The organism is Alcanivorax sp. S6407 (assembly GCF_023016115.1).
Lineage (GTDB): Bacteria > Pseudomonadota > Gammaproteobacteria > Pseudomonadales > Alcanivoracaceae > Alcanivorax.
This window is the reverse complement of the sequence record NZ_JALKBH010000002.1, coordinates 1,090,679-1,144,903: the sequence shown is the minus strand read 5'-3', so window position 1 is coordinate 1,144,903 and position 54,225 is coordinate 1,090,679. Positions and strand designations below refer to the sequence as shown.

At 59.2% G+C, this 54,225-nt stretch carries 58 protein-coding genes and 1 riboswitch (1 of these 59 running past the window's edge); of the genes, 29 read left to right on the top strand and 29 right to left on the bottom strand.

Going from position 1 to position 54,225, the window contains the following annotated elements; genetic code table 11:
* The 3 genes from speA to MWU49_RS08470 all read left to right on the top strand — a co-directional run.
* Positions 1-1,278, top strand: the 3' portion of a protein-coding gene (gene speA, locus MWU49_RS08480) for a biosynthetic arginine decarboxylase (protein WP_246970567.1). 603 nt of this gene lie to the left of the window's left edge; only the last 1,278 of its 1,881 coding nucleotides appear in the window; its start codon lies off the left edge, out of view; its stop codon occupies positions 1,276-1,278.
* A 397-nt stretch (positions 1,279-1,675) separates the two neighbouring features.
* Positions 1,676-2,020, top strand: coding sequence for a Rieske (2Fe-2S) protein (locus MWU49_RS08475; RefSeq protein WP_246970565.1), 345 nt, complete (start codon positions 1,676-1,678; stop codon positions 2,018-2,020).
* The gene (locus MWU49_RS08470) at positions 2,020-2,472 is read left to right on the top strand and encodes a DUF4112 domain-containing protein (protein WP_246970562.1); all 453 of its coding nucleotides are present in this window, start codon (positions 2,020-2,022) and stop codon (positions 2,470-2,472) included. Before MWU49_RS08475 ends, MWU49_RS08470 begins: the two co-directional genes overlap by 1 nt.
* Positions 2,473-2,714: 242 nt before the next feature.
* Here MWU49_RS08470 and MWU49_RS08465 read toward each other — a convergent pair whose 3' ends face one another.
* Positions 2,715-3,428 (bottom strand): DUF523 domain-containing protein, encoded by a 714-nt coding sequence (locus MWU49_RS08465; RefSeq protein WP_246970560.1) that lies wholly within the window; start codon positions 3,426-3,428, stop codon positions 2,715-2,717.
* Between MWU49_RS08465 and MWU49_RS08460 the strand changes: the two genes are divergently transcribed.
* Positions 3,427-4,377, top strand: a complete 951-nt coding sequence (locus tag MWU49_RS08460) for a 2-hydroxyacid dehydrogenase (protein WP_246970558.1) — start codon at positions 3,427-3,429, stop codon at positions 4,375-4,377. The genes MWU49_RS08465 and MWU49_RS08460 overlap by 2 nt on opposite strands.
* Positions 4,378-4,624: 247 nt before the next feature.
* On the opposite strand, the gene MWU49_RS08455 is transcribed toward MWU49_RS08460, so the two are convergent.
* Positions 4,625-5,431, bottom strand: coding sequence for an SDR family NAD(P)-dependent oxidoreductase (locus MWU49_RS08455; RefSeq protein ID WP_246970555.1), 807 nt, complete (start codon positions 5,429-5,431; stop codon positions 4,625-4,627).
* A 93-nt stretch (positions 5,432-5,524) separates the two neighbouring features.
* Between MWU49_RS08455 and MWU49_RS08450 the strand changes: the two genes are divergently transcribed.
* Positions 5,525-5,944, top strand: coding sequence for a secondary thiamine-phosphate synthase enzyme YjbQ (locus MWU49_RS08450; RefSeq protein ID WP_246970552.1), 420 nt, complete (start codon positions 5,525-5,527; stop codon positions 5,942-5,944).
* A 140-nt stretch (positions 5,945-6,084) separates the two neighbouring features.
* On the opposite strand, the gene MWU49_RS08445 is transcribed toward MWU49_RS08450, so the two are convergent.
* The 3 genes from MWU49_RS08445 to MWU49_RS08435 form a co-directional block, all read right to left on the bottom strand.
* Positions 6,085-6,762, bottom strand: a complete 678-nt coding sequence (locus MWU49_RS08445) for a DUF2057 family protein (RefSeq protein ID WP_246970549.1) — start codon at positions 6,760-6,762, stop codon at positions 6,085-6,087.
* A gap of 65 nt (positions 6,763-6,827) precedes the next feature.
* Positions 6,828-7,166: a hypothetical protein gene (locus MWU49_RS08440; RefSeq protein ID WP_246970546.1), complete on the bottom strand. Its 339-nt coding sequence runs from the start codon at positions 7,164-7,166 to the stop codon at positions 6,828-6,830.
* On the bottom strand, positions 7,163-7,459 hold the full coding sequence (locus MWU49_RS08435; protein WP_246970543.1) for a BPTI/Kunitz domain-containing protein: 297 nt from the start codon (positions 7,457-7,459) through the stop codon (positions 7,163-7,165). The genes MWU49_RS08440 and MWU49_RS08435 overlap by 4 nt, the downstream gene beginning before the upstream one ends.
* Before the next feature lie 132 nt (positions 7,460-7,591).
* Between MWU49_RS08435 and MWU49_RS08430 the strand changes: the two genes are divergently transcribed.
* Positions 7,592-8,269: a hypothetical protein gene (locus tag MWU49_RS08430; protein ID WP_246970540.1), complete on the top strand. Its 678-nt coding sequence runs from the start codon at positions 7,592-7,594 to the stop codon at positions 8,267-8,269.
* Between the two features lie 176 nt (positions 8,270-8,445).
* Here the strand turns inward: MWU49_RS08430 and MWU49_RS08425 are convergent, their stop codons facing one another.
* Both MWU49_RS08425 and MWU49_RS08420 read right to left on the bottom strand, forming a co-directional pair.
* On the bottom strand, positions 8,446-8,979 hold the full coding sequence (locus MWU49_RS08425; RefSeq protein WP_246970538.1) for a mechanosensitive ion channel domain-containing protein: 534 nt from the start codon (positions 8,977-8,979) through the stop codon (positions 8,446-8,448).
* Positions 8,980-8,984: 5 nt separating this feature from the next.
* Complete coding sequence (locus tag MWU49_RS08420) at positions 8,985-9,626, bottom strand: MBL fold metallo-hydrolase (protein ID WP_246970535.1); 642 nt, start codon at positions 9,624-9,626, stop codon at positions 8,985-8,987.
* 181 nt (positions 9,627-9,807) lie between these two features.
* Between MWU49_RS08420 and MWU49_RS08415 the strand changes: the two genes are divergently transcribed.
* A complete protein-coding gene (locus tag MWU49_RS08415; RefSeq protein WP_246970532.1) occupies positions 9,808-10,632 on the top strand; it encodes a mechanosensitive ion channel domain-containing protein in 825 nt (274 codons plus the stop codon).
* Between the two features lie 164 nt (positions 10,633-10,796).
* On the opposite strand, the gene MWU49_RS08410 is transcribed toward MWU49_RS08415, so the two are convergent.
* The gene (locus MWU49_RS08410) at positions 10,797-12,161 is read right to left on the bottom strand and encodes a cytochrome P450 (RefSeq protein WP_246970530.1); all 1,365 of its coding nucleotides are present in this window, start codon (positions 12,159-12,161) and stop codon (positions 10,797-10,799) included.
* A gap of 155 nt (positions 12,162-12,316) precedes the next feature.
* On the opposite strand from MWU49_RS08410, the gene moaB reads away from it, so the two are divergent.
* From moaB to cobU, 5 genes are all read left to right on the top strand, one after another.
* A complete protein-coding gene (moaB, locus tag MWU49_RS08405; protein ID WP_246970528.1) occupies positions 12,317-12,829 on the top strand; it encodes a molybdenum cofactor biosynthesis protein B in 513 nt (170 codons plus the stop codon).
* The gene (gene glp / locus MWU49_RS08400; RefSeq protein ID WP_246970526.1) at positions 12,826-14,061 is read left to right on the top strand and encodes a gephyrin-like molybdotransferase Glp; all 1,236 of its coding nucleotides are present in this window, start codon (positions 12,826-12,828) and stop codon (positions 14,059-14,061) included. Before moaB ends, glp begins: the two co-directional genes overlap by 4 nt.
* Positions 14,062-14,306: 245 nt before the next feature.
* Positions 14,307-14,837, top strand: coding sequence for a heme NO-binding domain-containing protein (locus MWU49_RS08395; protein WP_246970524.1), 531 nt, complete (start codon positions 14,307-14,309; stop codon positions 14,835-14,837).
* Positions 14,838-14,982: 145 nt separating this feature from the next.
* Positions 14,983-15,561: an alkylphosphonate utilization protein gene (locus tag MWU49_RS08390; protein WP_246970522.1), complete on the top strand. Its 579-nt coding sequence runs from the start codon at positions 14,983-14,985 to the stop codon at positions 15,559-15,561.
* On the top strand, positions 15,561-16,085 hold the full coding sequence (gene cobU, locus MWU49_RS08385; RefSeq protein ID WP_246970520.1) for a bifunctional adenosylcobinamide kinase/adenosylcobinamide-phosphate guanylyltransferase: 525 nt from the start codon (positions 15,561-15,563) through the stop codon (positions 16,083-16,085). The genes MWU49_RS08390 and cobU overlap by 1 nt, the downstream gene beginning before the upstream one ends.
* Positions 16,086-16,263: 178 nt before the next feature.
* Here cobU and MWU49_RS08380 read toward each other — a convergent pair whose 3' ends face one another.
* Together MWU49_RS08380 and cobT are read right to left on the bottom strand one after the other, a co-directional pair.
* Complete coding sequence (locus tag MWU49_RS08380; RefSeq protein ID WP_246970518.1) at positions 16,264-16,869, bottom strand: histidine phosphatase family protein; 606 nt, start codon at positions 16,867-16,869, stop codon at positions 16,264-16,266.
* Positions 16,862-17,932: a nicotinate-nucleotide--dimethylbenzimidazole phosphoribosyltransferase gene (gene cobT / locus MWU49_RS08375; protein ID WP_246970515.1), complete on the bottom strand. Its 1,071-nt coding sequence runs from the start codon at positions 17,930-17,932 to the stop codon at positions 16,862-16,864. Before cobT ends, MWU49_RS08380 begins: the two co-directional genes overlap by 8 nt.
* A 151-nt stretch (positions 17,933-18,083) precedes the next feature.
* Positions 18,084-18,308: riboswitch (cobalamin riboswitch) on the top strand.
* Between the two features lie 167 nt (positions 18,309-18,475).
* On the opposite strand from cobT, the gene MWU49_RS08370 reads away from it, so the two are divergent.
* The 4 genes from MWU49_RS08370 to MWU49_RS08355 are packed head-to-tail and all read left to right on the top strand — an operon-like array spanning position 18,476 to position 22,945.
* On the top strand, positions 18,476-20,296 hold the full coding sequence (locus MWU49_RS08370; RefSeq protein WP_246970513.1) for a TonB-dependent receptor: 1,821 nt from the start codon (positions 18,476-18,478) through the stop codon (positions 20,294-20,296).
* Between the two features lie 39 nt (positions 20,297-20,335).
* Complete coding sequence (locus MWU49_RS08365) at positions 20,336-21,214, top strand: cobalamin-binding protein (RefSeq protein WP_246970511.1); 879 nt, start codon at positions 20,336-20,338, stop codon at positions 21,212-21,214.
* Positions 21,215-21,245: 31 nt separating this feature from the next.
* Positions 21,246-22,181: an iron ABC transporter permease gene (locus MWU49_RS08360; protein WP_246970785.1), complete on the top strand. Its 936-nt coding sequence runs from the start codon at positions 21,246-21,248 to the stop codon at positions 22,179-22,181.
* Entirely contained in the window at positions 22,181-22,945 is a 765-nt protein-coding gene (locus tag MWU49_RS08355) for an ABC transporter ATP-binding protein (RefSeq protein WP_246970509.1), read from the top strand. The genes MWU49_RS08360 and MWU49_RS08355 overlap by 1 nt, the downstream gene beginning before the upstream one ends.
* A 499-nt stretch (positions 22,946-23,444) precedes the next feature.
* On the opposite strand, the gene MWU49_RS08350 is transcribed toward MWU49_RS08355, so the two are convergent.
* Positions 23,445-23,933, bottom strand: coding sequence for a peptidylprolyl isomerase (locus MWU49_RS08350; RefSeq protein WP_246970508.1), 489 nt, complete (start codon positions 23,931-23,933; stop codon positions 23,445-23,447).
* A 191-nt stretch (positions 23,934-24,124) separates the two neighbouring features.
* Here MWU49_RS08350 and moaA point away from each other — a divergent pair, with 191 nt between their 5' ends.
* Together moaA and can are read left to right on the top strand one after the other, a co-directional pair.
* Positions 24,125-25,138, top strand: a complete 1,014-nt coding sequence (gene moaA / locus MWU49_RS08345; RefSeq protein ID WP_246970506.1) for a GTP 3',8-cyclase MoaA — start codon at positions 24,125-24,127, stop codon at positions 25,136-25,138.
* Between the two features lie 54 nt (positions 25,139-25,192).
* The gene (can, locus tag MWU49_RS08340; RefSeq protein ID WP_246970503.1) at positions 25,193-25,840 is read left to right on the top strand and encodes a carbonate dehydratase; all 648 of its coding nucleotides are present in this window, start codon (positions 25,193-25,195) and stop codon (positions 25,838-25,840) included.
* Between the two features lie 489 nt (positions 25,841-26,329).
* Here can and MWU49_RS08335 read toward each other — a convergent pair whose 3' ends face one another.
* The 10 genes from MWU49_RS08335 to MWU49_RS08295 all read right to left on the bottom strand — a co-directional run bounded on the left by MWU49_RS08335 (position 26,330) and on the right by MWU49_RS08295 (position 37,093).
* Positions 26,330-27,055, bottom strand: a complete 726-nt coding sequence (locus tag MWU49_RS08335) for a copper resistance protein B (protein WP_246970500.1) — start codon at positions 27,053-27,055, stop codon at positions 26,330-26,332.
* Complete coding sequence (locus tag MWU49_RS08330; RefSeq protein WP_246970497.1) at positions 27,052-28,941, bottom strand: copper resistance system multicopper oxidase; 1,890 nt, start codon at positions 28,939-28,941, stop codon at positions 27,052-27,054. The genes MWU49_RS08335 and MWU49_RS08330 overlap by 4 nt, the downstream gene beginning before the upstream one ends.
* Before the next feature lie 33 nt (positions 28,942-28,974).
* The gene (locus MWU49_RS08325; protein WP_246970495.1) at positions 28,975-29,391 is read right to left on the bottom strand and encodes a hypothetical protein; all 417 of its coding nucleotides are present in this window, start codon (positions 29,389-29,391) and stop codon (positions 28,975-28,977) included.
* 23 nt (positions 29,392-29,414) lie between these two features.
* Positions 29,415-30,074 (bottom strand): LysE family translocator, encoded by a 660-nt coding sequence (locus MWU49_RS08320; protein WP_246970494.1) that lies wholly within the window; start codon positions 30,072-30,074, stop codon positions 29,415-29,417.
* Positions 30,075-30,104: 30 nt separating this feature from the next.
* Complete coding sequence (locus MWU49_RS08315) at positions 30,105-30,785, bottom strand: Fe2+-dependent dioxygenase (RefSeq protein ID WP_246970493.1); 681 nt, start codon at positions 30,783-30,785, stop codon at positions 30,105-30,107.
* A 228-nt stretch (positions 30,786-31,013) separates the two neighbouring features.
* A complete protein-coding gene (locus tag MWU49_RS17860; RefSeq protein ID WP_348646696.1) occupies positions 31,014-31,169 on the bottom strand; it encodes a hypothetical protein in 156 nt (51 codons plus the stop codon).
* Positions 31,170-31,184: 15 nt separating this feature from the next.
* Positions 31,185-33,332, bottom strand: a complete 2,148-nt coding sequence (locus MWU49_RS08310; protein ID WP_348646695.1) for a catecholate siderophore receptor Fiu — start codon at positions 33,330-33,332, stop codon at positions 31,185-31,187.
* 389 nt (positions 33,333-33,721) lie between these two features.
* A complete protein-coding gene (locus MWU49_RS08305; RefSeq protein WP_246970492.1) occupies positions 33,722-34,216 on the bottom strand; it encodes a DUF411 domain-containing protein in 495 nt (164 codons plus the stop codon).
* Between the two features lie 40 nt (positions 34,217-34,256).
* Positions 34,257-34,619, bottom strand: a complete 363-nt coding sequence (locus tag MWU49_RS08300; protein ID WP_246970491.1) for a cupredoxin domain-containing protein — start codon at positions 34,617-34,619, stop codon at positions 34,257-34,259.
* The gene (locus MWU49_RS08295) at positions 34,616-37,093 is read right to left on the bottom strand and encodes a heavy metal translocating P-type ATPase (RefSeq protein WP_246970490.1); all 2,478 of its coding nucleotides are present in this window, start codon (positions 37,091-37,093) and stop codon (positions 34,616-34,618) included. The genes MWU49_RS08300 and MWU49_RS08295 overlap by 4 nt, the downstream gene beginning before the upstream one ends.
* 225 nt (positions 37,094-37,318) lie before the next feature.
* Between MWU49_RS08295 and MWU49_RS08290 the strand changes: the two genes are divergently transcribed.
* Positions 37,319-37,963 (top strand): outer membrane beta-barrel protein, encoded by a 645-nt coding sequence (locus tag MWU49_RS08290; RefSeq protein WP_246970489.1) that lies wholly within the window; start codon positions 37,319-37,321, stop codon positions 37,961-37,963.
* A 295-nt stretch (positions 37,964-38,258) separates the two neighbouring features.
* Here MWU49_RS08290 and MWU49_RS08285 read toward each other — a convergent pair whose 3' ends face one another.
* On the bottom strand, positions 38,259-39,203 hold the full coding sequence (locus tag MWU49_RS08285) for a hypothetical protein (protein ID WP_246970486.1): 945 nt from the start codon (positions 39,201-39,203) through the stop codon (positions 38,259-38,261).
* The gene (locus MWU49_RS08280) at positions 39,200-39,853 is read right to left on the bottom strand and encodes an HAD family phosphatase (protein ID WP_246970484.1); all 654 of its coding nucleotides are present in this window, start codon (positions 39,851-39,853) and stop codon (positions 39,200-39,202) included. The genes MWU49_RS08285 and MWU49_RS08280 overlap by 4 nt, the downstream gene beginning before the upstream one ends.
* A 288-nt stretch (positions 39,854-40,141) precedes the next feature.
* On the opposite strand from MWU49_RS08280, the gene MWU49_RS08275 reads away from it, so the two are divergent.
* The 4 genes from MWU49_RS08275 to MWU49_RS08260 all read left to right on the top strand — a co-directional run bounded on the left by MWU49_RS08275 (position 40,142) and on the right by MWU49_RS08260 (position 44,889).
* Entirely contained in the window at positions 40,142-40,693 is a 552-nt protein-coding gene (locus MWU49_RS08275; RefSeq protein ID WP_281502134.1) for an RNA pyrophosphohydrolase, read from the top strand.
* Entirely contained in the window at positions 40,686-42,965 is a 2,280-nt protein-coding gene (ptsP, locus tag MWU49_RS08270; protein ID WP_246970482.1) for a phosphoenolpyruvate--protein phosphotransferase, read from the top strand. Before MWU49_RS08275 ends, ptsP begins: the two co-directional genes overlap by 8 nt.
* A gap of 2 nt (positions 42,966-42,967) precedes the next feature.
* Positions 42,968-44,401 carry a M20/M25/M40 family metallo-hydrolase gene (locus MWU49_RS08265; protein ID WP_246970479.1) on the top strand — a complete coding sequence of 478 codons (1,434 nt, stop codon included), beginning with the start codon at positions 42,968-42,970 and terminating at the stop codon, positions 44,399-44,401.
* A 65-nt stretch (positions 44,402-44,466) separates the two neighbouring features.
* Complete coding sequence (locus MWU49_RS08260) at positions 44,467-44,889, top strand: PaaI family thioesterase (RefSeq protein WP_246970476.1); 423 nt, start codon at positions 44,467-44,469, stop codon at positions 44,887-44,889.
* Between the two features lie 21 nt (positions 44,890-44,910).
* Here the strand turns inward: MWU49_RS08260 and MWU49_RS08255 are convergent, their stop codons facing one another.
* On the bottom strand, positions 44,911-45,675 hold the full coding sequence (locus MWU49_RS08255; protein WP_246970474.1) for an NRDE family protein: 765 nt from the start codon (positions 45,673-45,675) through the stop codon (positions 44,911-44,913).
* Between the two features lie 167 nt (positions 45,676-45,842).
* On the opposite strand from MWU49_RS08255, the gene MWU49_RS08250 reads away from it, so the two are divergent.
* From MWU49_RS08250 to MWU49_RS08235, 4 genes are all read left to right on the top strand, one after another.
* Entirely contained in the window at positions 45,843-46,646 is an 804-nt protein-coding gene (locus tag MWU49_RS08250) for a sulfite exporter TauE/SafE family protein (protein WP_246970472.1), read from the top strand.
* A gap of 6 nt (positions 46,647-46,652) precedes the next feature.
* Positions 46,653-47,447, top strand: coding sequence for a prolipoprotein diacylglyceryl transferase (gene lgt, locus MWU49_RS08245; protein ID WP_246970470.1), 795 nt, complete (start codon positions 46,653-46,655; stop codon positions 47,445-47,447).
* 25 nt (positions 47,448-47,472) lie between these two features.
* Positions 47,473-48,306, top strand: a complete 834-nt coding sequence (locus tag MWU49_RS08240; RefSeq protein WP_246970468.1) for a thymidylate synthase — start codon at positions 47,473-47,475, stop codon at positions 48,304-48,306.
* A 72-nt stretch (positions 48,307-48,378) separates the two neighbouring features.
* Positions 48,379-48,888, top strand: coding sequence for a dihydrofolate reductase (locus MWU49_RS08235; RefSeq protein WP_246970466.1), 510 nt, complete (start codon positions 48,379-48,381; stop codon positions 48,886-48,888).
* A 479-nt stretch (positions 48,889-49,367) separates the two neighbouring features.
* Here MWU49_RS08235 and MWU49_RS08230 read toward each other — a convergent pair whose 3' ends face one another.
* The 3 genes from MWU49_RS08230 to MWU49_RS08220 form a co-directional block, all read right to left on the bottom strand.
* Positions 49,368-49,790 carry an OsmC family protein gene (locus tag MWU49_RS08230; RefSeq protein WP_246970464.1) on the bottom strand — a complete coding sequence of 141 codons (423 nt, stop codon included), beginning with the start codon at positions 49,788-49,790 and terminating at the stop codon, positions 49,368-49,370.
* Positions 49,791-49,887: 97 nt separating this feature from the next.
* Positions 49,888-50,574, bottom strand: coding sequence for a hypothetical protein (locus MWU49_RS08225; protein ID WP_246970461.1), 687 nt, complete (start codon positions 50,572-50,574; stop codon positions 49,888-49,890).
* An 85-nt stretch (positions 50,575-50,659) separates the two neighbouring features.
* The gene (locus MWU49_RS08220; protein WP_246970458.1) at positions 50,660-51,154 is read right to left on the bottom strand and encodes a DUF6231 family protein; all 495 of its coding nucleotides are present in this window, start codon (positions 51,152-51,154) and stop codon (positions 50,660-50,662) included.
* Between the two features lie 333 nt (positions 51,155-51,487).
* Here MWU49_RS08220 and MWU49_RS08215 point away from each other — a divergent pair, with 333 nt between their 5' ends.
* On the top strand, positions 51,488-51,664 hold the full coding sequence (locus MWU49_RS08215; RefSeq protein WP_246970454.1) for a hemin uptake protein HemP: 177 nt from the start codon (positions 51,488-51,490) through the stop codon (positions 51,662-51,664).
* A gap of 254 nt (positions 51,665-51,918) precedes the next feature.
* Positions 51,919-52,881: a hypothetical protein gene (locus MWU49_RS08210; protein ID WP_246970453.1), complete on the top strand. Its 963-nt coding sequence runs from the start codon at positions 51,919-51,921 to the stop codon at positions 52,879-52,881.
* 234 nt (positions 52,882-53,115) lie between these two features.
* Here MWU49_RS08210 and MWU49_RS08205 read toward each other — a convergent pair whose 3' ends face one another.
* Both MWU49_RS08205 and MWU49_RS08200 read right to left on the bottom strand, forming a co-directional pair.
* Positions 53,116-53,430: a YqcC family protein gene (locus MWU49_RS08205; RefSeq protein ID WP_246970452.1), complete on the bottom strand. Its 315-nt coding sequence runs from the start codon at positions 53,428-53,430 to the stop codon at positions 53,116-53,118.
* A gap of 8 nt (positions 53,431-53,438) precedes the next feature.
* Positions 53,439-54,146, bottom strand: a complete 708-nt coding sequence (locus MWU49_RS08200; RefSeq protein ID WP_246970451.1) for an HAD family hydrolase — start codon at positions 54,144-54,146, stop codon at positions 53,439-53,441.
* Positions 54,147-54,225 lie beyond the last annotated feature (79 nt).

Here is a 54,225-nt window from a genome sequence, read left to right as displayed (position 1 = left end):
AGCATCAGCAAGGGTAACTGGCAGAATACCGGTGGCGAGAAGTCCAAGTTCGGTTTGAGCGCGCCGCAGCTGATGAGCGCCATTGAGCATTGCCGTCAGGCGGGCCGACTGGATTGCGTCAAGTTGCTGCATTTCCATCTGGGCTCCCAGGTGGCCAACATTCAGGACATCAAGGCGGGCATGCGCGAAGCGGCCCGTTACTACGCAGAGATGCGCGCGCTGGGTGCGGCGGTGGAAACCGTGGACGTGGGCGGCGGGCTTGGCGTGGACTATGAGGGTACCCACTCGCGTTCCTATTGCTCCATGAACTACGGAGTGGCCGACTATGCCCGCCATATCGTGCAGACCCTGCAGCAGCAGTGTCAGCAACGCGGGCTACCCGAGCCCAACATTATTTCCGAATCTGGCCGGGCCCTGACGGCGCACCATGCGGTGCTGCTGGTGAACATTACCGACCAGGAGTCCCTGTCGCCGGTGGCCGTCGCTGCCCCCGGTGAGGAGGATGCGGTTGAGTTGCATCAGCTCTGGGAGCTTCAGCAGCAGTTGCAGGGCAAGGCCGGTAATCTGCTGGAGCGATTCTCCGAGGTGGTGGGCGCCTGGCAGGATATTCATCAGCGCTACCTGGCGGGCGATCTCGGGCTGGATGCCCGTGCCCGTGGCGAACAGCTCTACATCAACTGCCTGCTGGCCCTGCGCGCCCGGCTCAACCCGCTGCGCAAGCAGCAACGAGAGCTGCTGGATAACCTCAATGAAACCCTGGCGGACAAGTTGTTCGTCAACTTCTCCGTGTTCCAGTCGGTGCCGGATGTGTGGGGTATCAATCAGGTGTTCCCGGTGTTGCCGCTGTCCGGCCTCAATCAGCCGGTGACCCGCCGGGCGGTGTTGCAGGACATCACCTGTGACTCCGATGGCCGCATCGACCAGTTTGTGGATGGTGAGGGTGTGGAGTCATCCCTGCCGCTGCCGGACGACATCAATGGTCATCTGGGCATCTTCATGGTGGGTGCCTACCAGGAAATTCTCGGCGACATGCACAACCTGTTCGGTGATACCGATTCGGTGGATGTGGATGTGACCGCGGACGGCCAGATCGTCCTTGACCATGCCATTCAGGGCGACACGGTCAGCTCGGTACTGCGCTATGTAAACTATGATCCTGAGCGTCTGCTGGAGACCCTGGAGCAAAACTGTCGCCAGGCGCATTTGAGCGCGGAAGAGCAGGATGGCTTCATCGAACTGGTACGCGAAGGGCTGGCAGGGTATACCTATCTGGAATGATTTCGAGCTACGAGCTACGAGCTACAAGCTACAAGCTACAAGCTACAAGCTACAAGCTACGCCTGATTCGATAGGGGAACCCGGAAAAGTTCCCGGTTCTGCTACGAAGCTGCTGTAGGAGCCTGCCTGCAGGCGATCCGAGCCCAAGCGAGGTAAGGATTCCAGAGGCGCTTATCAATTTGCGGGATCTCAGCTTGTCCGGACGCTTCGAACGAGGAACGGAATCGGCCGAAGAGCGATCAGATATTTCCGGATTCGGCGGATCTTAAGGAAACAGCCTCCCTTCGGTCGCCTCGCTGCGCGAGGTTCGCACCTCAAGAGGTGCTCCTACAGGGGGGGGTAGCAGCTCGAAGCTCGAAGCTAGTAGCTTATTTTTCCAGCCAGCAAGGAGAGCAAGATGCGTTACGAACTCTGTGCCAGCAGTGATATCCCGGAAGGAAAGAGCAAGGCCATGCAGGCCGGGGAAACCAAGCTGGTGGTGTATCACCTGAGTGATGGTTTCTATGCTACTCAGGCCCGTTGCCCCCATGTTTTTGCGTCTCTGGGTAAGGGCAAGATTCTCGACGACAAATGTGTGCAGTGCCCGCTGCACCGTGCCCGCTTCGATATTCGTACCGGTGAAGTGGAAGAGTGGGCCAACTTCCCGCCCGGGGTGCAGCTGCTGAATGTGGTACGCGGTGAGAAGAGCCTTGAGACCTGGCCGGTAAGCGAAGTAAACGGTCAGCTGTTCGTGGAGATCTGATGGCGGTCAGTGAAGAAAAACAGCGCGCAGCGCTGGCGCGGCTGGACAGGTTCAGCCGCTTTACCGACAGCAGTATCGGCATTCCTTTCACTAAATTCCGTTTCGGTGCCGAAGCCCTGATTGGCCTGATTCCCGGGATCGGTGATGTGGCGGGCCTCGCGCTTTCCAGCTATGTGCTGATTGAAGCACAGCGGGTGGGGGCCAGTAACAAGGTCAAGTTGCGTATGGTGCGCAACATGCTCATCGATTTCGCCGGAGGTCTGTTGCCAGTGGTGGGGGATGCCTTCGATGCCATCTACAAGGCCAACACCCGCAACACCGCCCTGCTACGCCGCTACCTGGAAGAACAACTGGAAATCGAACCACCACCCAAGCCGTTCCCCTGGGGAACGCTGATTGGCCTGTCGATTTTCTTCGCCATTTTGACCGGCGGTTTGACGCTGATTCTTTAAAAAGCAAAACATCGCCAGCAGGCTGGCTCCTACGGCTATTCTTACCTCGAATGTAGGAGCACCTCTTGAGGTGCGAATCCGAGCCTTGGCGAGAGATTTCGTCATGGTTTACAACAGGTCTTTCCTGAATAGTTCTATTCAGACGTCAGTAGCTCTGACAAGCCTGATCGCCCTGCGGTCGATTCCGTGCTTCGCACGGTTCGCGCCTCAAGATGCGCTCCTACAGCGGCGCTGTAGGAATGTTAGTGCATGGCTTTGCTGAGGCGGGAAAGGTAATGCTGCACATTGGTTCGCAGCGGCTCATCCAGCAACTCGCTTTTTTCCAGTCTTTCCTGTAGCCAGCTTCCCTGGTGGTCGTTGTGGTGCCACTGCTGATAGCAGAATACCTGAATCACGAACTGCTGAAGGAAGGTGGGTTTTTCCAGGTCGCTTTCGTTGGCAAGCGCAATGCGCGGGTAGAGATCGTGAAGTTTACGGGCGAAGGCGCCGGAGCCGGTGCCGATGTCGTTGCCGTGTTCGTCATGCAACGGGGTGGTGAGATGACCGCAGCTGGGGGAACGGGCCTTGAGCACGAATCCGCACAGCGGCTCACCCAGTTGCTCGGCAACATGCTCAAGTGATTCGGTGTAATCCCGGGAAGGATCGTGGACCGCCTGCACGCGCTGAGCATCACCAAGTTGAACCACCTGGATGGGCGGACGAGGGATCGGCAGGCCGATGCTGACTTCCGGGCAGGTTTCCCGAAAGCGCAGCAAGGGGGTGAGCTGATGCATGACGATGCCGTTGTGCTTGTGATCACCGTCGTAGCGTACCTTCTGGCCAGTGAGGCAGGCGCTGACACCAATCACCGGTTTCTGCCAGTCCTGCTGCGGTGGCGAAATCCCCATTTTTACCAGCAGATCCGTTAGCATGGGCGCATTCCCTTTTTCTTCTTCACGCTGAAGGACATTGAGCATGCAGGGTGTTTTCCTCGACTCGGAAACCGTCAACCCCGATGACCTGGACTTCGGTGCCCTCGACGCACTGATGTCCTGGACCTTCTTCCCCTTTACCGTCCCGGCACAGCGGGTTGAGCGTTTGCAGGGCATCGACGTGGTGATCACCAACAAGGTGGTGCTGGATGCCGATACTCTTGCCGCCTGTCCGTCCCTCAAGCTTATCTGTATTTGTGCCACAGGTACCAATAATGTGGATCTGGTGGCCGCCCGCGAGCAAGGCATTGTGGTGTGTAATGTGTCCGGCTATGCCCGGGCGTCGGTGGCGCAACACAGCTTGATGCTGATGCTCACCCTGGCCACGCATGGTTTCCGGTACGACCGGGCCGTGAAGCGGGGAGACTGGAGTGCGGGCCGACAATTCTGTCTGCTGGATTATCCGATCATGGAGCTGGCAGGGAAAACGCTTGGGGTGATTGGTTATGGTGATCTCGGCAGGGAGACCGCACGGCTGGCGGAAGCCTTCGGCATGAAAATCGCGGTGGCGCAATCGTTCAGCGGCAACAGCCATCAGGATCGGCTCCCGCTGAGTGAGTTGTTGCCACAGGCGGATGTGGTAAGCCTGCACTGCCCCCTCACCACACAGACCGACAAGCTGGTGGATGCTGCCTTCCTGTCGCAGATGAAACCGGGTGCACTGCTGATCAATACCGCCCGGGGTGGTCTGGTGGACGAGCCCGCGTTGGCGCAGGCACTGCGTAGCGGACAACTGGGCGGTGCCGGGCTGGATGTGCTCAGCGTCGAGCCGCCCCCGCGGGATCATGTGCTGCTGGCCGATGATATTCCCAACCTGATCCTCACCCCGCACAACGCCTGGGGAACCCGCGAATGCCGGCAGCGGTTGCTGGATGGCGTGGTGAGCAATATCCGGAACTGGCAGGCGGGAACGCCGACGAATGTGGTCAATTGAGCTACAAGCTACAAGCTACAAGCTACAAGCTGCAACGCGAGAGAAATGGGTGGAAACTGGCAGGCCCTGCCCGCGAGGATGTGTTGAAGCCACACCCTTCGGCCAGACAAGCTGGCTCTCCCACAAACACCTCAAATAGCGTCCATGGGAGACTTGTCTTGCCTGAGTGGTACTTTAATCGCGGGCACTGAGTTCGAGGTCGCATCCAGTCTTTATCGCGTTGCAGCTTGAAGCTTGTCGCTTGCTTCTACCCCTTCTTCTTCAATCGGTTCGCCAGCAATTGATCCATCCCCCGGAACAGGGGCTGGGGCAGTTTGGTGATGGGGCCGGGGGCGGCGGCGAGGAGCAGGCTGCCGAGTTTGCCCATGGGCCGGGCGATGCGTGCCGGGCGCTTTTCACAGGCTTCCACGATCCAGCCGGCGGCTTTCTTCACATCCATCATGGGCATGTATTTGTAGATTGCCGTGCGCGATGACATGGGGGTGCGCACCATGGGGAAGTACACCACCGTGGTGGTGATGCCCTGATGTCCCATCTCCGCCTGCAGGGAGCGGGTAAATGACTCCAGCGCACTCTTGCTGGCCAGGTAGGCGGAGAAAAGCGGAATGGGAATCTGGGTGGACAGGCTGGAGATGTTCACCACATGGCCGTGGCCCTGTTCCAGAAAGCGGGGCAACAGCTTCAGCGTCATCGCCACGGCGCCGATATAGTTGAGCTGCATGGTGCGCTGAAAATCATGCAGCCGATCCAGGGATTGCTCAATGGGGCGGCGAATGGAATGGGCCGCATTGTTCACCAGAGCGTCGATCTGGGGCTGCTCGGCGAGAATCCGGAACGCGCAGGCCTCAATGGATTTGCTGTCGCTCAAGTCGCAGGGGTAGATGGCGGCATAGGCGCCCTCTGCCTCCACCCGTTGCTGAACGTCACGCAGTTGCTCTTCCCGCCTGGCCACCAGACAGAGCCTGGCGCCACGCTTCGCCATCAGGATGGCGGCTTCCGCCCCAATGCCACTGGAAGCGCCGGTGAGTACAATGGTCTGGCCATTCAGTTTCATGCTGACTCCTGTTGTCTGTCATTGAGTCTGCCGTTGAATCAACGGCAAGCCAAGGTCAAAACAGGACGAAGCCAACGGTATCGGGATACTGCCATGTGGAAACAGAAACACCTTACTTTCTCCGCCAGGCGCCGGGGTTGTCACCTGATCACTCGTGAAGTGCTGGAACAGCTGCCGGAGTTGGCTGAGGTGAATGTCGGCCTGCTACATCTGTTTATCCAGCACACGTCGGCGTCACTCACGGTCAATGAAAATGCCGATCCGGATGTGCGCGGAGATCTGGAGCGTCATCTTAATGTGATGGTGCCGGAAAGTGCGCCTTACTATGAGCACACCCTGGAAGGCCCGGACGATATGCCTGCGCATATCAAGAGTGTGTTGATCGGGCCGTCGCTAAGCCTGCCAATCAGCGACGGGCGCCTTGCTCTTGGCACCTGGCAGGGAATTTACCTCTGTGAGCACCGGGATCACGGCGGGGCGAGAAGGGTGGTGGCGACGATTCAGGGAGAGTAGGGCAGCTGCGAGCTATGAGCTATGAAAGTCAAAGGCAGTTGAAAGTTCAAAGTTTAAAGTTGAACGCGGGATAGCAGGGAAGGAGCGGGGGGCCTTCAAGGCCGCACCCGCGTGTTGCGTGAAGCGTGCCGCGTGTTGCGTTATTCCGCTATCCACTGCAGGAATTCGCGGCGCTCTTCCGGGGTGGCCTGGTTCCACTGGGCTTTCAGGGTGTCCAGATAACTGGCGGCCGGGGTAGCCGTTTCCGCCGGGGTCGCGGCGGGTGCGGCAGCGGCTTGCGGGGCCACGGTGTTGCTGGTCGGGGTAGCCAGCTCTTCGCCGGTGACCGGTGCCAGGAATCCACGCTTGAGGATCAGCTGGGATTGCTCGGCTGCCACTTTCTCGCCGCTGACGGCATTTTCAGACCAGCCACTAAAGCTTTCTTCCATGGCGCGGGCAGCTTCCACGTCCGCCGGTTGCTCATAGCCCAGTACCCACATCTCACCGGGTTTGCCGTCGACAATGAAGTTGGCGGGGTTGGTTTTCACAATCTCGTGGTTATCCGCATCCAGCTGCCACAGTTCCTTGTAGTAGGCGAGGATTTCATAGCGCCCCGGGGTCAGCTTGAGATCCTTGAAGTCTGTGGCGAAGAAGGTATTGACCCCGTCCACCTCCTTGCCATTGATGGTGAATACTTCCAGCTGGCTGGGGACGCGAACGGTAACGACCTTGTTGTCAGACTGGGCCGGGCCCTCATAGAGCTGAACCACCGGGCTTCGGGCACAGGCGGAAAGGAACAGGGCAAACAGGGTGACAGCGGTCAGGCGCAGCGACTGCATGGTTTCTCCTCGGTACGGTAGCCCGCCAGTCTGGCGGGAAAAGGTGTCGTTTAGATGACAGTGGGTCAGAAGCCCCAGCCGTCCACGTTGTTCGGAGCCACATCCCGGTTAAGGGCGCCAAGGCCCCGGGCGCAGCGCACAATCCACCAGATGCTGATGACCACCATCAGCAGCCAGCCAATAAAGGCCACGGTGGTGATACCTGCGATAAAGGAATACAGCAGGCCGATCCAGAAAGTTCGGTACTGGAAGCGGAAATGCTCGCGCAGCGGTGGTGGCGCATCAGCGGCATTCAGGTGCGCAATGATGACGCCGGCAATGGCCGTCAGGCCGCCGGTAATCAATCCCACCAGATGCAAGACATAGACCAGTCTGGCCATGCTGGTACGAGAGGTGTCGGTCATTGTGGGGCTCCCTTGGCGGAATAGGGGGCATTGGCTTCGCTGTCGACAGCATTACAGCTGCTGACGCAATCTTCCCGGGTCTCGAACGGCACACTGCCCTTGCAGCCTCCCCAGATGAAGCTTTGGCAGCTGTTGCTGTCAGCGTCATAGTAGTAGCGGGTAAATGCTGCCTTGCACATACCGGATTCCGGAGGCTGGGAACAGGCGTCGGGCAGGACGGCTGACGACGAGGGATTTTGGCAGCCGGCCAGCAGGCTGAGGGCGAGTATCAGGGGAAATGCGAATGGGCGCATGGGGAGTCCTTACAGAACCGTTTCCAGTGGGGTTACTTTACCGAACTATGACGATGGTCGTAAGCGCTTCGTGATTTTCTGCGCAAGGCTGTTTTAAGCTGTTTTCGAAGTGGAGAAGCGAGGGTGCAGGATATGGGCAAGCGGAGCTGGATTGCCATGCTGGGGCTGTTGGGCTGTGGCCAGCTGTGGGCTGGTGCACCACAGTACGGCTTTCTTCAGGCGGGCCAGTTACAGCTCAAGGACAGTGAAACGGTCCTGTATGCCGGGGATCAGCCGCTGACCGGTGAATATGATGATCTGCCCTTCTTTACGGCCGGGGTGCAGAAGGTGCTCGGTGGCCAGCGCTTTCGTTATGGCTATGAGGGAGGCGCCCTGGTCAGCTGGCAGAACGACAGGGTGAGTTATTCCGCCGTAGTGGATGGCGGGACGACTGTGAACGTGAAGATCGATAACGAGTTGTTTGTCTTCGGCACCTTGCTGGGCGGCTATGGCGATGTGGTGCTTGGCAAGCATGCCCGGCTTTATGTATCCGCTGGTCCCATGCTGCTGGTGGCTTCCCTGAAACAGGACAAGCCAGAGACGCTCCCGCAGCCTTTGAGCAGTACAGTGATCATTAACGGCGATGAGCGTGACACCAGCTTCGGTTATGGCGCTTACGCGTCCTCCGGGCTGATCTTTTCCCTGGCCGGCAATGCGGAACTGGGGCTGGTGGTGCGCGAGCAGGCGGTGAAGATGGATTTCAATGATTCCATCGCGGATTTTCCCTATGAGGGGACCCTGTACATGTTGAGTCTGGGGTATCGGATGTGAAAATCAGCTATGAGCTACGAGGGGCAAGCTACAAGCTTCAAGCTGCAACGCGGGCAAGGTTAATTCGCTCTTGAAACGCTGGAGGCCGCGCCCAAATCATGGGCGCGGCCTCTGTACTTCCGGAACCCCAAACCTTCTCCCGTGTTGCAGCTTGAAGCTTGTAGCTTGCTCCTGTCTCAATCCGCCCGTACGTGTTTCTGGTCCCTGGGCAGGGTGTCGTTCTTCAGGCGAATCACGGTTTTCTGTAGCAGCAGGTTGTTGGGCAGGGTGTAGCGATGATCCAGTTCATCCTGAATGGTGATGAAGATCAGCCCCATGTGGCGGATCTGCCCGGTGACGGTGTTGTCGCCGTCCAGCAGGCGGATGCGGTCGCCGACCCGATAGGGGGCGCTGAAGAACAGGATGATGGCCGCAGTGGCGTTGCTGAGCATGGACCAGCTGGCGAACAATGCCACACCGAGCAGGGCCATCAGCGAGGTGGCGAACACCATCAGACCGTCGCCTTTCAGGCCCCACAGCACACCAACGGCAATCAGACTGATTACCAGGCAGGCCGCGTTGATGACAACGGACGTCTGGAAGATGCGCGCCTTGCTGAATTCCCGGCGACGCCCCAACCGCTTGGTGACGCCCCGCAGCAGGGCGGAAAGGGCCCAGCCGAGCACAACGATAATGGCCGTCAGCAGCCACTTCATGGCAATGGATTCCATGCCGCTTAACCGTGCTTGCCGGAGACAAAGGGGTTGTTGACCCGTTCATGGCCAATGGTGGACATGGGGCCGTGGCCGGGGATGAAGGAGACATCATCATCCAGGGTGAGCAGCTTCTCCTTGATAGCGGTGATCAGGGTGTCGAAGTCTCCCTTGGGGAAATCGGTGCGGCCAATGGAGCCGTTGAATAGCACATCACCTACCACCACCAGCTTGCTTTCCGGTTGGTAGAACACCACATGGCCCGGGGTATGGCCGGGGCAGTGGCGTACTTCAAATTCGGTTTCGCCCACGGTCACGGTGTCGCCGTCATCCAGCCAGCGATCGGGGGTAAACGGGCGCGAGGGCGGAAAACCCATCATCTGTGCCTGCTGCGGCAGCATGTCGATCCAGAACTGGTCTTCCTTGTGGGGGCCTTCAATGGACAGGTTGAGAGCCTCGGCCAGTTCGGCCACCGCGCCCACGTGATCAAGGTGCGCGTGGGTCACCAGAATCTTCTCCGGGGTGCCGCCTACCTGTTTCAGCGCTTCCAGAATATTGTCCAGATCCCCGCCGGGATCGACGATGGCGACCTTGTCAGTGGTCTCGCATTTGAGGAAGGAGCAGTTCTGCTGGAACTGGGTGACGGGGAGAATGGCGTATTTCATGGTGGTCAGTCGGCTTGTGTCGGGTTGTGGCTGTGCGGGCAGTATAGCGGTTCGCCCGGTGGCCCTGCATGCCCCGGCAAGTAAAAAAAATTGCAAATTCAGCCCCGGGTGGGGTTGGCGGGTGCCGGCTTGGTGATATTTTAAAGCTCTTTTGACTTTACCAAAGGAAGGAACGATGGAGATGGAACAGATCCAGCCTTATCTCGATAAGGCGATTGAGCTGGGTATGATGTATCTGCCCAAACTGGTGCTGGCGATCATTACCCTGATCGTCGGTTTCTGGATCATCAAACGTATCGGCAAGGGCATGAACGCGGTGCTGGGTCATCGGTCTATCGATGACTCGTTACAGAAATTTCTCACCAGCCTGGTGGATGTGCTGCTGAAGATCCTGCTGCTGGTGGCGGTGGCAGGAATGGTAGGTATCGAAACCACGTCCTTCATTGCCATGCTGGGTGCCATCGGTCTGGCCGTTGGTCTTGCCTTGCAGGGCAGCCTGGGCAACCTGGCGGGCGGTGTGCTGATCCTGTTCTTCAAACCCTATCGGGTGGGGGATGTCATCGAAGCCCAGGGGCACCTGGGGCGAGTCCATGACATCCAGATCTTCACCACCATCCTGATGACCATGGATAACCAGCGCATCGTGATTCCAAACGGGCTGATGTCCAACGGCTGCATCAAGAACATCTTCTGTGAGCCGCAGCGCCGGGTGGATATCGAATTTGGCATCAGCTATGGCGACAGCATTGAAGGGGCAAGAGCGGCGATCCAGTCCGTGATTGACGCCGATGACCGTATCCTCACCGATGGTGACTTCGCGCCCAACATCTTCGTTTCCGCACACGCCGACAGCAGCATCAACATGCTGACCCGGGTGTGGGTGAATACGGAAGATTACTGGCCGGTATATTTCGGCCTGTTCGAGCAGGTGAAATATGCCTTCGACAAGGCCGGCATCACCATTCCGTTCCCGCAGCGGGATGTGCATTTGTTCCAGCAATCATAAAATCAGCTACAAGCTACAAGCTACAAGCTACAAGCTAAAACGCGAGCCAGGTTTTCTGTTTTATTAGCGATGAGGCCGCGCCCGGATTTCGGGCGCGGCCTCATGCGTTTCAGTGATTAAGGAAATTCTCCGCGTTGCAGCTTGTAGCTTGAGGCTTGCAGTTTTTATCGCTTCTCAATCGTCACTGGCAACCCGTCCTTCGGCATGATCAGTGGCACCTGCTGGGTGGGGACTTCGTAGCCGGGTTTGACGCTGACCTTGTACTGTTTCAGGAAGTGGAACAGGAAGGTCTTGGTCTGCAGTTCGGCGAAGTTCAGGCCCAGGCATTTGTGGTGGCCGCCGCCGAAGGGCAGCCACTGATAGAAGTGCTGTTTGTGTTCGGCTCGCTCATCACTGAAGCGCACCGGATCGAAGGTGTGCGGATGGCTCCAGTATTCGTCCATGTAGTGGGTGTAAAGGGTGGAGACATTGACCAGGGTGTTGCGCGGCAGGGTGTAGCCCTTGAAGGTCACTTCCTTGACGGTGCGGCGCGGGAAAGTGGTAAGCGGTGGGCGCATGCGCAGGGTTTCCTTGAACACCCAGCCGGTCTTTTCCAGTTTCGCCAGGTCGTCATACTCCAGCTCGTTCTTGTCCAGTGCCTGCATTTCCTCGAACAGGTAATCCTGCCATTCCGGATGTTTGGCCAGCATGTAGATCACCGAGCAGAGCGTGCTGGTAGTGGTGTCGTGGGCAGCGAAAAGCAGGAAGATCATGTGGTTCATGACATCGCGATCACTGAGCCCGCCTTCTTCGTCGGCAGCCTTGCACAGTTCGGTGAAAAAGTCGGATTGATCACTGTTGCGCTTTTCCGGAATCAGTCGGGTAACAAAACTTTCCAGATAGCGACGGCCCTTCATGCCGCGATGCCAGAGCGTGCCGGGAATCTCTACACGTAATACCGCCAGCGACGCTTCAGTCGCATCGATAAAGGACTGGTTCACCTTGTCGGATTCCGGCCCCATCTCCAGGCCAAAGAAAATCTGCGCGCCCACATCCAGCAACAGCGTCTTGATGTGGTCGAGAAACTTGATCTCTGTGCCGGTGGGCCAGTGCTGAATCTCGCTGCCAATATGGGCATTCATGCGATCAAGGTAGCTGGCCAGCGCGGGTTTTTTAAAGGCCTGCTGCATGATACGGCGATGGAACTTGTGATCGGCAAAATCTCTCAGCATCAAACCGTCGGTAAACAGCTTCTCCAGGATTGGATTCCAGGCGGCACGGCTGGAAAAGACATGATCGGGATCCTTGAGCACGAACTCGTTGGCTTCCGGTCCCAGCAGGGTGACGCCACGCTGGAACAGCACCGAGCCCTTGAAGACGAGCCCGTATTTGTTGGCACGATCGGTGACCAGCTTGTGATAGTCCTTGAGGAAAGGAATCGTTTCGCCCAGCAGGGGCCAGCCATAATCGCCGGGGATGTCGTCCAGCTTGCGTTGCGGCATGCGGGGCAGCAGGTTGGCCTCTTGTTGGGCGCTTTCCATACGATTCATCACGATCTCCCGATAAACATTATGTATAGATTTAATTTACGCTCGCAGAGACAGGGTGAACAGGCCCCTGTCGGCCACGGTCAATTCGTGCTGTTCTGCCCAGCCGCAGAGCGGTTGCCCGTGGTAGTATCAAAGGCAGAGACAGGAGACATGATATGACCAAGCCTGCGGCGGAATTCGAGCCTCTGGCCCTGGCGGTGCTCACCGTCAGTGATACCCGAACCCCGGAAACGGATACCTCCGGGGATCTGCTGGTGAGTCGGCTGGAAGAGGCCGGGCACCGGCTGGTAACCCGCCAGATCGTCAAGGACGACATCTACCAGCTGCGCAAGGTGGTGTCTGACTGGATTGCCGATGAGGGCATCCAGGTGATTCTCACCACGGGCGGCACCGGTTTCTCCGGGCGGGATTCCACCCCGGAAGCCCTGTCGGTGCTGTTTGATAAACATATCGAGGGGTTTGGTGAGCTGTTCCGGCAGGTCAGCGTGGAGGACATCGGCACCTCTACGGTTCAGTCCCGTTGTCTGGCCGGGCTCGCGAATCGTACGGTCATCTTTTGCCTGCCCGGCTCCAACAATGCCTGTGCCACCGGTTGGGACCGGATCATCCGTGAGCAGCTGGATGCCCGCCACCGCCCCTGCAACTTTGTCGGGCAGGTGCGGCGATGAGTGCGCCTCCTGCATTGATGCCGGTCAGCGAGGCGCTGGAGCGTCTGCTGGCAGCGGCACAGCCGTTTCAGGCCGTACGTGGCATCGCGCTGAGTGAGGCTCGTGGCCAGTATCTGGCCAGTGCGGTCAAAGCACGGGTGGATGTGCCGGCCTTTGATAACGCTGCGGTGGACGGCGTGGCGATGCGCTATGCGGATCTGGACGAGCCCGGTCTGACATTGCCTATGCATTTGCGGGTGGCTGCCGGTGATGCGCCGGGCACCCTGATGCCCGGTCAGGTGGCGCGGATCTTTACCGGCGCGCCGGTGCCTGCCGGCGCCGATACGGTGTTGATGCAGGAGGACTGTGAAATCGCCGATGGCCGGGTGCGCCTGCCAGCTCGTGAAAACGTCAGAGAAGGCCAGAACATTCGCCCTGCGGGACAGGATGCCCGCCGTGATGAGGTGGTCCTGGCCCGCGGTGAACGCCTTACGCCCCAGGCGGTGGGTTTGATCGCATCGGTGGGGGAATCCCGGGTCACGGTTAACGCACCGCGTATCCTGGTGCTGACCACCGGTGACGAGTTGCAGGGACCAGAGGAAGCCCCGCTGCCAGGCAAGATTTACGACAGTAATGGTCCTCAGCTGGAACAGTTGTTGATTCAGAGTGGGTTTGCCAATGTGCAACGGGAGCATCTTGCGGATGATCCTGAGCTGATTCGCAGCACCCTGACGCGCTATCTCACCGATCCCCTGCACCGCCCGGATGTGATCATTTCTACTGGCGGTGTCTCGGTGGGAGAGGAAGACCATTTGCGAGCGGTGCTGGAAAGCCAGGGGGAACTGGATTTCTGGCGTTTGGCGATCAAACCGGGCAAGCCCTTCACCTTTGGTGAAGTGGATGGCCTGCCTTTCTTCGGCTTGCCGGGCAATCCTTCCGCCGTGCTGGTGTGTTACCTGATGCTGGTGTTGCCGGCCCTGCGCAAATCCTGTGGCGCCAGCTCTTTCTTGCCGGAGCCCTTCACTGTGCCGGCGGATTTTGCTGTGCCCCGACCGGGAAAACGGCAGGAATATCTTCGCGTGCGCTGTATCAATCATCAGGGGCAGCTGCGCCTGCAGCAACACCCGAACCAGAGCTCCGGCATGCTCAGCTCTGCGGTCTGGGCCGATGGCCTTGCTGTGGTGCCGGTGGGTAAAGCATTCGAGGCTGGTGAGCCGTTGGCGTTTTATCCTTTCTCGCAATTGCTGTTGTAATGGATTAAGCAGGCCAGTATGCGCTGGCCTGTGCTTCCGTTCGTTCCCGATTCTTTGCGCTTCATCCGATTATCCCCATGGCTTTGTCCTTGCTGTGAGCCAGTTGACGTCCTTTTGACGCGCCAGAAATCAGCCTGATCGTGCAGGGGGGACATTGGGTGCTCCCGGGAAAATTACGGTTGGCGAGACCAAGGTCGGTCGAAGTACGCCTCGTTGGATAACAAGGAAAAAAGAGGTGGCTGAAGATGAAAGGAACGATTACCCGTTGCGCAAAGGAACTGGTCGAATCAACATTCGGGGCTGATCAGTGGCTGGCCATTCTGGAAGATGCGAAAGTGGATGAAGAGACACGCCATCGACTTGCCTACCCGACTACGGATATTGATGACAGCATGGCCAAGGATATTCTTGCCTCTACCGCAAAGGTGCTGGGCCTGACGGCGGAGCAGGTTGCCGATGCCTTTGGCGAACACTGGTGCTGTGTCTACGCGCCGAAAATCTACTCCAGCATCATTACCCGCTTTGATTCCGCCCGGGAAATGATTCTCGGCATGGACAAGATCCATGTGCAGATGACTGCCACTATCAAGAATGCGCGACCACCGCGGTTCGATTATCAGTGGCAAGACGACCGTACCCTGATTGTGACCTACAAATCCTTCCGCGGCATGATCGACATCTACCGTGGCCTGGTGCTGGGTGTGGGCAAGCTTTTCAATGAGCCGTTGAGTGCCCGCAAACTGGATAATACCCAGGTCGAGATCGTGTTTGGCTGAGCGTGATTCCTCAGGGCAGCAAGACAGCCCTGAGGCAATTCCTGACGCTTTCTATCGGCCTGATGACTTGCAGGACTGACCGTCGGCCCCCCGCAGGGGTTGAGTTTCCGTTATAATTCGCGGCAAATTTTTCAGGAACCGGATTATGACGATTGAATCTGCCTTGCTGGCGCGCGCGGACTCTTGCTGCGAACTATGCGGTGCAAAGGAAGCCCTTTCTGTGTATGCCGTGCCGCCTGAGTCGGACGGTTCCGAGGCACAATCCGCCCTGCTGTGCGAGACCTGCCAGTACCAGATCGACAATCCCGGCAATGAAGATGCCAACCACTGGCGTTGCCTCAATGACAGCATGTGGAGTCAGCAGCCGGCCGTACAGGTACTGGCCTGGCGTATGCTGACTCGACTGCGTGCGGAGGGCTGGCCCCAGGATCTGCTGGATATGCTGTATCTGGAAGATGAGGTGCTGGAGTGGGCCCAGGCCACCGGGGAAGGTGTCGTGGAAGAGCAGGGCGTACAGCATCGTGACAGCAATGGCGCAGTGCTGGAAGCGGGGGACTCGGTCACCCTGATCAAGGATCTGAATGTGAAGGGCGCCAACTTTACCGCCAAGCGTGGCACCCCGGTGCGCAACATTTCCCTGGTGCAGGATAACCCTGAACAGATCGAAGGCCGGGTGGAAGGCCAGCGTATCGTCATTCTCACCCAGTTCGTGAAGAAAAATTAATGGCAGCAACATTGGTGCTGGGCGGTATTCGTTCTGGCAAGAGTGAGCTGGCGGAACGGCTGGCACAGGAGCAGGGCGGCCCGGTAGTTTATGTGGCCACCGCGACCATTGGTGATGCGGAAATGCAGGAGCGGGTACGGGTGCACAAGATGCGCCGTCCGCCGCAATGGTGGCTGGAGGAAGAGCCGCTGTCACTGGGCGGCGTGCTGCGTAGAAAGGCACTGATGAATCCGCCGCCGACGCTGCTGATAGATTGCATGAGTCTGTGGGTGAGCAACCTGCTGCACGCCGGTGACAGTGTGTTTGCCCGCGAGCGCGACAATTTCCTGTCGGCGTTGGTGAGCTATCCGGGGCTGGTGGTGATTGTCAGCAATGAAGTGGGGCTGGGGACCATTGGCATGGATCCCCTCACCCGGCGTTTTGCCGATGAGCTGGGCTGGTTGAACCAGTCCCTGGCCAGGCGGTGCGACAAGGTATTGTTCACCGTTGCCGGGATTGCCCAGACGCTCAAAGGCGAGCGGTAGCGTCTGCTGTAGGAGCGTCGCTCGCGGCGCGATTTCAGACCAGGATCAATAACGTTTTCACCACAGAGCGCACTGGGGCACAGAGAAAACCCATTGCTTTATCTCAGTGACCTCTGTGGTAAATAAATATTTTCAGGGGTTGGGTGATCGCGCCGCCAGCGACGCTCCTACGGCACGGCTAGCCGTGCTTCACCAGACAACTCAGCGTGCCGAATTCGGTGTGATCCAGTCGCACCTGTGAGCGGCAGGCGAAGGGGATCTGGAAGCCGGCCATGGCATTGCTGGGTGTCAGGCCCAGAACATGTCCCAGCACCATGCGAATCACGCCGCCGTGGCATACCAGCAGGACTTTCTGGCCTGCCAATTCTTCGTTCCAGTGTTGCCATGCTTCACCGATGCGCTGATGAAAATCCTGAATGGTTTCCGCATTGGGGGGCGGGTGATTTTCGGCATCGCGCCAGAAGTTGGCCTGGTGGTCGCCGTATTCCTGTTCCACCTGTTCCCGGGTCTTGCCCTCCCAGTCACCAAAGCAGATTTCCTTGAAGCCTTCGGCAACCGTCACAGGGATGTCCAGCTGTGTGGAAAGTTCGCTGGCGAATTCGCGGCAGCGCAGCAGAGGGGATGAAAGGATATGATCCCAGCGTTCTCCGTCCTCGATGGCGTCACGCATCTGCTGCCAGCCCAGTTCGCTGAGCGGGTCATCGCGATGCCCGCGGTACTTGTGACCGCCAGCCGGTTCGCCGTGGCGGATCAGATCGAAAAAGGTAGAGGTCATGTCATTCATTCTCGCTGTTGCTGACGCCAGCATCGGTGAAGGTGGCCATCTGGTTGTGCAGGGCGCAGGCATTGCGCAGCAGTGAGGCTGCCACCGCGGCGCCACTGCCTTCCCCGAGGCGCATTCCCAGGTCGAGGAGGGGTCTGGCCTGAAGTGCGTCGAGCACCTTGCCGTGACCGGGTTCCCCTGATCGGTGGGAGAACAACAGCCAGTCAGCCAGTTCCGGGCGCAGGCGTACCGCCGCCAGTGCGGCCGCGGAAACGATAAACCCATCCACCAGCACCGGGATGCCGCGTACCGCGCAACCTATGCATGCGCCGGCCAGCGCGACGATCTCGAAGCCGCCTAGCGATGCCAGGCAGTGCAGCGGGTCGTTGCTGTTACCGTGCCTGGTGAGGGCTTGCTGAATCACTTCGACCTTATGATTGACGCCGTTGCTATCCAGTCCGGTGCCGGGGCCGGCCAGCTCTTTTGGGGAGGCCTGCAGCAGGGCACAGGCAAGGGTGCTGGCACTGGTAGTATTGCCAATGCCCATTTCCCCGCCAATGAAAATGTCACAGCCATGTTCGGCAGCGCGTGCAGCGGCCCGGTCACCAGCGGTTAGCGCCAAATGCAGTTGTGCTTCACTCATGGCGGCTTGCCGGGCCAGGTTGGCCGTCCCCGGGGCAATCGCTTCATCAACGACGCCATCCGTTGGTGCCTGCGCTGACACCGTGCCCAGATTGACCACCTCCAGATGGGCTTTGAGTTGTCGGGCCAGAACGTTGATGGCTCCCCCGCCGGCAACAAAGTTGGCAATCATCTGGCCGGTGACGGCCTGCGGGAAGGCCGAAATGCCTTCCGCACAGACGCCATGGTCGGCGGCAAACACGGTGATCTTGATGCGTTCAGCTGAAGGGTGCTGGGTGTGTTGTAGCGCGGCCAGGCTCACGGCCAGGGTTTCCATCTGTCCAAGTGAGCCGGCAGGTTTGGTCAGCTGCTGCTGGCGCCGTTGAGCCTCCTGGCGATGCTGATCGCTGGGCGGGGGGATCACTTGCAGCCATGGTGTGGCGGGGGAGACAGAACAGGACACGGATAATTTCGCTGTGCAGTAAAAGCGGCAAATCCTCGGCGGCGGAGTGCGGCCTGTCAAGTTGGCTACGACTTAATGAAGGGGTTTCAACTGGGCTTGAAAGTCGCTCATGTGTCGCGATTCCGTTTGCTTATTGATTGCGCCATTGGTAATTTCGCGCCACCTTTTCGGTGCCTGCCCTGGTTCAGGGCGGGTTAAACGGGAAGTTGGTGATTTCCTCGCTTAAACCGCAGGAAAGAGTCCAACACTGCCCCCGCAACGGTGATTGAGTCAACGACCTTCACGACGCCACTGTGCCTGTGCATGGGAAGGCGATGGTTGGAAGCATTTGCTTCGCTCATCAGTCCGGAGACCGGCCGGGAAGAGGGTGCTTTTGTCTTTCTGCTTGCGTGCCGAGTACGCAAGGGGGCAAGAGTGTCTTTACCAGGCGTTGCGGCGGGCGATGGCAGGGTGTGCCGGCGTCTTCGCGCTGCCCCTTGTTGTTGTGTCTGCCACGGCAAAATCCACGCCGTGCGGGTGGGCACGGCAGAGGGGATCAATCTCATGTCCTTGCGTTTTATGGCTGCCGGTTCGGCGGCGCTTTTCCTGTTGCCGCTGGCAGCATCCTCCAATGAGCCGGTGCAGTTGGCTGTACTCGACCCGATTGTCGTCACGCCCACGTTGAGCAGTGTTACTGCCGAGGCGTCCCTGTCTTCGGTGACCGTCATTGATGAGCAGACCCTGCGTGACCAGCAGCCGCTGGAAATGCGCGATGTCCTGCGCGGCCAGCCGGGGGTGGATACCTATGGCAATGGTTCGTTTGGCAAGATCAGCAATGTGTCCATTCGCGGTACCTCCAGTAATGCTTCCCTGCTTATGATTGATGGCGTGCGTTTGCGTTCGGCAACGACTGGCGCACCCGCCTGGGAATTCCTGCCGCCACAGATGTTCGAGCGAGTGGAAATTGTGCGCGGTCCCCGCGGCAGTCTATACGGTGCCGATGCAGTCGGTGGTGTGGTCCAGTTGTTTGGCCGGGACAGCGGTGAATGGCTGACCATGGGTGGTGGCAGTTTCGCCAGCTGGAACCTTGGCGCGGGCGCTTCCCTGAGCGAAGACGGCACTTCTGTGATGGTGGGGGCCAACGTATTTGATACGGAAGGCACAGAAATCCGCGAACACAGTCATGACCGAGGCTTCCATAACGAGTCGGGGATCTTCCGGATCAGTCATCAGTTTGATGATCGCGGCAGCATTGGTTTGTTCCGGTTCAGTAGCGAAGGGGATACCGAATTTGAAGGCAGCACCCCGGAACAGAAGCGACAGATGGAATATCTGCTACAGGTCACCGGCCTGAAGGGCGATGTATGGATTAGTGAAGACTGGCAGCTCAAGGCCCTGGTCAGTGAGGCGCAGGATGAGAGTGAAGATTTCACTGATGGCCTCAGTAATGGTGATTTCAATACCCGCACCCGTACCGCCAATGTTCAGAGCGTATCGCTGTGGGGCAATCACCAGTTCATTCTGGGGGGCGAATACCAGAGCGATGAGGTACTCAGCAGCGTCGACTACGACGAGCCAAGCCGTGACAACAAGGCGGCATTCGCTCAAGCCCTGCTGGCGTTTGGGGCGCTGGATCTGCAGGCTAGTCTGCGCCATGACGATAATGACGCCTACGGCAGCAAGGTGACCGGTGCCGGCGGGGTGGGTTTCAAGCTGAATGACCAGCACCGCCTTCGTGCCAGCTACGGTACCGCTTACCGTGCGCCCACCTTCAATGATCTTTACTACCCGGATTCGCCGCCGTTCTACTTCAGCAATCCGAATCTGGAGCCGGAGTCGTCGGAAACGGGTGAGCTTGGTCTGCGTGGCCAGTACAGCGCCTGGTACTGGGATGCGGCGTTCTATCGCACCAATATCGAAGACATGATTGTGTACGACTTTGCCCAGGCGACCTCCCTGAATCTGGAGCGTACCACCGTGGAGGGGGCTGAGTTGGCCATGGGGCTGGACTGGGAAAACTGGCGCGCCGCACTGGCGTTCACCGCCGTGAAACCGGAAGATCGGGAAACCGGTAATATCATTGCCTACCGGGCCCAGCGTAGCGGCCGGCTGGATATTGATCGTCGTTTCGGTGAAGTCTCCCTGGGGGCGACTGCCAGCTTTCAGGGTCACCGTTATACCGATGCTGCCAATACGGATCGGTTGTCCGGGTTTGGGCTGGTGGATTTGCGAGCCAGTTGGGATTTCGCTGAGAACTGGACTGGTCGGGTCGTGGTCGAAAACCTGCTGGACAAGGAGTATGTCACGGCACGCAGTTTTGCCGGCTGGGATTACCTGAATTCGGGGCGTGCCGTCATGGTGAGCCTGAGCTACGACACACAATAAGACGCGGGCCGGGACGCCCGCACCGAGAGGACGAGTCATATGACATTGCGCGGGATGCTGATGGTGAGTGGTTTGCTACTGGCGGTAATGGCCAGATCAGAAAGCTGTGTGGACGACGATACCGGTCGTACCGTCTGCCTTACAGCGCCCGCGCAAGCCATCGTGGCGCTCTCGCCTGGGGCCACGGAAATTCTTTTTTCCGCCGGAGCCGGTGAGCAGCTGGTCGCCGCCGTCAACTTTAGTGACTATCCGCCGGCAGCAAAGAAGCTGCCCCGGGTGGGCACCTTCAAGCGTCTGGATCTGGAAGCTATCGTGGCTCTGCAGCCGGATCTGGTGGTGGCCTGGGGCAGTGGCAATCCTGCCGAGCAGGTGGAGCGGTTGATGTCCATGGGGCTGCCGGTCTATGTCAGTGAACCGCGCAAGTTTGAAGATGTGGCCAGTAATCTCGAGCGGCTGGGAGCGCTGGCAGGTACCTCCAGCGTGGCGACCGGCGCTGCCAATGCGTTTCGGGCAGGTGTGGCTGCCTTGCAGGAACGTTATGCCAAGGCTGCTCCGGTGACCGTGTTCTATCAGGTGTGGGAAGAGCCTTTGATGACAGTCAGTGATGCTCACCTGATCAGTGAAGCGATGCAGATCTGCGGAGGCGTGAATGTGTTTGGTGGTCTGTCGGCACTGGCGCCGCATATCAGCCGTGAAGCCGTACTGGAAAAGAACCCGCAGGTGATCGTCGCGGGGGGTATGGGTGAAGACAATCCGCAGTGGCTGGAGCCATGGAAGCAATTTTCATCCCTGCAGGCAGTACAGAAAGACAACCTGTTTTTCATCGCCCCGTCCTCCCTGCAGCGGCCGACCCCGATGATGCTGACCGGCACCCGCACGCTCTGCCGGCACCTGGAAACCGCCCGTGCCCGACAGTAGTTACCGTTACGTTTTCTCCCTGTCACTACTGATGGTGGCCAGCCTGCTGGCCTTGCTACTGGCGGTTGCGGTGGGCAGTGTGCCGGTGTCTCTGGCGGAGCTGTGGGCGCTATTCAGCGGTCGGGGGCTGCCGCTGCATCAGGAGCTGGTCTTCGGCCTGCGTGCCCCGCGGGCACTGGCTGCTTTCGCCACCGGTGGCTTGTTGTCCCTGGCTGGGGCCTTGATGCAGGTGTTGTTGCGCAATCCGCTGGCGGACCCCTATGTGCTGGGGATATCCGGTGGAGCGGCGGTGGGCGCCTTGCTGTCCATGTTGCTTGGTCTGGGGACAGCCATGGTGTCCGGCTCAGCTTTTACCGGCGCCTTTATTTCGACACTACTGGTGTTCGGTCTGGCTCAAGGTCAGGGTAGCTGGACACCTACCCGGTTGTTGCTCACCGGGGTGGTGGTGGCTGCCGGATGGGGCGCGCTGATTACTTTCATGCTGACGCTGGGCTCGGCGCAGCAGCTGCCAGGCATGCTTTACTGGCTGATGGGTGATCTGAGCTATGCACGCAGTCCCTGGCTGGCGTGGCTGGTGCTGATTCTGGCGTTGCTGTTGACACTGCCATTGGGGCGTAGCCTGAATGTGCTGGCCCGGGGGCCGTTGCAGGCGGCGGCGTTGGGTGTAGCAGTGAAGCCGCTGGCCTGGTGCGTGTATGGCCTGGCCAGCTTGCTCACCGCGGCTGCCGTTACCACTGCCGGCAGTATCGGTTTCGTGGGTCTCATCGTGCCGCACATGCTGAGGCTGGTATTGGGAAATGATCAGCGCATGATTCTGCCGGCCTCGGTGCTTGCCGGAGGGGCGCTGCTGACGGTGGCGGATACGGTGGCGCGGACGATCATCGCACCACAGCAGTTACCCGTCGGGGTGATCACCGCCCTGATCGGCGTGCCGGTCTTCCTGTTCCTGCTCTATCGGAGCCGCTGATGACGATGCTTGAAGCGCTGGAGCTGGTGATCGATATTCCTGGCCGCAAAGGCGGTTCGCCACTGAGCCTGCAGATCGAGCCGGGCCAGCGCTGGGGGGTGCTGGGGCCCAATGGCGCAGGCAAGACCACCCTGCTGCATACCCTGGCGGGGTTGCGTACTCCTCGTGCCGGACAGGTGTTGCTTGACGGCGTGCCACTGTCTGAACTGCGTCGCCGGCAGGTGGCCAGGCAGTTGGCGGTGGTGTTTCAGGAGCGTCAGGACAGTTTTCCCGCCACGGTAATGGAGTCGGTGCTGATTGGCCGTCATCCTTTCCTGTCGCCCTGGCAACGACAGAGCGCGGGTGATCTGGCGCTGGCACAGGCCGCGCTGGCGTCGTTGTCCCTTACCTCTCTGCAGGATCGGCTGGTCAACACTCTGTCCGGCGGGGAGCGCCAGCGGGTTTCCATTGCCACCGCGCTATGTCAGCAGCCCGCCATTCTGTTGGCGGACGAACCCACCAACCATCTTGACCTTCATCATCAGGTGTTGGCCATGCAGTTGTTACAACAGCAGGCGGAATCCGGGGCGGGGGTGTTCATGTGTCTGCATGACCTGAATCTGGCCGCCCGCTGGTGCGATCACATCCTGCTGATGTACCCCGACGGCGCGCTTTGCCACGGCCCGGTGGAGACCATGCTGGTGCCGGAAGCGCTGGAGCGGTTATATGACCAGAAGCTGGTGGTGACTGAGGTCAATGGCCGAGCCTTCTTCATACCGCAATAGGCAGCATTTCCGCAGGTGATGCGCGGCCACTGCAATCTGACCGTTCCGCCGAGTGAGCCTTTGAAGTGGCAAATACGGACAGGCAGCACGCAAGGAATATGACGGGCTTGTAAGAGCCGGAAAGATGCATCATGGATATTCCCCCGTGATTGCTTGCGCACAATGTTTTTATTGATCTGCTTGCAATACTAGCGAGGGGGAGAGCCCTTTATTACCCCTACTTTTTAGTAGGGGTAAACTGTCCATCGAATCGATTGAAAAAGGTTTGTCGAGGATTAGCGAAAAAAAGAGACGGACCAGGATTGGCCGAAGGCAATTTTCGAACTTGATGTGGACCTTTGCTCGCAAAGCAGGTTTGTTCCGGCCTCGATCAAATCCGCGACAGTGCGGTTTCCCGGTTTGCGTGCAGCAGGTTGCGTGAAGCGTGCTGCGGCCGCAGGGCATCCATAAAAAAGGCTCCCGTTCGGGAGCCTTTTTTATAGGGCAGGGTTATCAACGATCAGTGATCGTGACCACCCGGGCCGTGTACGTGGCCGTGCTCTTTTTCTTCGTCGGAGGCTTCACGCACTTCGGTGATCTCGACAGCGAAGTTCAGGGTCTCACCCGCCAGCGGGTGGTTGCCGTCGACAGTCACTTCATCGCCTTCTACGGCGGTGATGGTGAAGATGCGCGGACCGGCTTCGGTCTGGGCCTGGAACTGCATGCCCGGCTGCAGGTTGTCTTCGTTGCCCTCGAAAGCGGTCTTCGGAACCTGCTGGATCAGCTGCTCGTGACGCTCACCGTAGCCTTCCTCAGGAGTCACGGTCACATCCAGCTTGTCGCCAGCCTGCTTGCCCAGCAGCGCCTTTTCCAGGCCCGGGATAATGTTGCCGGCACCGTGCAGGTAAGCCAGGGGTTCACCACGCTCTACGGAGGAATCGATGGTCTGGCCGGCGTTATTGGTCAGGGTGTAGTGGATGGACACTACGGCGTTTTCTGAGATTTGCATGGAAACCCTTTTGGGGTAGATGAATTTGGAATGCGGCGGCCGCAAAGGGCCGAAACACCCGGAAAGGGGCCCATTCTAACAATAGCACGGCGGGCCTGACCAACCGGGTGGGCACTGGGCCGACGAAATGGCCAGAAAAGCGGCGAATATCGTCACGACGGGCTGGCCCGGGGTTTGCTACAGTGGGGGCCATGACAAGTACTGAACCCGTCCGCCCGGCCATGTTGCAGGACCGCTTCGGGCGCACCATTGATTATGTACGGCTGTCGGTGACCGACCGCTGTGACTTCCGCTGTGTGTACTGCATGGCGGAGGATATGACCTTTGTGCCGCGGGCCCAGGTACTGACCCTGGAGGAAATGGAGCGGCTGGCCAGGGTGTTGGTGGAGCTGGGGGTGAGACGGATCCGCCTCACCGGTGGAGAGCCCCTGGTGCGCCGGGATGTGGCGCAATTGGTGCGCGATATTGGTGCCATTTCCGGCCTCGATGAACTAAATATGACCACTAACGGCGCTGGTCTGGTTCGCTATGCCGACGAGTTGAAGGCCGGGGGGCTGGATCGCATCAATGTCAGCCTGGACTCCCTGAACCCGGACCGGTTCCGCCAGCTGACTCGCACCGGTGACCTGGCGAAGGTGCTGGCGGGTATTGAGGCCGCCCGCGAGGCGGGTTTCCGCCGTATCAAACTGAACAGCGTGATCCTGCGCGGGCGCAACCATGATGAGGTGCCGGCGCTGGTGGATTTTGCTCTGGAGCGGGGGCTGGATATCTCCTTTATCGAGGAAATGCCGCTGGGGCAGATCACCGAGCATGATCGCGGGTTGGAGTTCGTGTCATCGGCGGAACTGCGCGATGACCTCTCAACCCGCCTGAATCTGGTGCCGCTGGCGGAGAAGACCGGTGGCCCGTCGCGCTACTGGCAGGTGCCGGGTAGTGACAGTCGCATCGGTTTTATTTCCCCCCATTCACAAAACTTTTGCGAATTGTGTAATAGGGTGCGGGTAACCGCGGAGGGGCGTATGCTCTTGTGCCTGGGTCATGAGCACAGCGTGGACCTGCGCGCCGTGCTACGCGCTCACCCGGACGATGATGCCCCCCTGCGCGACGCCATTATTGGCGCCATGGCGATCAAGCCGGAACGCCATGACTTCAGCCTGGACCCGGGTGAGCAACTGGTACGATTCATGAATATGACTGGTGGTTAGCCGCCTGCAAGCGTGTTGCATGCGGCGTGATTGCGTATAAAAAAGCGAGAGACCATGAAAACCCTGCCTGAACTGTTTTCCAATAATCAAAAGTGGCGTGTCGAGATCGAGAAACAGCATCCCGGTTTCTTCGAGGCGCTGGGTCAGCAGCAAAGCCCGGAATTCCTGTGGATCGGTTGTGCGGATTCCCGTGTTCCGGCCAATGAAGTGGTTGGCCTGATGCCCGGTGAGCTGTTCGTTCACCGTAATGTGGCCAACCTGGTCAACCATACCGATCTGAACCTGCTGTCCGTGCTGCAGTTTGCTGTGGATGTGCTCAAGGTGAAGCACATCATGGTGGTGGGCCACTACGGCTGTGGCGGTGTGAAAGCCTCCATGGAAGATGCCCCCCACGGCCTGATCGACAACTGGCTGCGCCAGGTGCGTGAGCTGTACCTGCGCAACCGCAAGAATCTGGCCGAGCTGCCGGATGACCAGGCCCGACTGGACAAGATGTGCGAGCTGAACGTGGCCCGTCAGGTCATCAACGTCTCCAACACCACGGTAGTTCAGGAAGCCTGGCGCCGTGATCAGGAGCTGACCATCCACGGTTGGGTGTATGGCATTGGTGATGGCGTGCTGCAGGATCTGGATATTCAGATCCAGGGCAACAAGGAACTGCGTACCCTGGAGAACAACGAGTACGATAGCTGCTCCGGCTAAACCGGACTGCAGGGCGGAAATGCCTCAGGGCATCTCCGCCATCAAGCTACGAGCTACGAGCTACGAGCTACGAGCTACGAGCTACTCTCGCTTGGAAAGGAAAAAACCAAAAAGTTCCCGAGCTTCTGCCTTTCAACGAAGCCGCTGTAGGAACGTAGCGTAGCGGAGTAACGCACGGAGTGCGGCCCCGAAGGGGTGAGCGTAGCGAATAACGAGCCTGCACGCGATCCGAGCCCAAGCGAGGTAAGGATTTCAGAGACGAGTTACGAGTACCGAGTTTCGAAAATCAAAAGATAACGACGAAGCGCTAAGTTTGAGATTTTGCCTTTCGCAACTCGTTACTCGAAACTGTTTGCCTTGCTTGGGCTCGGATCGCTTGCAAGCAAGCTCCCACAAGAGAAAGCGCCTCCGCTTCCTCTGGCCCTTCAGAAACTGTGGGACAGCAGTGCACAGTGAGCCTCTTCAAAGCAGGAAGGCGCTAGCGGTTTGTCAGAACCAGAAGCGAATCCCTGCCACCAGCATGCCTTCCTCGGTCTTGCCTCCAGAAGCGCGGGTGAAGTCGGCAGTATCGCCGTACTGCTTTTCCCAGTTCACGCCAATGTAGGGGGCAATTTCCCGACGGATCTCGTAGCGTAGCCGCAGCCCGGCTTCGATATCGGTCAGGCCCTTGCCGACGCCCAGTTCTGCATCCTCCTTTCCGTAGAAGTTTGCTTCCAGGGCCGGTACCAGCACCAGCTTCTGGGTCAGCATCAGTTCGTACTCTGCGCTGAGCTGCAGATTGGTGAGGCTGTCGTCACCGATGAAAAGATGGGCATCCACATCGAACTGGTAGGGTGCCAGTCCCTTGATGCCAATGCTGGCCCAGTCGCGGTTGGGATCATCCGGCTGCCAGTCGCGGCGAACACCCAGTTGCCCGTCCCAGAAGGGGGAAAGCGCCCGACTCCAGGCCAGTCGCGTGTCGGCGCTTTCCGTGGCGGGATCTTCGTCATCGTGTTCCGGTGCCATCAGCCGCTCGCCATTACTGGAAAAGTACAGTTTGTTGATGTCGCTGCCGTACCAGCCATCCACTTCCCAGGCGAGCACACGACCCTCGTCGGTATCGCGTACTTCCAGCTGATCGACAATGACCTGGCCAACGCGCATGGGATGTTCGCTCATGGCAAAAGCGCTCTGTGCGCTGAGGGTCAGCGCCATCACAGGGAGTAATTTCTTCATGATGTGTGCCCCCCATGCTGATGGTGCTCCATCCCGGGCATTGGCTTTTCAGTGTCTTTGCTGACTACCCGCACCTCACGGAACATGCCCGCATCCATGTGATAAAGCAGGTGGCAGTGATAGGCCCAGCGCCCCAGGGCGTCGGCACGCACCAGATAGCTGATTTTTTCGCCGGGCTTCACGGTGATGGTATGTTTGCGAAGTAGTTTGCCATCGCCCAGTTCCAGATCACTCCATAGCCCATGGAGGTGAATGGGGTGGGTCATCATGGTGTCGTTCACCAGGGTGATACGCACACGCTCGTTATGGTACAGCTCCAGGGGTTTGGCATCGGCAAAGGGAATGCCGTTGAAGCTCCACATATAGCGGCTCATGTTGCCGGTCAGGTGCAGCACGATTTCGCGATCGGGATGCAGGCTGTCCGGTGGCCCGCCGGCGGTTTCCATGTCCGCATAGGTGAGTACCTTCCAGTCACGATTGCGCAGGCCTATGCCGGGGTCGGCGAGCATCTCGCCGGGAGCCATGGCGCGCATGTCCACTCCCGGGCCGTATTCGCTGTCCAGATGCTGGGTGGCGCTGTCTCTTGGTGCCAGGTCCGGGTTGGCGGGATCCACGGCAAAAGGTACGGCCATGTCGCCGTGATTCATGCCATCCATGTCGTGGTTCATGGCACTGTGATCCATGCTGCTCATGTCGTGGTTCATGGTGCTCTGATCCATGCTGTCCATATCATGATTCATGGAACTGTGGTCCATACCGCCCATGCCCATTTCCGTATGGCCCAACAATGGCGGTTCGTCCATATCGGGCACAGCAGCACTGAGCGCCGGGTCCGGTGTGAGGGTGCCGCGCGCAAAGCCGGAGCGGTCGATACTCTGGGCAAACAGGGTGTAGGCGCGGTCGTCTTTGGGTTCGACGATCACGTCCAGGGTTTCCGCCACACCGAGTCGAACTTCATGGAAGTCCACCGGTTTCACCGGTTGCCCGTCCATGGCCACCACAGTCATGTCGAGGCCGGGAATACGGATATCGAAGAAGGTCATGGCGCTGGCGTTGATAAAGCGCAGTTTGATTCGTTCACCAGGATTGAACTGACAGGTCCAGTTGCCGTTGGGACTCTGGCCATTCATCAGGTAGGTGTAGGTGTAGCCGGTGACATCGGCCAGATCCCGCTCGCTCATGCGCATAGTGTTCCACATGTGCCGGTCCTTGAGCGTTTTCAGGACACCTTTTTCACGGAAGTCGCGCAGGGTATCGAACACCGTGCGCTCGTTGAAATTGTAGTAATGGCTGACTTTCTTGAGCGTGGCGTAAATATGCTTCGGGTCCTCATCGCTCCAGTCCGACAGCATGATCACTTGCTCCCTGTCGAAGGAGTGTGGTTCCGGGGTTTTCGGCTCAATGATGATGGAGCCGTAAAGGCCAGTCTGTTCCTGGAAACCCGAATGGCTGTGATACCAGTAGGTGCCACTTTGCACGATGGGGAACTGGTAGGTGAAGGTCTCGCCGGGCTTGATGCCATCAAAGGACAAGCCGGGCACGCCATCCATGGTGAACGGCAGCAGCAGGCCGTGCCAGTGAATGGAGCTGGTTTCCGGCAGCAGGTTGGTCACCTTGATGGTGACGGTGTCGCCCTCGCGCCAGCGCAGGGTTGGGCCCGGCACGATGCCGTTGATGGTGGTGGCCTGACGGGGCTTGCCGGTGATGTTCACGTCGGCGCCACCCAGGGTCAGGTGAAAGGTGTCACCGCTGAGAATAGGGGCGCCGGTATGCCCTTGAGTGGCGAGCAATTGCCGTGGGCTGAGGCCCAGCCCCAGTCCGGTGGCACCGAGCGCTAGGCCCTGCACGAAACGTCGTCGTGGCAGGGAGAAAGATTGCCTGTTCATGTTGGTCTCCTGATGGTTTGAGAAAAAGTGGACTCAAACCGTCAGGGTTGGCGGGCGCAGGGGCAGCTGGTGAATACCGGGAGAGACAGCAATGACCGGGCCCGGCAGATAGTGCTGGGCAGGGCTGTCATTGCCGGAAACAAAACGCGTCAGGGTAATGGCGCTGACCTGACAAAGGGTGATGCACTGACAGGCGTTGTCATCCGGGCAGTGGCTATCTGTCTGTTGGTCCATGCCCATGTGGTTCATGGACATGCTGCTGTGGGTGTTGGTGTGGGAGCTGGTATCGGCGCTGTGGTGATGACAGTGGGACAGCGCGTTGCCCATACGGGCCCCACTGGCGGCCATGGCGCTGCTTTCCATGGCCACGGCGGTGCCGGTTACCAGCATCAATGCGGTAAGCAGCAGGGCCAGGGCGGGCCGGATGGAAGAGAGCCATGAACGCTTCATAAGTCCGATTATCAACCCTTGGGCTACCCCAAGGTCAAGGCAAAGTCTGCTGGCGTGCTGAACAGGGACTGGAGGGCAACGCTGCAGGCGATAACCAACAGCAGTACGGCGGTGCCTCTCTCCACCCAGTGATGGTGGGCGCGTAACCAGGGCAGGAAGCGGCTGCGGCCGAGCATCACGGCGACCAGCACGTACCAGCCTCCATCGATCAGTATGGAGGTCAGCACCATCTGGATACGGGCGGCCTGGCCCATGCCGGCGTCAAGAAACTGGCTGAACAGGGCGAGAAAGAACAGCGCCACTTTGGGGTTCAGGAAGGCGACCATGAAGCCATCCCGTGCGGCGCTGTGCAGCACATTGAAGGATGCATCTGGCGTTGCCGGTACCAGTGGCTGCCTGCCGGCCTGCCAGCTCTTCCAGGCCATCCAGATCAGAAATGCGGCGCCACCGAGGGACAGCACCTGCTCCATGATGGGGTAGCGATGAAACAGTACAGCAAGCCCCGTGACGGTGGCGGCCGCCCACAGGCCGATGCCAATGGCATGGGTGATGCCGGCCAGCGCGCCAGCCTTGTGGCCGCCGTGCAGGGTGTGTCGTGTAATGACCGCCAGGCTGATGCCCGGGGTCATGGCGCCAAGGGCGCAGACGCTGGCCAGTAACAGCCAATCGTGAAAACTCATCATGGTGAATCCCGTTGCAGATTGTCAGCGGGATCAGGTTTCTGCCCACTGGCGTAGCAGATTATGGTAGACGCCAGTCAGTTTGAGAATAGCGTCGCGGTCCGCGCCACTCTGGGTAAGGGTGGTGATGGCGGTATCCATCTCGAACAGTGTGCGGCGGTTGGCATCGTTGCGCACCATGCTTTGTACCCAGAAGAACGATGCCAGTCGCGCGCCTTTGCTGACCGGGCGAACTTCGTGAAGGCTGGAGGAGGGGTACAGGATCAGATCGCCGGCGGGCAGTTTTACTTCGTGTTCGCCGTAGGTGTCGGCCACTACCAGTTCGCCGCCGTCGTAGCTGTCCGGATCATTGAAAAACAGGGTGCAGGACAGATCCGAGCGCAGATGCTGGTTGCTGTCCATGCGCATGACAGCGCCATCGATGTGCATGCCGTAGGTTTCGCCACCCTGATAACGATTGAAACGTGGGGGCAGAATGCGCAGCGGCAGTGCTGCCGCAAAGAACAGCGGATTGGCCAGCAGCGCTTGCTGGATGCGCTGGCCGAGCTGTTCGCGCAGGGCGGAAGATTCCGCCAGTTGCTGGTTCTGCTTCACCTGGGCGCCCTGGGCGCCAACGGTTTCTCTTCCGTCCACCCAGTCGCTGGATTGCTCCAGTGCCTGGCGGAACGTGGTGGTTTCTTGCGGTAAGAGAACGCGGGGTATGTGCAATAACATGGCTGGCCCTTTGTGGAAGCGGTTCTGCGCAGATTGAGGGGGGGGGGGGGAGGTTGGTCTGACGTCTGAGGTCTGACGCTACATCCAAAAACCGAGAGCAAGGTCGTTGGTTCAGGTTTGGCGTCTGTCCTCAGACGTCCGACGTCCGTCCATAACTCATGAGTTTCTTCTACTGCGCGATGAACCAAAAACAGCGCCCGGTAGATGCCGGGCGCTGCCTGGGTTGGCTTAGAACTTCACGTTGAGTGTCATCAATGCGGACAGCGGTACGCCCGGGTTGTAGCGGTAGCCGCTCTTGTTAATAGACGCTACATAGTCTTCGTCAAACAGGTTGTAGACGTTCAGCTGCAGGTCGGCGTGCTTGCCCAGCGGGTAGCTGGCCATGGCATCGAACACCCATTAGCTGTCGGTGTGATCCGGGGTGCCTACTGCGCCATCGGCTCCGCGTTTGAGCCCGGCGGTGTAGCGTGCGCCGCCACCGATGGTCAGCTTGAAAGGCAGACGGTAGGTGGTCCAGGAAGTGAAGGCCCGATCCGGTGTATAGGTCAGATCGTTACTGTTGTCTGCGGCATCGGCATCACCGTCGGTGATGCTGGCGTTCATGGTGGTGAAGCCGGCGCTCACATTCCAGTTGTCGCTGATGCTTCCCATGGCGGACAACTCAACCCCTTGCACTTCCTTTTCGCCGGTCTGGTAGTAGTTGCCGTCGGTGGGATCTTCTTCCACCAGGTTGGTGACGGTGGTGCGGTACAGGGCGGCGCTCAGTAGCAGCTTGTTGTTGGCCAGGTTCCATTTGCTGCCGACTTCCTCGGTGACGGCTTCCTGGGGATCAAAGTTTGGATTGTCGGCACTGTTGTCACGGTTGCTCAGAGTCAGGTTGTTGCCCCCGGGGGGTTGTGCAGACACCGCGTAGTCGGCATAGACATTGAGCTGCGGCGTGAACTTGTACATCGCGCCCAGTTTCCAGTTGACCAGATTGTCGCTGGTGGTGGCGTCCACGTTGGGGACCACGGTGCCAAGGGCCAGGCCGGTACAGGCGTCCGGGTCACGACGGCCGCCGGTACAGGCAGCGGTGCTGCTGTAATCGGTGTAGTAACGGTCCAGTCGTACACCGGTGTTGATCTGCCAGTGTTCGCCAAACTCCATCACATCGAACAGATACGCGGACACGGTGTCGGTGTTGCCCTCGCTGGCGGCGCCGGTGCGCACGATATCGAAATCGGAACCGTTGGATACCGGGTTATACAGGTTCACGGTGCCGGGGTAGTTGCCTTCGGTGGTCAAACCGCGGGTCTCCAGTTTTTCGCGGGTGAACTCCACCCCGTAGGAGAAAGTGTGCGACATGTTGCCGCGATCCCAGAAGGTCAGCAGGCCGGTCTGGTTGGCCATGATGGAGTTGGTCTGGTCCTTCAGGTTGATCAAGCGGCGGATGGACCAGCTGCTCGGGTCATCAATGTCAGGAGTGTTGAAATAGCTGCTGGAGGCCATGATGGCGCTGAGCATGTAGTCCTGACGGGTCTGCCCCCAGCGGGTGATGTTGTGCAGGCTGGTGTTGTCGGTCAGATCCACTTCCACGATGACGGTGGCCATGTCCAGTTCCACATCATCGTGGTCGTCATCCAGACCGTAAAAGTTGGTGCTGTCGACCATGGGGGCCTTGCCGATTTCCGGGCGAGCCGGGTCCGGGCTGGTATAGCCGGGCAGGCCGATGGTGGAGACTCCACCATCAGGCACATTGTCCTGGGTCACATGCAGGTAGTTGAAGTAGACGCGCGACTTGTCATTCAGGTTGACGGTCAGGGACGGCGCGATCCCCCAGCGTGAGTTGTTCACTTCATCGCGGCCGGCCACATCGCTGTCCTGGCCCATCAGGTTCAGGCGTCCCGCTACGTTGTCGGTGAGTTTGCGATTGAGGTCCAGAGTGACGCGCTTCTGGCCATCGGTGCCCGCACTGATGGAAGCGGCATTCTGGTTGCCCATGAAGGCTTTCTTGCTGGACAGGTTGATGGACCCGCTCGGCGCGGTGCGACCATAGTCCGTGCCCGCCGGACCCTTGATGACTTCGATCTGGTCGATGTTGAAGGTGTCCCGTGAAATGGAGCCGAGATCGCGCACGCCGTCCACATAGATGGAGCTGGAGGTATCGAAACCGCGCATGTAGATGGCGTCGCCAGTGGTGGAGTTGCCGTTTTCGCCAGCATAAAAAGTACCGACGCCGGGGCTGTTCTGCAGCGCTTCGGTCAGCGTGGTCGCGCCCTGGTCCTTGATGATTTCCTTGTTGATCACCTGGATGGTTTGCGGGGTTTGCGCAACGGGCCTGGCAAATTTGGTGGATGAAAGATCATCACTTTTGTAATCCCCGGTGGTTGAGTCGGCTCTGACCGAAATGGGGGCGAGGGTGTTGTTGCTGGAGGCGGTGGTGTCAGTGCTGTCAGCGGCGCTGGCCGTTGAGGCGATCAGGCTGGTCAGCAAGGCGGTGCCCAGACCGACTCCCTGGCTGAGAGTGGTCTGTGCCACAGGACGTTTGCGGCGAGAGATATAAGTCATGTCAGTTCCCATTGAAAACGCGGTGTTTTCCGGCGCGTGCTGCAAAGGCAGAGGCGTCGGTCCCCGGTCTCACCGTCTCAATGGCTGGCTGACATGCTTGCTGGTTGAGCAAAAATGCAGGTGAGGGCTGATTTCACTGAATCAGAGGGCGCGGATGTTAATCTATAATGAGAATGATTTGCAAATGCGATTGCAGGGCGAAATGATAGGTCAGGCAGGACGGACAGGCAGTTGAAAGTTCAACGTTTAAAGTTGAAACGCGGATCAGGCTTGCCGGTTTTGGGCCGCCGTGCCCGCGCTCACGGGTAACAGCGCGGGCACGGGCTCCCGAATCAGAACCCTCCTTTCCCGCGCCTTTTAAACTTTAAACTTTCAACTTTGAACTCGGTCTAGTTACCGGCGTGGTGGCTGAAAACAGCGGTGCCGTTTTCATCGAACAGCAGCACGTCATAGGCATCCATGCGGTCGCCCATCTCCATGCCGGGGGAACCGATGGGCATGCCGGGGACGGTGAGGCCCTTGCCGGCAGGGCGCTCGGCCAGCAGGCGGTCCACGTCACTGGCGGGGACGTGGCCTTCGATCACGTAGCCATCAATAAAGCCAGTGTGGCAGGAGCCGGTACCCGGCAGTATGCCCGCTTTTTCCTTGATGGGTTGCAGGTTGTCGGTTTCATGAACCTGCACGGTATAGCCATTGGCTTCCATATGCTCCACCCAGGCGCCGCAGCAACCACAGGTGGGTGACTTGTACACTTCCAGTACCTTGTCGGTGGCAGCCACCTGTGCTGCCGGCTTTTCCGCGGCAGTGGTTTCCGGTTGCGCGGGGGCGTCTTCGCCGCAGGCGGCAATGAACAGGGCAGATAAAACAACCAGGAGTTTTTTCACGTCAGATCCTCATTCTTGTTTGCGTGTTGGCGGTTTGGCCTCAGTCTACAATCAATCTGCCCTGATACATCTGCATCTGACAGGTGAAACGGTATTCGCCCTTTGGCGGATTCTTCAGGGTCACTGTTGTGACCTTGCCATTGTCGAGAAATTCACTCACATCCAGCCCGTGAAAGATGACCTGCTCTGCGCAGGGTGAGGGATCGCGACGCTCAAAATGCAACGTCAGGGGCTGGCCCGTGCGGGCATGAATCAATGCCGGATCATAGACACCATCATCCACAATGATAGTGGTTTCCGAGGTGATAGCTGCAGGCTTGCGTCCCCCCGGCCGTGACATCCAGAACCACCAGATTATCAGGGCGATCAGGATCAGCCCGGCAAGGTTGATGAGAATGCTCATGCGGTTTTCCCTCCCGGTTTGAAGAATCGTAGCCGGTTGGCGTTGGTGACCACGGTAACCGAGCTCAACGACATGGCCGCCCCGGCAATGACCGGACTGAGCAGACTGCCGGTGAGGGGATAGAGCACTCCGGCGGCCACAGGAACGCCCAGGCTGTTATAGATGAAAGCGCCAAACAGATTCTGTTTGATGTTGCGAACGGTGGCGGTAGAGATGGCCATGGCATCGGCTACCCCGTGAAGCGAGCCGCCCATCAGGGTGATGGAGGCAGATTCGATGGCCACGTCGGTACCGGTGCCGATGGCGAAGCTTACATCGGCCTGGGCCAGAGCCGGGGCGTCGTTGATGCCGTCACCGACCATGGCCACGGTGCGACCCTCCTGTTGCAGTGCCTTCACTTTCTCGGCCTTGTCTTCCGGCAGCACTTCGGCCATGACGTCGTCCACGCCGGCCTGCCGCGCGATGGCATCGGCACTGGCCTGAATATCGCCGGTGATCATGATGACTTTCAGGCCCGAATCACGTAGTCGTGCGATGGCGTCACGGGAGTCGCTCTTGATGCGGTCGGCCACGCCTAAAATCCCCAGCAAGGTCTGGTCGTTCGCCAGAAACAGGGGGGTAGCGCCCTTGTCGGTCAGCGTGTCGCTGTCCATGGCAATGCGGATTCCCTCGTTTTCCAGCCAGCGACGATTGCCAAGCCGGTAACGTTGTCCATCCAGTGTGGCAGTGACACCTTTGCCATTCAGTGCTTCGAAGCTGCTGGCCTCCTGAAGGGGCAGGTTGCGGCTTTCCGCCTCGCGCAGTATGGCGTGTGCCAGAGGATGTTCGGAGCCGCTTTCCAGGCTGGCGGCGATGCGTAACAGGTCGTCCTGATGCTGGCCGTCGGCGCAAAGAATATCGATAACGGCAGGCTTGCCTTCGGTGATGGTGCCGGTCTTGTCCAGCACGATGGTGTCCAGCTTGCTGCTGGTTTGCAGCGCCTCACCCTGACGAATCAGGATGCCATGTTCTGCCGCCTTGCCGACCCCGACCATGACAGACATGGGGGTGGCGAGGCCCAGTGCGCAGGGGCAGGCAATAATCAGTACCGTGGTCGCGCTGATCAGCATGTGAGTCAGGCGCGGATCCGGACCGAAATTGAACCAGGCCAGTGCGGAGATCACGGCGATGATCATGATGGTGGGTACAAACACTGCAGAGACCTGGTCCGCCAGCCGGCCAATAGGGGGTTTGCTGCCCTGGGCTTTTTTTACCATGGCGACGATCTGTGACAGGGCAGTGTCGCGCCCCACGGCCGTGGCCTGATAGATCAGGGTGCCAGCTTCGTTCAGCGTGCCGGCGCTCACCTTGTCGCCAACCGTCTTTTCTACGGGCATGGGTTCGCCGGTGAGCATGGATTCGTCAATGCGGCTCTCGCCTTCCTGCACTTCACCATCCACAGCGATTTTTTCACCGGGTCTGACCCGGAGCCGGTCGCCGGTCTGCACCTGCTCCACCGGGATATCCTGCTCCTGGCCGTCACGAATCACTCGAGCCGTTTTGGCGCCGAGATCAAGCAGGCGTCGCACTGCCGCGCTGGTCTTGCCGCGCGCCCGCACCTCCAGCGCCTGGCCAAGATTGATCAGGCCGATGATCATGGCGCTGGCCTCGAAATACACGTGTCGCGCTGCTTCCGGCAGTGCGCCGGGCATTAGCACCACCACCATGGAATACAACCAGGCGGCGCCGGTGCCGAGGGCGATGAGGGTATCCATGTTGGCGTTGTGATTGGTGAAGGCCTTGCCGGCGCCGGTGAAGAAGTGGCGCCCGGCGGTGGCCAGCACGGCCAAAGTGGCAATGCCGATCGCAAGCCAAATCCACTGACTGGTTTCACCGGGGCGGACCATCATATCGCCGCCCAGCAATCCCCAGGCCATGAGCGGAACCCCCAGTCCCAATCCCAGCCACATATGTTTGAGAAGCTGGCGATAATGCGCCTGTTCGCGCGCTTCCTGTTCACTGCCATCATCATCCAGTGTGGTTTCACTGGCGCCGTAGCCTGCCTCCTCCACGGCCTTGATCAGCTCGGCAGCGGTGGCACTGCCCGTCACCAGGGCGGTGCGATCGGCAAAGTTCATCTCTGCCTGTTTCACCCCGGGGGTGCTGCGCAAGGCCTCTTCAATGGTGCGGACACAGCCGGCGCAGGTGGCTCCGGTAATGCTCAGGGTGACATCGGAGTGGGTGCTGGTGCTCTCAGGGCCCGATGGCGGTGCTGCCGCGTCGGGATCAGTGCTGGCTGGGGCGTAACCGGCTTCGGCAATGGCTTGCTCCATTTGTGCGAGGGTAACGCCTTGATCTGCCGCGATTGTGACCTGTTGTTGTTCCAGGTCCACCTCGGCCTCACTGACGCCGTCGATGGCGGTCAGCGCCTTGATGATTTTTCTGGCACAGCCCTGACAGGTGGCACCGGAAATCGCCAGATTGTGTTGAATCATTGTCGCCTCCCTTTCAGGCAGACCGATAGCATGAGGTTCATCACATATTGTTAAACTTCAGGGTAACCCCCAGGTCAAGGCCGTGTTATAACCCCGTCGACTTTTTGAAAAACTTTTATAAATCTCCGGTTTTTCGGAGGGGCTCCACAGTTTGGGGTGCCGCATAGAACGTATAGTGGTGCCGTTTTGTAGAGCCGTTCAAATTTTGAAGAGGACGTCATTTTCATGTTCAAGAAAACATTGCTTGTGTCAGGTATTGCTCTGGCTATCGCTGCCCCCGCCATGGCGGAGCAGCGCACTTCTGCCGTTCGCGACAACGGTTTTTCCTATAACTATGGTCAGCTGGCCTATGATCAGTGGGACTATGACGGTGCCTTTGATGTGGATGCCCTGACTGCAGAAGGTGCCTTCGCTCTGGATGAACATCTGTTCGTGCGCGGTGGTTTGTCTTTCTTCGATGGTGATTTCGATTACGGCTATTCCGATAGCGACGTGGACGGTAACCGTATCTATGGCGGCGTAGGCTTCCACTCCCCGCTGCAGCAGAACCTGGATTTTGTCGGTTCTGCTGACATCATCTACGAAAAGTATGAAAGCGATGTGGTCGTCTGTTATCCCTTCGCCGGTTGTGTAACCGCCGATGGCGACGATGACGATATCGGTTTTGAGCTGCGTGGTGGTGTACGCGCGGCGGTAGCCGACAAGGTAGAGCTGGAAGGTGGTCTGTCTTACTTCGACGTGTTCGATAACGACGTTACCCTCTACGCCCAGGGCCTGTTCAAGGCAACTCCGGCAGTGGATGTGGGCGCCCGCCTGCTGTTCGGTGGTGACCGGGAGTCCATCGGTGTATTCGGTCGCTACAACTTCTAAGCGATCTTTGCCCGATAAAAAAAGCCCGCCGGGGAAACCCGGCGGGCTTTTTTGTGGGCCGCTTTGCGGCGGCCTCACGCTTCACACAACACGCAAACCCGAAACCGCACTGTGGGAGCGAGCTTGCTCGCCAAGCGGTTTTGGTCGAGGCTTGGGCAGGCTTCGTTTGCAAGCAAACTCCCACAGCAAGCAGACGGGGCGATTCCCGTGCGTGCTTCTCCCCAATCCCTGGATAACGGTTATCTTGTGTCGTTCTGCGGCCGCTGCATGCAGCAGGGCACTGCGGGTTTCCGTGTCAGGCGTCGGGAGCTTTCTTATCCTGCAAGGCGGTAATTGCCTGCCAACCTGCTTTCTTGCTGGCGTCAATGGCATCGAGGATGCCGGTGCGGGTCTGCTCCCAGGCCGAGCCTGCGCTTTCCGGCAGTTGTTGCAGGGACTGCAGCAACAACGCGCTTAACTCCTGACGCACCGTTTGCGGAATAACCAGTTCTTCATCATTGGCTGCGCTGTCAGTCAGTTGCTGATGACGTTCAAGCATGCGCGACAGTGCGCAGTCCAGATCGCCGCTGAGCACAGGTGTCTCGCTGAGGAGGGCCTGGTAATCCGCCAGAAGTTGCTCTCCAGCCAGTTTCAGATAGAGCCGTCTGCGCGGGGCGTTGTTCTCCTCACCCTGAAAATAACTCAGCGCTTTCGCTGTTTCGTCGCTGCCGTTGAGTACCACCAGCATGGCTGACAGGCCCAGGCTGGCTTCCGCCAGGTCGGTGGCGCCGTGTTGCTGGCGCAGGGTTTTGCGATCCATCTCAAGATAAGGGTCGCTGATCAGACCGGACTCCGGCCATTGCGGCATGGCGTCGATATAGCCCGGGTAAAGCGGCCAGCTGTCCATGCGCGCGAGCAAAGCCTGTTGATCCAGCAGGCAGGCGCGAGCATTAAGCAGCAGGGCTTGTTTTCCAAAGGTGGCGTACCAGCCTGCCAGGGCAGTGCGTGCCTGTTTGAGGCTTTCTTCAGAGGGGCTTTGTTCCAGTGTGACCAGTGCCTGCTGCCAGCTGGCAGCGGCCTGTTCAAACTCGGTGCGGCTTTGTTCTTGCCATTCGGTAATGACTATCCCGCTTTCTGCCACGGTTTCCGTTGCCGTGACCGGCGCTGGCTCTTCAGGGGAATCGCAACCGGTGAAAGTCATGGCGAGCAAGGCGGCAGCAAGTGTGCCCAGTGAGGCTTTCAGGGAGGTCATTGGTATCATCGCAAGCTCATTACTTTCCAGCCGCGTTCATAGGCTTCGCGCTCCAACGTGGCGTCCGGGTCCACGGCCACCGGATTATCCACCTGTTCGAGTAACGGGATGTCGTTATGGGAGTCGCTGTAGAACCAGCTGCCTTCCAGCGTTTCGTCATTGGCTTTCAGCCAGTCATGCAGGCGCGTGACCTTGCCTTCCCGGTAACTGGGGATACCGGCGATGTCTCCGGTATAGCGCTCTTTCTTGCACTCGGCCACGGTGGCAATCAGGTGGTCTACGCCCAGTCGATCGGCTATCGGGGCGGTAACGAAATCGTTGGTGGCGGTAATGATCATCAGGGTGTGGCCCTGATCCCGGTGTTGCTGGAGCAGGGTTTCTGCCTTGGGAAGCCACATTGCGTCGAGTTTTTCAGCCAGGAACTGCTCGCGCCAGAAATGCAGCTGGGTCATGTCATTGTCCGCCAGCACTTTCAGCGAAAATCGCAGGTAGGCCATGATATCCAGACGACCGTTCTGGTAATCCACATAAAACTGGTCGTTGGTTGCCTTGTAGTGCTCGGCATCCACGATGCCTTTCTCTACCAGCCAGTCACCCCACAGGTGGTCTGAATCGACGCCGATCAGGGTGTTGTCCAGGTCAAAAATTGCGAGTGTCATGGCCTCTCCTATACTCAGCCGCTCATTCTAGGGGATGGCGCGGACAAGTTATAGCGACTGGCAGGCGCGAATGGGGCGGAAAAATGCAAAAAGGGTATGGAAGTTGCACCGGATTCCTGACTCGGGAATTGATTGCAGGTTGCCGGACAAGGTTTAATGGGGCAATTGCGCCTGAAAAGCGGATGAGGGGTTTGGTGGCCCCTTAACCCTATGAACTATAGGGATTTTCAGGCATTGGGTTGCTGACATCCTGTGCGCCAGGTGCGCAGCCCCAACTCCAGAGAGATCATGACAGGCATTATTGATGAAAAGGGATTCCGGCTGAATGTCGGGATCATTATTGCCGGCGAGGATGGCCGGGTGTTCTGGGGCCGCCGGGTGGGTAATCGTGATGCCTGGCAGTTTCCCCAGGGCGGAATGATGCCCGGTGAAACGCCTGAAGAAACCCTGTTCCGTGAACTGGAAGAGGAAGTGGGCCTGCGGGCCGAGCATGTGGAAATTATTGCTTCCACGGAAGGATGGCTGACCTACCGGCTGCCGCGTCGTTTCCTGCGTCGCCCCCGTAACCGTCCGCATTGTATCGGTCAGCGCCAGAAGTGGTTCCTGTTGCGGCTCACCGCCAGTGAGGAATCCATTGATCTGTTTGCCAGCGATAGCCCGGAATTCAAGGCCTGGCGCTGGGTGAATTACTGGTATCCGATCCGCAAGGTGGTGCACTTCAAGCGCGGGGTGTATGCCCGCGCCCTGCGTGAGCTGGCACCGGCCCTGAAGAAGGAAGTGGGCTCGCTGTCCGGCAAGCCGGCTGCTCCAGCCCGTAGCGGAGGCACAGACGATGCTTGATACCCTGCGCCGCATTGTCCAGGAAGTGAACAATGCGCCAGATATCCGTGCTGCACTGGATCTGATGGCAAAGCGGGTGCGCGATGCCATGGGCACCGAGGTGTGCTCCATTTATCTTCGCGACGAAGATGAGCAGCGCTATGTGCTGATGGCGTCGGAAGGTCTCAAGCAGGAAGCGGTCGGGCATGTCAGCCTGGGGCTCGCCGAAGGTCTGATCGGGCAGGTCGGTCTGCGTGAGGAGCCGGTCAACCTGGAAGATGCTTTCACCCATCCCAAGTTCCACTATCTGGCAGAGACCGGGGAAGATCCTTTCCACGCCTTCCTGGGCGTGCCTGTGATGCATCATGGCAAGGTGCTGGGCGTGATGGTGGTTCAGCAGCGGGATGTGCGCCGCTTTGACCAGAGTGAAGAAGCGTTTCTGGTCACCATCTCCGCCCAGTTGTCCGCGGTCATTGCTCACGCCCATGCGTCAGGGGTGCTGTTCGATCAGCTGGAAGCCGGCGACGATGGCTCCCTGCCGAGCTTTTACGACGGCCTGCCCGGCTGTCCCGGCGCGGCGATTGGTTACGGTGTGCTGCTGTTCCCGGAGGCAGATCTGGCCTCGGTGCCGGATCGTCAGGTGGAGGATGTCAGCGACGAAATCGCTCGCCTGGATGATGCCCTGGTGCGCACCCGTCAGGAAGTTCGTGATCTGGCCGAGCGGGCCTCAAGAACCCTGGGCACGGAAGAGCAGGCGCTGTTCGATGTCTACCTGCGCATGCTGGATCGTCATGCCCTGCCAGCAGAAGTGATTGCCCTGATTCGCGAAGGCCAATGGGCTCAGGGCGCGTTGCGCGATGTGGTCGACAAGCATGTGCGCAATTTCGAGATGATGGATGATCCCTACCTGCGTGAGCGGGCAGCGGATGTCCGCGATCTTGGCCGCCGGGTGCTGGCCCAGCTGCAGAGCCAGACCCGCCGACATGTGATCTTTCCCGACGAATGCATCCTGCTGGGCGAGGATATTTCTGCGCCCATGCTGATGGAAGTTCCCCGTGAGCGCATTCGCGGCATTGTCACCACCCGTGGCTCACGCAATTCGCACATGGCCATTGTGGCTCGTGCCATGGGTATCCCCACGGTGGTGGGCGCCCAGAATCTGCCGCTCAAGCAGATGGATGACAAGGAAATCATCGTCGATGGTTTCCGTGGCCGGGTAGTGGCCAATGCCTCACCGGAATTGAAGGCGCAGTTTGAAGAAATTATCCGTGAGGAGGCTACCCTCCAGGCCGGTCTGGAACGCCTGCGTGATATGCCGGCGGAAACCGAGGACGGCAATCGCATTCAGTTGCAGGTGAACACCGGACTGATGACGGACATTACCCGCTCGCTGGAGCGGGGCGCGGAAGGGGTGGGCTTGTACCGCACCGAGATTCCTTTCATGGTCCGTGACCGTTTTCCTTCCGAGGAAGAGCAGCGGGTGATCTACCGGGAGCAGCTGGCGGCGTTCGCCCCCCATACGGTGACCATGCGCACTCTGGATGTGGGTGGCGACAAGTCGCTCAGCTATTTCCCCATCGAGGAAGAAAACCCCTTCCTCGGCTGGCGGGGTATCCGGGTCACCCTGGACCACCCGGAAATTTTCATGGTGCAGTTGCGTGCCATGCTCAAGGCCAGTGAAGGACTGAACAATCTGCGTATCATGCTGCCCATGGTGACCAGCGTGATCGAGGCAGAGGATGCCCAGCATTTCATTCACCGTGCCTGGCTGGAAGTCCGCGAAGAGGGGCTCGACATTCCCATGCCGGAAGTGGGTGTGATGATCGAGGTGCCCGCGTCGGTCTATCAGGCCAGGGCGCTCGCCCAGCGAGTGGATTTCTTCTCCATCGGCACCAATGACCTGACCCAGTATCTGTTGGCGGTGGACCGAAATAATCGCCAGGTGGCCTCGCTGTATAACTCCTATCACCCGGCGGTGCTGCATTCGATTCTGCATGTGGTCGAGCAGGCCCGCGAGGAAGGCAAGAAGGTTTCCGTGTGCGGCGAGATGGCCGGTGAGCCGGCGGCAGCCCTGCTGCTGATGGCCATGGGGGTAGATGCCCTGTCCATGAATGCGTCCAACCTGCTCAAGGTAAAAGCCGCGATTCGCCAGGTGAAGATGTGCTTCATTCGCAAGCTGCTCAGCGAAGTGCTGGCCATGGATAACGCCGAGGTGATTTCAGCCTACGTGGATCTGCAGCTGGACAAGGCGGGTCTTGGTGACCTCTTGCGCAATCGCAAGGCGCTTGGCTGAGCATGCGCAAACTGCTGCTCGCCGCCGTGCTGGTGTTGCTGGCGGTGTTGCTGATCCGCACCCTGATGGTGGTGCCGGCGGAGCGCCCGCAGGCAATTCTTCCCGCCCTTTCCGAGTCCACTGATGAGCAGGCAATGGTGGCGCGCCTGTCCCGTGCCATTACCTTTGCCACCGTGACGGGAGAGGGGGAGAGCTTCGATGCGTTTCAGTCTTTCCTGAAAATCTCCTTTCCACGGGTCTACGACTCCCTGTCCCTGACAACCTTTGACCACAGCCTGCTGTTTCACTGGAACAGTGGCAACGATTGCAAGCCAACCCTGTTGCTGGCCCATCAGGATGTGGTGCCGGTAGTTGATGCGCAAAGCTGGGATTACCCGCCTTTTTCGGGAGCTATCGAAGAGGGTTATGTGTGGGGCCGTGGTTCCATGGACGACAAGGTCAGTGTCATGGCGATCCTGGAAGCAGTGGAGGCCATGCTGACCGAGGGCGAGAAACCCGCCTGTGATGTGTGGCTGGCATTCGGCCATGACGAGGAAATCGGCGGCGTTGGCGGAGCGGCCAAGATGGCGGCCTGGTTGTTATCCCAAGGGCTGCAGTTCGAGCTGGTGCTGGATGAAGGCGGCATGATTCTGCCGGGGGAGGCCCTGGGTATCAGCGAGCCGGTGGCCCTGATCGGCATCGCTGAGAAGGGTTATCTGAGTGTGGAGCTGCGCGCCCATGGTGAGGCAGGTCATTCCTCACGGCCGCCGCCCCGCACCGCCATTGGTGAGTTGGCGGAGGCAATTAACGCCCTGCAAGCGAATCCCCGTCCGGCCTCCCTTGGCGAGCCGACCCGGAAAATGCTTGAACAGGTCGCGCCTTGGCAACCCTTTGGCAAGCGGCTGGTGTTTGCCAATCTGTGGCTGTTTGAACCTTTGGTGATTCAGCAGTTGGCCAGAAAGCCCGAAACCGATGCCTTGATACGGACCACCATGGCACCGACCATGCTCAATGCAGGAGTGAAGGATAATGTTCTGCCGGGTCTGGCCCAGGCGGTGATTAACTTCCGCTTGCTGCCGGGAGAAAGTCGGGATGACATTCTGTTATGGCTCAAGAGTACCCTGCCGCCAGGCGTGAAGGTGCGTATCCATGAGGGATTCTTTGCCGAGGCGTCGGCGGTGTCCCCCGCCGATTCGCCAGCCTTCCACCGGGTGGCGGCGTTGGCCGCCGCCTTGCCGGGTAAGCCGGTCCCCGCTCCCTTCCTGCTGATTGCGGGCAGCGATGCGCGTCACTATCAGGCGTTATCGAAAAATGTACTGCGTTTTATGCCGGTCTCCCTTCAGCAGGAAGACATTGCCCGCTTCCATGGTGCCAATGAGCGCCAGGCTGTAGATCAGTATGCGCGGATGGTTCGCTTCTATACCGGGGTGATGCAGGGTGCGGGGGCCAGCATGTAATCGGACAGCCCGGTTTGGGTTGTCGCCGGCGACTCCATCAACGACAGCGAAAAGGAAGATAGTGGATGGCATCTGAGCTAAGCGCAGAAAAATTGAATCAGGTCGGCAGCGAGTGTCTGCCGGGGCTGGTGGGAATGACCCTGGAAAGCATCAGCGATGCAGGGGCCCGTGGCATTTTGCCGGTGACGCAAAGGCTGATGGCACCTAATGGTTTTCTGCATGCCGCATCTGTCATTGCCCTGGCGGATTCCTGTTGCGGTTACGCTACCTTGCATGGGTTGCCGGAAGGGGCGACCAGTTTTACCACGATCGAGCTGAAATCCAACTTTCTTGGCACCGCACGTGATGGGGTTATCGAGTGTGTGGCAAGCCCCTCCCACCGTGGTCGCACGACCCAGGTGTGGGACGCCACCGTCACTCACCGGGAAACGGGCAAAACCATCGCCATGTTTCGTTGCACGCAGATGATCCTGTACCCCAAGGCATAGAGCTTAAGGGGGAGGGGCCTGTCAGCGTGCCCGATTGTCGTTGAAGGAGGCAGAGACCCCTCCGACAGGGCTGCCGTCCGGTTGCCAGACCTGTTCCAGCATTTGCGGTGGCCCCTGCCGGTTCAGCACCACCGCGCTGCTGGCACGGGTGCCGTAGTTGGGCGAGTGGATAAATACCGGCGCCACCAGCCGTTCCAGGTCGATCCCTACACCGGTATCAGGCAGTTCATCATCGGCGGGCTGGTGGCGATCGTTAACCACTTCCAATAGCTGTTCCAGTGAGCCGCCCTGACGGATAGTGTCCTCCAGGTGTCGTTTGGCTCGCTGCACTTTCGGCCAGGGATCATCCATCAGTCCGTTGCTGAGGCCATGAATGCCGGGTGCCACCGGTTGCGGGCTGGCGCCACGATTACCCAGGTACCAGAGACTCTCCGGGGTGCCGACCAAAAGGTTGAAGGCGCCGTAGTGATGTTGCTCGTCGGCCAGTTCGCGGGCGAACTGTTCCGGGCTGGTGGTGGATTCCAGAAAGGCGCTGGGGAGCAGGCCACGGGAGCGCTCCCCGGGCTGACGGTCGGTAATCGGTTCGCGGAAGTTGGTGACCACAGCAAAGCGGCCATTGCGATGAATCCCCAGCCAGGTGCCGCCGGCGGTCAGGTCCAGCCCGCAGAAAATCTCCCCACGCCAACGCGCAGCCTCCGCCGGTCGGGCATGAAACTCATCCCGATTCGCCGCCACCCGCAACGGGGTATCGGATTCCGGTTGCCAGTCCAGCAGTACAATGCACATGGGTATTTCCTTTATTTGTCACTCGCCTGAGATTACCAATGTGGCTGGCAATGGCTCCAGGGATTGGGCTGACTGAGGGTTTTCAGCGTCAGACTTCGAGCATCCGGCGTCCAGCGTCCCCCCGTGCTAGCATACCTGCCTTGCAATGCTCTGTGTTGGGAGAGACTGTGCTGGAGTTGTTTCTGATCTGTCTGGGTGTAGGCGTGGGAGCCGGCTTGCTGGCCGGGGCGCTGGGGCTGGGCGGAGGCGTGGTGATCGTGCCGGCGCTGATTTTCCTGTTCCACGGCCTCGGGTTCCCGCCGGAACTGGTCGCCAAGATGGCGGTGGCCACCTCCCTGAGTACCATCATTATTACTTCTATCAGCGCAGTGCGTACCCACCATGTGGCTGGCTTTGTGCGCTGGCCGGTGGCGTTCCGTCTTGGCGTGGGCATCGTGCTGGGGGCGTTTGCGGGTGCCTTCATTGCCGATGCCATGAAAGGGGAATTGCTGACCCGCCTGTTCGGTCTGTTTGCCATGGTGATTGCCTTGCAGATGTTGCTGATGGGTAATCGCAAGGTAGATGAGTCTCTGCCCGAGCGGGTGCCGGGTGCCTTGGGGTTGGGCGTCGCAGGGGCGGTGATCGGCACCGGCTCGGCAATTTTCGGCATAGGTGGCGGCTCACTAACGGTGCCTTTCCTGAGCTGGTGCCGGTTGAAGATGCAGCAGGCGGTGGCGATTTCCTCCGCCTGCGGCCTGCCCATCGCCATTGCCGGCACGGTGGGGTTTGCGGTGGCGGGTTGGAATGAGCAGCACCTGCCTCAGGGCGCGCTGGGATATGTGTTTTTACCGGCCACAGCCGGTATAGTGCTCACCAGTTTTCCGTTTGCCCGTCTGGCCGCCAGGGTCAGTCACCGCCTGCCTTCTGCCACGCTCAAGCGGGTATTTGCGGCGGTGCTGTTTGTGCTCGGGCTGAAACTGCTGTTTGGATAAGTGATTATGGAATTTCCCGTGATTGATCCGGTGGCCATCGCCATTGGTCCCCTCAAGATCCACTGGTATGGCCTGATGTACATGATCGGCTTTGCTGCCGCCTGGTGGCTCGGCACGGTGCGGGCGAGCAAGCAGGGCTCCGGCTGGACCAGGGACCAGGTCAGCGATCTGGTCTTTTACGGCGCCATGGGGGTGATCCTCGGTGGTCGTCTGGGGTATGTGTTCTTCTACAACTTCAGCAAGTTCCTGGCAGACCCTCTCTGGCTGGTGAAGGTCTGGGACGGCGGCATGAGCTTCCACGGTGGTGCCATTGGCGTGCTGGTGGCATTCGCGCTGTTTGCCCGCAAGACCAACAAGCGTTACTTCGAAGTGGCTGACTTCATGGTGCCCATGGTGCCTATCGGGCTGGCCACCGGTCGGTTCGGTAATTTCATCAATGCCGAACTGTGGGGCCGTACTTCCGATGTGCCCTGGGCGATGGTGTTCCCTACCGATCCCCAGCGGTTGCCCCGCCATCCCTCCCAGCTGTATGAGTGTCTGCTGGAAGGCGTGTTGTTGTTTGCGGTGCTGTGGATTTATTCCGCCAAACCCCGCCCAGCGGCGGCGGTGACTGGGCTGTTCGGTGTTGGCTATGGCGCGGCGCGGACCTTTGTGGAATTCTTCCGGGAGCCGGATGCGCATATCGGTTATCTGGCCGGCGGCTGGCTGACCATGGGCATGCTGCTCAGTATTCCGATGATTATTCTTGGTATCGCCATGATGGTCTGGGCGTATCGCACTGATGCGCGTCAGACTGCATGAGCAGAGACGGTGTAAAGGTTAAGGCATGAAGCAATATCTGGATCTACTGCGCCATGTGCGTGACAGCGGCACCTTCAAGGAAGACCGTACCGGTACCGGCACCTATGCGGTGTTCGGCTACCAGATGCGCTATGACCTGAGCGAGGGTTTTCCCATGCTCACCACCAAGAAGCTGCATCTGCGCTCCATTATCCATGAGCTGCTGTGGTTCCTGTCCGGTGAGACCAACATCCGTTACCTGAAGGAAAATGGCGTTTCCATCTGGGATGAGTGGGCCACGGATGACGGTGAGCTGGGCCCGGTCTATGGTGAGCAGTGGCGCAGCTGGAAGACCCCGGATGGCCAGGTCATCGACCAGATCACTCAGGTACTGGACGAGATCAAGCGCAACCCGGATTCCCGGCGTCTGGTGGTCAGTGCCTGGAACCCGGCGGTGCTGCCGGATCCGTCCATTTCCCCGGATGCCAACGCGGCCGCCGGCAAGCAGGCGCTGCCGCCGTGTCACTGCCTGTTCCAGTTCTATGTGGCGGACGGCAAGCTGAGCTGCCAGCTTTATCAGCGCAGTGGTGACATTTTCCTGGGGGTGCCGTTCAACATTGCTTCCTATGCGCTGCTGACCTTGATGATGGCTCAGGTGTGTGGCCTGGAGCCCGGCGACTTCGTGCACACCCTGGGCGACGCACACCTCTACTCCAACCACCTGGAGCAGGCCGACACCCAGCTGGCCCGGCAGCCGGGCAAGTTACCCACCATGACGCTGAATCCGGAAGTGAAGGATCTGTTTGCCTTTACCTTCGATGATTTCACCCTGAGCGATTACGAGCCCCACGCCCACATCAAGGCGCCGGTAGCAATATAGGAGACGCAGCACGCAACACGCATCACGCAGCACGCGTGGGGCATGGTGCGTGGTGCGTGATGCGAGGTTTAGATGTCCATTCGACTTTCCATGATGGTGGCCAAGGCCAGTAACAGCGTGATCGGCCGCGACAACAAGCTGCCGTGGTATCTGCCCAACGATCTGAAGTACTTCAAGCAGGTGACCTTCGGCAAGCCGGTGATCATGGGGCGCAAGACCTGGGAGTCCCTCAAGGGGCCGCTGCCCGGCCGGACCAATATCGTCATCACCCGCCAGGTCGATTATGCGGCTGAGGGTGCCAAGGTGGTGACCACCCTTGAAGAAGCGGTGGAAATGGCCGAGAACGTGGCGTTTATCGATGGCCAGGAAGAAGCGGTGATCATGGGCGGTGCGGAAATCTACCAGCTGGCCCTGCCGAAAGCGGACCGTCTTTACTTGACCGAAGTGCATGCAGAGGTGGATGGGGATACCTTCTTCCCGGAATACGATACTCGCGAGTGGAACGAGATCGGCCGCGAGGACTTCGCCGCCGAAGGCCCGAATCCCTACGATTATTCGTTCGTGGTGTACGAAAGAAAATAGAGAATAGCTACAAGCTACAAGCTACAAGCTACAAGCTACAAGCTACAAGCTACAAGCTACGCTGATTGGATCAAGAAAGGCTCAAAAGTTCCCGGAGCTCGAGGATTTCTACGAAGCCGCTGTAGGAGCACCACTTGAGGTGCGAACCGAGCTCCAGCGAGGCAGCCGGTTCTGCTGGCCACCCTGATGTCAGGATGGATATTGCCCCCTCCGTTCGGCCAACAGGTTGGTTCTTCTGCTGCTATAGCTGGTTCCGGGCTCGGCAGGTCGCTAAAGAATGATCTCCTTTCGGTCGCCTCGCTGCGCCCGGTTCGTCCCCTGGAAGGGGTTATTCGCTGCGCTCACCCTGCGGGCCGCACTGCGTGCGTTACTTCGCTACGCTACGTTCCTACAGACGAAGCTGGCGCGGGGAAAGCGCTGCTCGTTTGGCGACAATTCTAATTCGCGTTGCAGCTTGTAGCTTGAGGCTTGCAGCTGATTTACCCGCGCGGTTCGATAATCACTTCACTCTTCACCGATGTGGCAATGAAGCATTTTTCATGGGCGCGCTGGTGGAGTGCCTGAATCTGGGTGATGTCTGGCTGTGTACCATTGAAGGTGACCAGTGGCTGCAGCTTGATCTGCTTGACGAAGATCTTTGCCTGGGCATTCTGCCCCAGGACGGCGGAAGGATCGTCATCGTAGCTGGATACGGAGAGGCCATCACGGGCTGCCTCGGTGAGGAACGACAGCAAGTGACAGCTGGCCAGGGCGGCAATGAAGGCTTCCTCTGGCTCCATGAATTCCTGCTGACCGTGCTGGCCGTCTACCACCCGCACCTCGTTCCCATCGGCAAGGTGCCAGAGGTAGTGATCCTGGTTGCCATGGGCTGTCCAGCTCAGGTGCATGGTATGTTGCGGCACAGCATTTCCCCCAGTGTATGTTCTGTTTCCCTTTTCCTCAGTATGCCATTTATCGGCATCTTTGCCATGGCAGTATGTAACCGGGTGTTCAGCAGATTCATTGTCCGGTGTCAGGGCTGCCTGCCAGTTCCCAGAAGCGGAAGATAGCCACATTATTGAGCACCGCAAGGACGCTGATCGGCAGCGCAATGAGCAGGCTGGCGGCGGCCACATTGGGCACGGCGACACTGATGACACTGGCAATCATGCTGCTGATCAGGGTGTAGGCCATGAACACCAGCACGATCACCAGCAGTAGTGGCCATTGCTGTGATTCGGTCATGGTGAAGGACTGGCGAATGGCCCGCAGCGGATTGTGGCGATGCAGTACCACCAGGTAGGGGGCAAAGCTGAGGCGGGTGTATACCCATAGCGCCGGAAAGAAGAAGGCCAGCCAGCCCAGTGACACGCCGAGGGCGATGATGGCGTAGGTGGCGAGCAGTGTGGGGTACATCAGCAGGGCCGGGGCCATGCAGGCAATCAGGCCGGCAGGCTTGCCGCCTCGGCTGGCGGCCAGCTGGGTGATGATGGTGCCTTCCGCCAGTGGCCGTAACAGCATGATCAGGATCAGGCTGGCGGTGCTGAAGGTAATCGTGCCTTCAGGTGATTCGGGCAGGGCGATAGCCGGGCCCAAGGCCCATTGCAGCGTTTCGGTAGCCAGGGCAAAGGGTGCGGAAACCAGAAAAAGGGGGGCGAGGTAGCGCCACCAGAAGTAGAGGATTTCGCGAAAACGTTGACCAATCATGGTGTTGCCGACAAAGAAAAAAGTGACGCAACATTACGTCAGCCCCGGGATTTTTGCCAGCCGGGAGTGACCCGGCCGGACAGGGTTACCACCAGTACTTGCCCCAGTTTTCGGGGTTGGCCCAGAACCGGGAATTGTTCCAGCTGCGCTCGAAGTTGTAGTTGTCCAGATCGTAGCTGTAGATATCGAGGCTGCGGCCATCCTGACTGAAGTGGCCCTGCTCGCGGCAGCCCAGCGCCAGGAAACCGTTGCTGGGCCAGCGCAGGGTCTGCGGCGCGAGACCGGGCTGGTAGACCGCTACCACGGAATCTGTGTGCAGATTGCGGAGCAACCCCATCAGGGATTGGCCGTCACGGTGGGTCATGTATTCCAGCTGGTCAGCCACAATCGCCATGTCCACGCGCTGGATTTCTTCCAGATCATCGAAGGGGGCCGGGGACTGGATTTCGATCAGTTCGCAGTCGTGATCCTTGCACCACTGACTGACCACGGGAATGGGGTTAAGGCTTACCGCCAGGACGGAACGGGGCTGGTGGCTGTCCAGGATAGCGGCCAGACGTTCCTGAGGGGACTCGGTCATTGGGTGTGCCATCGCAGTATTCATGGTTTCAGTCTAACCCTATTGAGCAGAAGTTTTCGAGAGTGGAAAGTAAAAAGCTCTGATGTCCGGTGGAGCATGGGTGATGGAAGCACATCGTGCTACAGCATGCGGGGAAGGGTGGCGAGTTGTGAGTGACGAGTTTCGAAAGGCAAAGCCGGAATTTTTGTATGGCTTTTCACGGCTTGTCACACTCAATGAGGCTTTGCGGTCTGGAAAAAGAATCGCGATGCGCTGCAGAAAATCGCACACAGGCGTTGACGGATCCCTAATCGTTAATGATAATGATTCGCATCTGGGGATTTGGAGGTCAGCATGACACAGCTGAAAAAGCCGGCGAATTCGACACCTCGCCGGGTGGCTATCAATGCGGAAAGCAGCGTGGCCAGCACCCTGCTTCTGAATCAGCATGGCAAGCTCTGGATCGAGCATGCTGGTGAGCGTTATCTATTGAGGCGGACCTCCAATAACCGTCTGATTTTGACGAAGTGAATGAACGCTGCACGCATCATGCAACACGCAACAACGCGATAATGGGTGATCGGTTTTTGAAACCTTATCGCCGCGCTCACACTCCCGGCGCGGGTCAGGGCGCTCAAATTCGGCAGGTTCGATCCCGCGTTGTTGCGTGCAGCATGTTGCCTGTTGCGTCTCCTGTTCCCTGACGTGGATCGCCAGCCGCCGCCAGCTTTCCACACCTAATAGAACTGCACCTGGTGATCCGGTGCAGATGATCTGGAGGCTTTATGTCTGTCATGGCATGGCCCTCGGTTCCGGCGGCATCTCCCCTGTTGCGACAGTGCGGTGCGGCGCTGGGTGACCGGGTGTTGCGGTTGCAGGATGAACCGCTGGCGATTCTCAAGGCGCTGTATCGTCTTGGTTCCCTGGTAGTAACTACCTTTTCGTCTGGCTCCAAGGTATCGCAGAGCATGCGCTACCCGGCGCTCAGGGACGGCGAGTGGTGGCTCGAATCGGTGGGGGAGCGTTGCCGATTGCGGCAGAGCTTGCAGGTGGCGCAGTGGCACTCGGTGCTGGCGGTACTGGAACCCACCGGGCCCTTGCCGGCGCGCAGCCTGCTGTTTCTCGATCGCCATGGTGAGCCGCTGCAGCAAATGGCAGTGGCACCTGAGAGCGGCGGGCTGGCTTTCGAGGAACTGGTCTGTGCCATGCTGCACCCCGACCAGCAGGCGCTCAATCTACCCGGTCCGCGCTCGATTTCAGAGAGCCACAAACACCATTCTTTGAACGAAATTGAGAGGGAATGGAGCGTCAGTGGCGATGACGATGGCTTTGCGCGCTTGCTGTCGGGATTCCCCGGTACCCGCGCCAGTCTGTATGCATCCGTGCGTGACAGCTTTGCTTGTCAGGTGCGTCCGGAGACCTTGCCGGTGGTGTTGGCAGAGTCAGCGCGACAGGATGCGGCGACAACATTGTGTGTTGGCAATCAGGGCGTGCGCCTGTGCATGACCGCGCCGTGGTCATCGCCTCGCTGGCAAAATGCCCATTGCCATCTGGCCCACAACGGGGCGCTGGTGTCGCTGGACATGGCTCAGCTACACAGTCTCTGGCGACTGCGCAAACCCGGAGAAGGGCATGTAGCGACGGCCCTGGAGGCGCTGGATGCCCAGGGCAACTGGCTGTGGACCCTGTCGGCTGGAGAGGATGAGCAACAATGGCGCGGGTTGTTGAAGGGGGCGGTGATTCGATAGTGGCGAGCTACAAGCTACAAGCTACGCTTGTGGGAAAGGAAGGCCTCAAATAGTTCCCGGGTTTTGTGCATTTCTACGGAGCTGCTGTGGGAACGTAGCGTAGCGGAGTAACGCACGTAGTGCGGCCCCGAAGGGGTGAGCGGAGCGAATAACCTGCCTGCAGGCGATCCGAGCCTAAGCAAGGTATGGATTCCAGAGGCGTAATTCAATGACGGGATCTCTCGCCTCAGCGTTTTAAAAATGATCGTCAAAGGCTTTCAGCAAATTGATGATCTCACTCACATCCTGCTGCATTTCCTTCAACGCTTCTTCTGCCATAGGAGCCACATCGCAGCTGCCAGGCAGGGGGGCGCCGGCATCCATCATCGCGCGAAACCGGGCTACGAATACCCACTGCAGCCATTCACTGAAGTTCATGGTGTCGGCAAAAAACGGCGTCTGGCTTTCAAACGCTGACGGCGCCGGCGGCTGTGTGCTCCACAGGCCCTGCTTTTCCAGTTCAGCCTGCAGGTCATTGAGGATAGCAGTGAGTGCATCGTGTCGGGTCATGGAATTCTTTACTCGTCAAACAGGGGCAGAAGATCGGGGATTTCATGCAGGTGGTGGATATGGTGACTGGGATGGGCCAGATCAACCGGCCAGTCCAGATCCACCAGGTTTGCCCACACCGCGTGCATGCCATGCTCGCGGGCGGCATGCACATCTTCCAGTGGATGATCGCCGATATGCACGGCCTGATTGGCGTCGACGCCGGCATCTTTCAGGGCGGCGGCGAACATGTCCGGGGCCGGTTTGCGCTTGCCGATGGTTTCGGCGGAATGGTGGAAGGCAAACAGGTCATCGATACCGATCATTTTCAGATCCGCATTGCCATTGGTCAGTGCGCCCAGGATGTAGCTGTCCGCCAGTTGCTCCAGTACACCCCGGGCACCGGGAAAAAAACTCACCTGATTGCGGGCGCCATGGAATACCTTGAAGGCATCCAGGGCAATGCGACGGGCTTCGGCTTCGCTGAAACCGTGCTCCATAAAGGCGCGGCTCATGGCGTCCTGGCGCAGGGCTGTCAGGTTATCCAGATACTGGGGCTTTTCCTTCAGCAGGGCCGTGCGCACCGCACGCACCCGCTCGGCGCTTAGCGCGGCGGCGGCATCAGGATGGTTATCCGCAATCCAGTCACTGCAGGTCTTCTCCGCATGACGAATCACTTCGTCCACCGGCCACAGGGTGTTATCGAGATCAAAGGTGATCAGCTTGAGTTTGCTCATGGGTTTATTGTAGCGCATGGGTGGAGATGAGGCCCGGTCTGCGCCAGCATGGATGCAATTAACAACGTTTTAGGCTTTC

Excerpts from the sequence above, each read along its gene's own strand:
- MWU49_RS08475 (WP_246970565.1), top strand. The coding sequence starts at position 1,676 with ATGCGTTACGAACTCTGTGCCAGCAGTGATATCCCGGAAGGAAAGAGC.
- MWU49_RS08470 (WP_246970562.1), top strand. The coding sequence starts at position 2,020 with ATGGCGGTCAGTGAAGAAAAACAGCGCGCAGCGCTGGCGCGGCTGGAC.
- MWU49_RS08460 (WP_246970558.1), top strand. The coding sequence starts at position 3,427 with ATGCAGGGTGTTTTCCTCGACTCGGAAACCGTCAACCCCGATGACCTG.
- MWU49_RS08465 (WP_246970560.1), bottom strand. The coding sequence starts at position 3,428 with ATGCTCAATGTCCTTCAGCGTGAAGAAGAAAAAGGGAATGCGCCCATG.
- MWU49_RS08455 (WP_246970555.1), bottom strand. The coding sequence starts at position 5,431 with ATGAAACTGAATGGCCAGACCATTGTACTCACCGGCGCTTCCAGTGGC.
- MWU49_RS08450 (WP_246970552.1), top strand. The coding sequence starts at position 5,525 with ATGTGGAAACAGAAACACCTTACTTTCTCCGCCAGGCGCCGGGGTTGT.
- MWU49_RS08445 (WP_246970549.1), bottom strand. The coding sequence starts at position 6,762 with ATGCAGTCGCTGCGCCTGACCGCTGTCACCCTGTTTGCCCTGTTCCTT.
- MWU49_RS08440 (WP_246970546.1), bottom strand. The coding sequence starts at position 7,166 with ATGACCGACACCTCTCGTACCAGCATGGCCAGACTGGTCTATGTCTTG.
- MWU49_RS08435 (WP_246970543.1), bottom strand. The coding sequence starts at position 7,459 with ATGCGCCCATTCGCATTTCCCCTGATACTCGCCCTCAGCCTGCTGGCC.
- MWU49_RS08430 (WP_246970540.1), top strand. The coding sequence starts at position 7,592 with ATGGGCAAGCGGAGCTGGATTGCCATGCTGGGGCTGTTGGGCTGTGGC.
- MWU49_RS08425 (WP_246970538.1), bottom strand. The coding sequence starts at position 8,979 with ATGGAATCCATTGCCATGAAGTGGCTGCTGACGGCCATTATCGTTGTG.
- MWU49_RS08420 (WP_246970535.1), bottom strand. The coding sequence starts at position 9,626 with ATGAAATACGCCATTCTCCCCGTCACCCAGTTCCAGCAGAACTGCTCC.
- MWU49_RS08415 (WP_246970532.1), top strand. The coding sequence starts at position 9,808 with ATGGAACAGATCCAGCCTTATCTCGATAAGGCGATTGAGCTGGGTATG.
- MWU49_RS08410 (WP_246970530.1), bottom strand. The coding sequence starts at position 12,161 with ATGAATCGTATGGAAAGCGCCCAACAAGAGGCCAACCTGCTGCCCCGC.
- moaB (WP_246970528.1), top strand. The coding sequence starts at position 12,317 with ATGACCAAGCCTGCGGCGGAATTCGAGCCTCTGGCCCTGGCGGTGCTC.
- glp (WP_246970526.1), top strand. The coding sequence starts at position 12,826 with ATGAGTGCGCCTCCTGCATTGATGCCGGTCAGCGAGGCGCTGGAGCGT.
- MWU49_RS08395 (WP_246970524.1), top strand. The coding sequence starts at position 14,307 with ATGAAAGGAACGATTACCCGTTGCGCAAAGGAACTGGTCGAATCAACA.
- MWU49_RS08390 (WP_246970522.1), top strand. The coding sequence starts at position 14,983 with ATGACGATTGAATCTGCCTTGCTGGCGCGCGCGGACTCTTGCTGCGAA.
- cobU (WP_246970520.1), top strand. The coding sequence starts at position 15,561 with ATGGCAGCAACATTGGTGCTGGGCGGTATTCGTTCTGGCAAGAGTGAG.
- MWU49_RS08380 (WP_246970518.1), bottom strand. The coding sequence starts at position 16,869 with ATGAATGACATGACCTCTACCTTTTTCGATCTGATCCGCCACGGCGAA.
- MWU49_RS08370 (WP_246970513.1), top strand. The coding sequence starts at position 18,476 with ATGTCCTTGCGTTTTATGGCTGCCGGTTCGGCGGCGCTTTTCCTGTTG.
- MWU49_RS08365 (WP_246970511.1), top strand. The coding sequence starts at position 20,336 with ATGACATTGCGCGGGATGCTGATGGTGAGTGGTTTGCTACTGGCGGTA.
- MWU49_RS08360 (WP_246970785.1), top strand. The coding sequence starts at position 21,246 with ATGGTGGCCAGCCTGCTGGCCTTGCTACTGGCGGTTGCGGTGGGCAGT.
- MWU49_RS08355 (WP_246970509.1), top strand. The coding sequence starts at position 22,181 with ATGACGATGCTTGAAGCGCTGGAGCTGGTGATCGATATTCCTGGCCGC.
- MWU49_RS08350 (WP_246970508.1), bottom strand. The coding sequence starts at position 23,933 with ATGCAAATCTCAGAAAACGCCGTAGTGTCCATCCACTACACCCTGACC.
- moaA (WP_246970506.1), top strand. The coding sequence starts at position 24,125 with ATGACAAGTACTGAACCCGTCCGCCCGGCCATGTTGCAGGACCGCTTC.
- can (WP_246970503.1), top strand. The coding sequence starts at position 25,193 with ATGAAAACCCTGCCTGAACTGTTTTCCAATAATCAAAAGTGGCGTGTC.
- MWU49_RS08335 (WP_246970500.1), bottom strand. The coding sequence starts at position 27,055 with ATGAAGAAATTACTCCCTGTGATGGCGCTGACCCTCAGCGCACAGAGC.
- MWU49_RS08330 (WP_246970497.1), bottom strand. The coding sequence starts at position 28,941 with ATGAACAGGCAATCTTTCTCCCTGCCACGACGACGTTTCGTGCAGGGC.
- MWU49_RS08325 (WP_246970495.1), bottom strand. The coding sequence starts at position 29,391 with ATGAAGCGTTCATGGCTCTCTTCCATCCGGCCCGCCCTGGCCCTGCTG.
- MWU49_RS08320 (WP_246970494.1), bottom strand. The coding sequence starts at position 30,074 with ATGATGAGTTTTCACGATTGGCTGTTACTGGCCAGCGTCTGCGCCCTT.
- MWU49_RS08315 (WP_246970493.1), bottom strand. The coding sequence starts at position 30,785 with ATGTTATTGCACATACCCCGCGTTCTCTTACCGCAAGAAACCACCACG.
- MWU49_RS17860 (WP_348646696.1), bottom strand. The coding sequence starts at position 31,169 with ATGGCCAGCTACCCGCTGGGCAAGCACGCCGACCTGCAGCTGAACGTC.
- MWU49_RS08310 (WP_348646695.1), bottom strand. The coding sequence starts at position 33,332 with ATGACTTATATCTCTCGCCGCAAACGTCCTGTGGCACAGACCACTCTC.
- MWU49_RS08300 (WP_246970491.1), bottom strand. The coding sequence starts at position 34,619 with ATGAGCATTCTCATCAACCTTGCCGGGCTGATCCTGATCGCCCTGATA.
- MWU49_RS08295 (WP_246970490.1), bottom strand. The coding sequence starts at position 37,093 with ATGATTCAACACAATCTGGCGATTTCCGGTGCCACCTGTCAGGGCTGT.
- MWU49_RS08290 (WP_246970489.1), top strand. The coding sequence starts at position 37,319 with ATGTTCAAGAAAACATTGCTTGTGTCAGGTATTGCTCTGGCTATCGCT.
- MWU49_RS08285 (WP_246970486.1), bottom strand. The coding sequence starts at position 39,203 with ATGATACCAATGACCTCCCTGAAAGCCTCACTGGGCACACTTGCTGCC.
- MWU49_RS08280 (WP_246970484.1), bottom strand. The coding sequence starts at position 39,853 with ATGACACTCGCAATTTTTGACCTGGACAACACCCTGATCGGCGTCGAT.
- MWU49_RS08275 (WP_281502134.1), top strand. The coding sequence starts at position 40,142 with ATGACAGGCATTATTGATGAAAAGGGATTCCGGCTGAATGTCGGGATC.
- ptsP (WP_246970482.1), top strand. The coding sequence starts at position 40,686 with ATGCTTGATACCCTGCGCCGCATTGTCCAGGAAGTGAACAATGCGCCA.
- MWU49_RS08265 (WP_246970479.1), top strand. The coding sequence starts at position 42,968 with ATGCGCAAACTGCTGCTCGCCGCCGTGCTGGTGTTGCTGGCGGTGTTG.
- MWU49_RS08260 (WP_246970476.1), top strand. The coding sequence starts at position 44,467 with ATGGCATCTGAGCTAAGCGCAGAAAAATTGAATCAGGTCGGCAGCGAG.
- MWU49_RS08255 (WP_246970474.1), bottom strand. The coding sequence starts at position 45,675 with ATGTGCATTGTACTGCTGGACTGGCAACCGGAATCCGATACCCCGTTG.
- lgt (WP_246970470.1), top strand. The coding sequence starts at position 46,653 with ATGGAATTTCCCGTGATTGATCCGGTGGCCATCGCCATTGGTCCCCTC.
- MWU49_RS08240 (WP_246970468.1), top strand. The coding sequence starts at position 47,473 with ATGAAGCAATATCTGGATCTACTGCGCCATGTGCGTGACAGCGGCACC.
- MWU49_RS08235 (WP_246970466.1), top strand. The coding sequence starts at position 48,379 with ATGTCCATTCGACTTTCCATGATGGTGGCCAAGGCCAGTAACAGCGTG.
- MWU49_RS08225 (WP_246970461.1), bottom strand. The coding sequence starts at position 50,574 with ATGATTGGTCAACGTTTTCGCGAAATCCTCTACTTCTGGTGGCGCTAC.
- MWU49_RS08220 (WP_246970458.1), bottom strand. The coding sequence starts at position 51,154 with ATGACCGAGTCCCCTCAGGAACGTCTGGCCGCTATCCTGGACAGCCAC.
- MWU49_RS08215 (WP_246970454.1), top strand. The coding sequence starts at position 51,488 with ATGACACAGCTGAAAAAGCCGGCGAATTCGACACCTCGCCGGGTGGCT.
- MWU49_RS08210 (WP_246970453.1), top strand. The coding sequence starts at position 51,919 with ATGTCTGTCATGGCATGGCCCTCGGTTCCGGCGGCATCTCCCCTGTTG.
- MWU49_RS08205 (WP_246970452.1), bottom strand. The coding sequence starts at position 53,430 with ATGACCCGACACGATGCACTCACTGCTATCCTCAATGACCTGCAGGCT.
- MWU49_RS08200 (WP_246970451.1), bottom strand. The coding sequence starts at position 54,146 with ATGAGCAAACTCAAGCTGATCACCTTTGATCTCGATAACACCCTGTGG.